At 65.5% G+C, this 56289-nt stretch carries 47 protein-coding genes, 3 tRNA genes and 14 pseudogenes (2 of these 64 only partly in view); 24 read left to right on the forward strand and 40 right to left on the reverse strand.

Annotated features, from left to right (window positions below):
• From dnaG to AC0IX7_RS02690, 3 genes and pseudogenes are all read right to left on the reverse strand, one after another.
• Positions 1–329: pseudogene (gene dnaG / locus AC0IX7_RS02680) on the reverse strand (DNA primase); it reaches 1532 nt to the left of the window's first position.
• A complete protein-coding gene (locus AC0IX7_RS02685; protein WP_471810389.1) occupies positions 320–802 on the reverse strand; it encodes an endonuclease domain-containing protein in 483 nt (160 codons plus the stop codon). Before AC0IX7_RS02685 ends, dnaG begins: the two are co-directional and overlap by 10 nt.
• Positions 803–862: 60 nt before the next feature.
• A pseudogene (locus tag AC0IX7_RS02690) lies at positions 863–1275 on the reverse strand (GatB/YqeY domain-containing protein).
• Positions 1276–1455: 180 nt separating this feature from the next.
• Between AC0IX7_RS02690 and carA the strand changes: the two are divergent.
• From carA to AC0IX7_RS02715, 5 genes and pseudogenes are all read left to right on the forward strand, one after another.
• Positions 1456–2754: a glutamine-hydrolyzing carbamoyl-phosphate synthase small subunit gene (gene carA / locus AC0IX7_RS02695; protein ID WP_471810391.1), complete on the forward strand. Its 1299-nt coding sequence runs from the start codon at positions 1456–1458 to the stop codon at positions 2752–2754.
• A 32-nt stretch (positions 2755–2786) separates the two neighbouring features.
• A complete protein-coding gene (locus tag AC0IX7_RS02700; RefSeq protein ID WP_471810393.1) occupies positions 2787–3317 on the forward strand; it encodes a hypothetical protein in 531 nt (176 codons plus the stop codon).
• Positions 3317–6647 (forward strand): annotated as a pseudogene (gene carB / locus AC0IX7_RS02705) (carbamoyl-phosphate synthase large subunit). The gene AC0IX7_RS02700 and the pseudogene carB overlap by 1 nt, the downstream one beginning before the upstream one ends.
• 75 nt (positions 6648–6722) lie before the next feature.
• Complete coding sequence (gene greA, locus AC0IX7_RS02710; RefSeq protein WP_056052861.1) at positions 6723–7199, forward strand: transcription elongation factor GreA; 477 nt, start codon at positions 6723–6725, stop codon at positions 7197–7199.
• Positions 7200–7204: 5 nt separating this feature from the next.
• A complete protein-coding gene (locus AC0IX7_RS02715; RefSeq protein WP_471810395.1) occupies positions 7205–7855 on the forward strand; it encodes a rhomboid family intramembrane serine protease in 651 nt (216 codons plus the stop codon).
• 564 nt (positions 7856–8419) lie between these two features.
• Here the strand turns inward: AC0IX7_RS02715 and AC0IX7_RS02720 are convergent.
• Complete coding sequence (locus AC0IX7_RS02720) at positions 8420–8650, reverse strand: DUF4170 domain-containing protein (RefSeq protein WP_471810397.1); 231 nt, start codon at positions 8648–8650, stop codon at positions 8420–8422.
• 165 nt (positions 8651–8815) lie between these two features.
• Here AC0IX7_RS02720 and AC0IX7_RS02725 point away from each other — a divergent pair, with 165 nt between their 5' ends.
• Positions 8816–9046 carry a hypothetical protein gene (locus tag AC0IX7_RS02725; protein ID WP_471810399.1) on the forward strand — a complete coding sequence of 77 codons (231 nt, stop codon included), beginning with the start codon at positions 8816–8818 and terminating at the stop codon, positions 9044–9046.
• Between the two features lie 235 nt (positions 9047–9281).
• On the opposite strand, the gene AC0IX7_RS02730 is transcribed toward AC0IX7_RS02725, so the two are convergent.
• From AC0IX7_RS02730 to AC0IX7_RS02740, 3 genes are read right to left on the reverse strand one after another with little or no spacing between them, the layout of a single operon-like run.
• Positions 9282–9554, reverse strand: a complete 273-nt coding sequence (locus AC0IX7_RS02730) for a phosphatase (RefSeq protein WP_132740434.1) — start codon at positions 9552–9554, stop codon at positions 9282–9284.
• Positions 9551–9901, reverse strand: a complete 351-nt coding sequence (locus AC0IX7_RS02735) for a phage holin family protein (protein WP_471810401.1) — start codon at positions 9899–9901, stop codon at positions 9551–9553. The genes AC0IX7_RS02730 and AC0IX7_RS02735 overlap by 4 nt, the downstream gene beginning before the upstream one ends.
• A gap of 4 nt (positions 9902–9905) precedes the next feature.
• Positions 9906–10400, reverse strand: a complete 495-nt coding sequence (locus AC0IX7_RS02740) for a hypothetical protein (RefSeq protein ID WP_471810403.1) — start codon at positions 10398–10400, stop codon at positions 9906–9908.
• A gap of 176 nt (positions 10401–10576) precedes the next feature.
• On the opposite strand from AC0IX7_RS02740, the gene eno reads away from it, so the two are divergent.
• Together eno and AC0IX7_RS02750 are read left to right on the forward strand one after the other, a co-directional pair.
• Complete coding sequence (gene eno, locus AC0IX7_RS02745) at positions 10577–11857, forward strand: phosphopyruvate hydratase (protein WP_471810405.1); 1281 nt, start codon at positions 10577–10579, stop codon at positions 11855–11857.
• A gap of 24 nt (positions 11858–11881) precedes the next feature.
• The gene (locus AC0IX7_RS02750) at positions 11882–12208 is read left to right on the forward strand and encodes an FtsB family cell division protein (RefSeq protein ID WP_471810407.1); all 327 of its coding nucleotides are present in this window, start codon (positions 11882–11884) and stop codon (positions 12206–12208) included.
• Between the two features lie 174 nt (positions 12209–12382).
• Here the strand turns inward: AC0IX7_RS02750 and AC0IX7_RS02755 are convergent, their stop codons facing one another.
• On the reverse strand, positions 12383–13207 hold the full coding sequence (locus tag AC0IX7_RS02755; RefSeq protein ID WP_471813701.1) for an alpha/beta fold hydrolase: 825 nt from the start codon (positions 13205–13207) through the stop codon (positions 12383–12385).
• A gap of 123 nt (positions 13208–13330) precedes the next feature.
• On the opposite strand from AC0IX7_RS02755, the pseudogene AC0IX7_RS02760 reads away from it, so the two are divergent.
• Positions 13331–15042 (forward strand): annotated as a pseudogene (locus AC0IX7_RS02760) (DUF885 domain-containing protein); the annotation flags it as partial.
• A gap of 301 nt (positions 15043–15343) precedes the next feature.
• On the opposite strand, the pseudogene AC0IX7_RS02765 reads toward AC0IX7_RS02760, so the two are convergent.
• Positions 15344–16738 (reverse strand): annotated as a pseudogene (locus AC0IX7_RS02765) (MFS transporter).
• 155 nt (positions 16739–16893) lie between these two features.
• Between AC0IX7_RS02765 and AC0IX7_RS02770 the strand changes: the two are divergent.
• Positions 16894–18972 (forward strand): annotated as a pseudogene (locus tag AC0IX7_RS02770) (prolyl oligopeptidase family serine peptidase).
• Positions 18973–19076: 104 nt separating this feature from the next.
• Here the strand turns inward: AC0IX7_RS02770 and AC0IX7_RS02775 are convergent.
• The 7 genes from AC0IX7_RS02775 to glsA all read right to left on the reverse strand — a co-directional run bounded on the left by AC0IX7_RS02775 (position 19077) and on the right by glsA (position 25674).
• The gene (locus tag AC0IX7_RS02775; protein WP_471810409.1) at positions 19077–19241 is read right to left on the reverse strand and encodes a glycine zipper 2TM domain-containing protein; all 165 of its coding nucleotides are present in this window, start codon (positions 19239–19241) and stop codon (positions 19077–19079) included.
• Positions 19238–19642, reverse strand: coding sequence for a hypothetical protein (locus tag AC0IX7_RS02780; protein ID WP_471810410.1), 405 nt, complete (start codon positions 19640–19642; stop codon positions 19238–19240). The genes AC0IX7_RS02775 and AC0IX7_RS02780 overlap by 4 nt, the downstream gene beginning before the upstream one ends.
• A gap of 103 nt (positions 19643–19745) precedes the next feature.
• Complete coding sequence (locus AC0IX7_RS02785; protein ID WP_471810412.1) at positions 19746–20039, reverse strand: hypothetical protein; 294 nt, start codon at positions 20037–20039, stop codon at positions 19746–19748.
• A gap of 761 nt (positions 20040–20800) precedes the next feature.
• Entirely contained in the window at positions 20801–22537 is a 1737-nt protein-coding gene (locus AC0IX7_RS02790; protein WP_471810414.1) for a flotillin family protein, read from the reverse strand.
• A gap of 24 nt (positions 22538–22561) precedes the next feature.
• Entirely contained in the window at positions 22562–23182 is a 621-nt protein-coding gene (locus AC0IX7_RS02795) for an OB-fold-containig protein (RefSeq protein WP_471810416.1), read from the reverse strand.
• A 466-nt stretch (positions 23183–23648) separates the two neighbouring features.
• Entirely contained in the window at positions 23649–24680 is a 1032-nt protein-coding gene (locus tag AC0IX7_RS02800) for a hypothetical protein (RefSeq protein ID WP_471810417.1), read from the reverse strand.
• A 70-nt stretch (positions 24681–24750) separates the two neighbouring features.
• The gene (gene glsA / locus AC0IX7_RS02805; RefSeq protein ID WP_471810419.1) at positions 24751–25674 is read right to left on the reverse strand and encodes a glutaminase A; all 924 of its coding nucleotides are present in this window, start codon (positions 25672–25674) and stop codon (positions 24751–24753) included.
• A 272-nt stretch (positions 25675–25946) separates the two neighbouring features.
• Between glsA and AC0IX7_RS02810 the strand changes: the two are divergent.
• Positions 25947–26168 (forward strand): annotated as a pseudogene (locus AC0IX7_RS02810) (HipA N-terminal domain-containing protein); the annotation flags it as partial.
• A gap of 38 nt (positions 26169–26206) precedes the next feature.
• Here the strand turns inward: AC0IX7_RS02810 and AC0IX7_RS02815 are convergent.
• Positions 26207–26281 (reverse strand) — tRNA-Ala (locus AC0IX7_RS02815).
• A gap of 294 nt (positions 26282–26575) precedes the next feature.
• Here AC0IX7_RS02815 and AC0IX7_RS02820 point away from each other — a divergent pair.
• Both AC0IX7_RS02820 and AC0IX7_RS02825 read left to right on the forward strand, forming a co-directional pair.
• Positions 26576–27862 (forward strand): DUF2171 domain-containing protein, encoded by a 1287-nt coding sequence (locus AC0IX7_RS02820; protein ID WP_471810421.1) that lies wholly within the window; start codon positions 26576–26578, stop codon positions 27860–27862.
• Positions 27863–28041: 179 nt separating this feature from the next.
• Positions 28042–28991, forward strand: a pseudogene (locus AC0IX7_RS02825) (NADP-dependent oxidoreductase).
• Between the two features lie 135 nt (positions 28992–29126).
• Here AC0IX7_RS02825 and AC0IX7_RS02830 read toward each other — a convergent pair.
• From AC0IX7_RS02830 to AC0IX7_RS02875, 10 genes are read right to left on the reverse strand one after another with little or no spacing between them, the layout of a single operon-like run.
• A complete protein-coding gene (locus tag AC0IX7_RS02830; protein WP_471810423.1) occupies positions 29127–30095 on the reverse strand; it encodes a magnesium and cobalt transport protein CorA in 969 nt (322 codons plus the stop codon).
• Positions 30096–30134: 39 nt separating this feature from the next.
• Positions 30135–30929, reverse strand: a complete 795-nt coding sequence (locus tag AC0IX7_RS02835) for a MetQ/NlpA family ABC transporter substrate-binding protein (protein ID WP_471810425.1) — start codon at positions 30927–30929, stop codon at positions 30135–30137.
• An 8-nt stretch (positions 30930–30937) separates the two neighbouring features.
• On the reverse strand, positions 30938–31096 hold the full coding sequence (locus AC0IX7_RS02840) for a hypothetical protein (RefSeq protein ID WP_471810426.1): 159 nt from the start codon (positions 31094–31096) through the stop codon (positions 30938–30940).
• A 56-nt stretch (positions 31097–31152) separates the two neighbouring features.
• Entirely contained in the window at positions 31153–31599 is a 447-nt protein-coding gene (locus AC0IX7_RS02845) for a methionine ABC transporter permease (protein WP_471810428.1), read from the reverse strand.
• Positions 31596–32330: a methionine ABC transporter ATP-binding protein gene (locus tag AC0IX7_RS02850; protein ID WP_471810430.1), complete on the reverse strand. Its 735-nt coding sequence runs from the start codon at positions 32328–32330 to the stop codon at positions 31596–31598. The genes AC0IX7_RS02845 and AC0IX7_RS02850 overlap by 4 nt, the downstream gene beginning before the upstream one ends.
• Positions 32327–32512 (reverse strand): hypothetical protein, encoded by a 186-nt coding sequence (locus AC0IX7_RS02855; protein WP_471810432.1) that lies wholly within the window; start codon positions 32510–32512, stop codon positions 32327–32329. The genes AC0IX7_RS02850 and AC0IX7_RS02855 overlap by 4 nt, the downstream gene beginning before the upstream one ends.
• Positions 32509–33267 (reverse strand): LLM class flavin-dependent oxidoreductase, encoded by a 759-nt coding sequence (locus tag AC0IX7_RS02860; RefSeq protein WP_471813703.1) that lies wholly within the window; start codon positions 33265–33267, stop codon positions 32509–32511. Before AC0IX7_RS02860 ends, AC0IX7_RS02855 begins: the two co-directional genes overlap by 4 nt.
• Entirely contained in the window at positions 33213–33341 is a 129-nt protein-coding gene (locus AC0IX7_RS02865; RefSeq protein WP_471813980.1) for a hypothetical protein, read from the reverse strand. Before AC0IX7_RS02865 ends, AC0IX7_RS02860 begins: the two co-directional genes overlap by 55 nt.
• The gene (locus AC0IX7_RS02870) at positions 33341–34084 is read right to left on the reverse strand and encodes an ATP-grasp domain-containing protein (RefSeq protein ID WP_471810434.1); all 744 of its coding nucleotides are present in this window, start codon (positions 34082–34084) and stop codon (positions 33341–33343) included. Before AC0IX7_RS02870 ends, AC0IX7_RS02865 begins: the two co-directional genes overlap by 1 nt.
• Complete coding sequence (locus AC0IX7_RS02875; RefSeq protein ID WP_471810436.1) at positions 34062–34262, reverse strand: hypothetical protein; 201 nt, start codon at positions 34260–34262, stop codon at positions 34062–34064. Before AC0IX7_RS02875 ends, AC0IX7_RS02870 begins: the two co-directional genes overlap by 23 nt.
• A 95-nt stretch (positions 34263–34357) precedes the next feature.
• Between AC0IX7_RS02875 and AC0IX7_RS02880 the strand changes: the two genes are divergently transcribed.
• Entirely contained in the window at positions 34358–34978 is a 621-nt protein-coding gene (locus AC0IX7_RS02880; RefSeq protein WP_471810438.1) for a peptidylprolyl isomerase, read from the forward strand.
• A gap of 241 nt (positions 34979–35219) precedes the next feature.
• On the opposite strand, the pseudogene AC0IX7_RS02885 reads toward AC0IX7_RS02880, so the two are convergent.
• Positions 35220–36104, reverse strand: a pseudogene (locus tag AC0IX7_RS02885) (diacylglycerol/lipid kinase family protein).
• 89 nt (positions 36105–36193) lie between these two features.
• Here AC0IX7_RS02885 and hemB point away from each other — a divergent pair.
• The 3 pseudogenes from hemB to AC0IX7_RS02900 all read left to right on the forward strand — a co-directional run bounded on the left by hemB (position 36194) and on the right by AC0IX7_RS02900 (position 39951).
• Positions 36194–37182, forward strand: a pseudogene (hemB, locus tag AC0IX7_RS02890) (porphobilinogen synthase).
• A 65-nt stretch (positions 37183–37247) separates the two neighbouring features.
• Positions 37248–37720: pseudogene (locus AC0IX7_RS02895) on the forward strand (GNAT family N-acetyltransferase).
• Positions 37713–39951, forward strand: a pseudogene (locus AC0IX7_RS02900) (fused MFS/spermidine synthase). The pseudogenes AC0IX7_RS02895 and AC0IX7_RS02900 overlap by 8 nt, the downstream one beginning before the upstream one ends.
• Before the next feature lie 139 nt (positions 39952–40090).
• On the opposite strand, the gene AC0IX7_RS02905 reads toward AC0IX7_RS02900, so the two are convergent.
• A complete protein-coding gene (locus AC0IX7_RS02905; RefSeq protein ID WP_471810440.1) occupies positions 40091–40600 on the reverse strand; it encodes a hypothetical protein in 510 nt (169 codons plus the stop codon).
• A 94-nt stretch (positions 40601–40694) separates the two neighbouring features.
• Here AC0IX7_RS02905 and AC0IX7_RS02910 point away from each other — a divergent pair.
• Positions 40695–40772, forward strand: a tRNA-Cys gene (locus tag AC0IX7_RS02910).
• A 50-nt stretch (positions 40773–40822) separates the two neighbouring features.
• Positions 40823–40899, forward strand: a tRNA-Arg gene (locus AC0IX7_RS02915).
• A 7-nt stretch (positions 40900–40906) separates the two neighbouring features.
• On the opposite strand, the pseudogene AC0IX7_RS02920 reads toward AC0IX7_RS02915, so the two are convergent.
• Positions 40907–41910: pseudogene (locus AC0IX7_RS02920) on the reverse strand (alpha/beta hydrolase).
• 41 nt (positions 41911–41951) lie between these two features.
• Here AC0IX7_RS02920 and AC0IX7_RS02925 point away from each other — a divergent pair.
• Positions 41952–42839, forward strand: coding sequence for an alpha/beta fold hydrolase (locus AC0IX7_RS02925; protein ID WP_471810442.1), 888 nt, complete (start codon positions 41952–41954; stop codon positions 42837–42839).
• Between the two features lie 321 nt (positions 42840–43160).
• On the opposite strand, the gene AC0IX7_RS02930 is transcribed toward AC0IX7_RS02925, so the two are convergent.
• The 5 genes and pseudogenes from AC0IX7_RS02930 to yaaA form a co-directional block, all read right to left on the reverse strand.
• On the reverse strand, positions 43161–43511 hold the full coding sequence (locus AC0IX7_RS02930) for a DUF952 domain-containing protein (RefSeq protein ID WP_471810444.1): 351 nt from the start codon (positions 43509–43511) through the stop codon (positions 43161–43163).
• On the reverse strand, positions 43508–46273 hold the full coding sequence (gene gyrA / locus AC0IX7_RS02935) for a DNA gyrase subunit A (protein WP_471810446.1): 2766 nt from the start codon (positions 46271–46273) through the stop codon (positions 43508–43510). The genes AC0IX7_RS02930 and gyrA overlap by 4 nt, the downstream gene beginning before the upstream one ends.
• Positions 46274–46393: 120 nt before the next feature.
• A complete protein-coding gene (locus AC0IX7_RS02940) occupies positions 46394–46570 on the reverse strand; it encodes a hypothetical protein (protein WP_471810448.1) in 177 nt (58 codons plus the stop codon).
• Between the two features lie 327 nt (positions 46571–46897).
• Positions 46898–47536, reverse strand: a pseudogene (locus AC0IX7_RS02945) (SDR family NAD(P)-dependent oxidoreductase).
• Positions 47537–47580: 44 nt separating this feature from the next.
• Positions 47581–48330, reverse strand: a complete 750-nt coding sequence (yaaA, locus tag AC0IX7_RS02950; RefSeq protein ID WP_471810450.1) for a peroxide stress protein YaaA — start codon at positions 48328–48330, stop codon at positions 47581–47583.
• A gap of 163 nt (positions 48331–48493) precedes the next feature.
• Between yaaA and AC0IX7_RS02955 the strand changes: the two genes are divergently transcribed.
• The gene (locus AC0IX7_RS02955; RefSeq protein ID WP_471810452.1) at positions 48494–49858 is read left to right on the forward strand and encodes a hypothetical protein; all 1365 of its coding nucleotides are present in this window, start codon (positions 48494–48496) and stop codon (positions 49856–49858) included.
• 312 nt (positions 49859–50170) lie between these two features.
• Here the strand turns inward: AC0IX7_RS02955 and AC0IX7_RS02960 are convergent, their stop codons facing one another.
• Together AC0IX7_RS02960 and AC0IX7_RS02965 are read right to left on the reverse strand one after the other, a co-directional pair.
• Positions 50171–50638: an Lrp/AsnC family transcriptional regulator gene (locus AC0IX7_RS02960; RefSeq protein ID WP_128453226.1), complete on the reverse strand. Its 468-nt coding sequence runs from the start codon at positions 50636–50638 to the stop codon at positions 50171–50173.
• 1 nt (position 50639) lies between these two features.
• Positions 50640–51518, reverse strand: coding sequence for a hypothetical protein (locus tag AC0IX7_RS02965; protein WP_471810454.1), 879 nt, complete (start codon positions 51516–51518; stop codon positions 50640–50642).
• On the opposite strand from AC0IX7_RS02965, the gene AC0IX7_RS02970 reads away from it, so the two are divergent.
• The 3 genes from AC0IX7_RS02970 to AC0IX7_RS02980 are packed head-to-tail and all read left to right on the forward strand — an operon-like array spanning position 51462 to position 53691.
• A complete protein-coding gene (locus tag AC0IX7_RS02970) occupies positions 51462–52712 on the forward strand; it encodes a sensor histidine kinase (protein ID WP_471810456.1) in 1251 nt (416 codons plus the stop codon). The two genes, AC0IX7_RS02965 and AC0IX7_RS02970, sit on opposite strands and share 57 nt — an antisense overlap.
• Positions 52709–53449 (forward strand): polysaccharide deacetylase family protein, encoded by a 741-nt coding sequence (locus AC0IX7_RS02975; RefSeq protein WP_471810458.1) that lies wholly within the window; start codon positions 52709–52711, stop codon positions 53447–53449. Before AC0IX7_RS02970 ends, AC0IX7_RS02975 begins: the two co-directional genes overlap by 4 nt.
• Positions 53431–53691: a hypothetical protein gene (locus tag AC0IX7_RS02980; RefSeq protein ID WP_471810460.1), complete on the forward strand. Its 261-nt coding sequence runs from the start codon at positions 53431–53433 to the stop codon at positions 53689–53691. Before AC0IX7_RS02975 ends, AC0IX7_RS02980 begins: the two co-directional genes overlap by 19 nt.
• 440 nt (positions 53692–54131) lie before the next feature.
• Here AC0IX7_RS02980 and rpsI read toward each other — a convergent pair whose 3' ends face one another.
• The 3 genes from rpsI to AC0IX7_RS02995 form a co-directional block, all read right to left on the reverse strand.
• Positions 54132–54689 (reverse strand): 30S ribosomal protein S9, encoded by a 558-nt coding sequence (gene rpsI, locus AC0IX7_RS02985; protein ID WP_082443995.1) that lies wholly within the window; start codon positions 54687–54689, stop codon positions 54132–54134.
• Positions 54689–55168, reverse strand: coding sequence for a 50S ribosomal protein L13 (gene rplM, locus AC0IX7_RS02990; protein ID WP_471810462.1), 480 nt, complete (start codon positions 55166–55168; stop codon positions 54689–54691). Before rplM ends, rpsI begins: the two co-directional genes overlap by 1 nt.
• A gap of 125 nt (positions 55169–55293) precedes the next feature.
• Positions 55294–56289: the 3' portion of a COX15/CtaA family protein gene (locus AC0IX7_RS02995; RefSeq protein WP_471810464.1), read on the reverse strand. It continues 69 nt past the right edge of the window; the window shows 996 of its 1065 coding nt (coding positions 70–1065); the start codon falls outside the window, past its right edge — the gene reads right to left on this strand; the stop codon is at positions 55294–55296.

The raw sequence follows: 56289 nt of genomic DNA on the forward strand, positions 1-56289 counted from the left end.
TTGGCGCGTTCGGCCTTGGCGGCGGACTGGCGGTCCATCGCGGGCATGTCCATCCCGGCGGCCTGGGCGAGTTCCTTGACCGCATCCATGAAGGGCAGGCCGCGCTGGTCGGTCATCCACTTGATCGCGTCGCCGTGCGCGGAGCAGCCGAAGCAGTGGTAGAAGCCCTTGTCGTCGTTGACGTAGAAGCTGGGCGTCTTCTCGTTGTGGAACGGGCAGCAGCCCTTGTGCTCGCGACCGGCCTTGGTGAGTTTGGTGGTTTTTCCGACGAGCGCCGAGAGCGACGTGCGGGCGCGGAGTTCGTCGAGGAATTGTGGGGTTAGGGCCATGGGATGACTTTGGTGGGAGTGGTTTGTGCGACCACGCCCTCCCCGACCCCTCCCGCAGGCGGGAGGGGAGTAGAAGGGGGCTGCCTTCGCGGGGAGCGCAACAGAGTCCCCCTTCCGCTTGCGGGAGGGGTTAGGGAGGGGCGTTCCGCAAGTACGCGCCCGATCTCGACCACTACGCCCTCCATCCGCTCCAACACGTCGTTGTTCCAGAACCGGATCACACGGTAGCCTTGTTGTTCGATGAAACGCGTTCGCCGCGCGTCGTCGTCGGAGTGCCAGTCATGCTGTCCGCCGTCGACCTCGATCACGAGCTTGGCCCCGCGGGAAACGAAGTCGCAGATGAACGGACCGATCGGGACTTGCCGATTGAACCGCACGCCCGAAGTTCGACGCGCGGCGAGGTGCTGCCATAGCGCGCTTTCGGCCCGCGTGGGGTTGGTGCGGAGTGCTCGGATGCGGGTGCGTTGTTCCAATGCTCCGTCTCCTTTGTGGCACTGCCCTCCCTCGACCCCTCCCGCGAGCGGGAGGAGCAGTCAGCTCAGCGCTGCCTTTACCAGGCCGCTGGCCTTACTCATGTCCAGCTCGCTTGCGTGGCGCGCCTTCAGTTCGGCCATCACGCGGCCCATGTCCTTCATGCCTGTCGCGCCGAGCTCGTCCTTGATCGCCTCGATCGCCGCCGCGGTCTCCGCCTCGCTCATCTGCTGCGGGAGGAAGCGTTCGATCACCGCGACCTCTGCGGTCTCCGCATCGGCGAGCTCCTGGCGGCCGCCCTTCGAGAACATCTCGATCGACTCGCGGCGTTGCTTGACCATCTTCTGCAGCACTTCGATCACCAGCGCGTCGTCGCTCTCCGGCGGTTCTCCGTCCGCGCCTCGATGTCGCGGTTCTTGATCGCGGCCTGGATCAACGAGATAGCGTTGCGGCTCTGCTTGTCGCCGGCCTTCATGGCGGTCAGCTGCGCAGCCTTGATGTCGTCGCGAGATCATGTACTGGTCTTTCGGGCGGTTCGGGATAGCCCGACGGGATAGCGCGTCCGCCGAATGTTTAACAGATTGACGCTGCGGCGCGGCGGCCTTAGCGGACACCACTTAGCGACATCGTCAATGTAAAGAGAGTGCCCAGCCTGATGGCCGACGCCCAGCCTATAGCCATGCCTGCCGGTGCAACAGGCGTCCTCGTCCTCGCCAATGGCGACGTGATCTGGGGTCGCGGGTTCGGCGCAGAGGGCAGTGCGGTCGGCGAAGTGTGCTTCCACACCGCGATGACCGGCTATCAGGAGGTGCTGACCGACCCGTCTTTCGCCGGGCAGATGATCTGCTTCACCTTCCCGCACATCGGCAATGTCGGCGCGAACCCCGACGACGTCGAGGCGGACGACCCGCACGCGCTGGGGATCATCGTCCGCGAGGACGTGACGCAGCCGTCGAGCTTCCGCGCGGTCGAGGGGCTGGATGGCTGGATGAAGCGGCACGCGCGGATCGGGCTTTCGGGCGTCGACACGCGTGCGCTGACGCGGCGGATCCGGGTCGCGGGGGCGCCCAATGGGGTGATCGCGCATTCGGCTAGCGGCGAGTTCGATGTGGCGGCGCTGCTGGCGATGGCGCGGGCTTGGCCTGGGCTTGAGGGGATGGACCTCGCCAAGGACGTGTCGACCGAGATGCATTATGGCTGGGGTGAGGATGCGCCCGGCGGCACGTGGCGGCTGGGCTTCGGCTATGGGGACAGCTCGCAAGCAGGAGAGGGCGCTTCTGCTCCCCTCCCGCTTGCGGGAGGGGTCGGGGAGGGGCTGACCAATCAGCGCCGACCCCGCCTGAGGCCATGCTCCTCCTCAACCCCTCCGCTCCGCGGAGGGGAGCAGAAGGCCCGACCCCACGTCGTCGCGATCGATTACGGCTCGAAGCGCAACATCTTCCGCAACCTCGTCGCGGCCGGCGCGAAGGTGTCCGTCGTCCCCGCCACCGCCAGCTTCGAGCAGGTGATGGCCCTGAACCCCGACGGCATCTTCCTGTCGAACGGCCCCGGCGACCCCGCCGCGACCGCCGACTACGCCGTGCCGGTGATCCGCCAGCTGCTGGAGACGGGCAAGCCGCTGTTCGGCATCTGCCTCGGCCACCAGTTGCTCGGCCTCGCGGTCGGCGCGACCACAACCAAGATGTTCCAGGGCCACCGCGGCGCCAACCACCCGGTCAAGCGCCTGAGCGATGGTGCGGTCGAGATCACCAGCATGAACCACGGCTTCGCGGTCGAGCGCGAAAGCCTGCCCGCGAACGTCCGCGAGACGCATGTGTCGCTGTTCGATGGGTCGAATGCGGGGCTGGAGCTGACCGATCGGAACGCGTTCAGCGTGCAGTATCACCCGGAAGCGAGCCCAGGGCCGCAGGACAGCCTATACCTCTTCGAGAAGTTCGTAGGGCAGCTATCGTGAGTGGGGCAGCGTCGATCGATCAGCAGAAAGTCTTGAAGTATCTTCACGACCGACTTGCTGGCGGCGACGCACGATACTGCACTATTCCGACCATCAAGAAAAATGCCAAGATCTCCGGGTCAAACCAATATGTATTAACTTTGACCGACGATTTGGAAACGGTCGGTTACATTATCACTCGGCAAGCTTATCAGATTTCGGGTGGGCGATTGTTTCAAATTACGGCAGCCGGAATTGATTTTATTGAAACGGGTCAACGACTCGTATCGGTGCAAAGTGCATCGTGGACAGGGCGTCTTGACCTTTCTGAAAATAGAAAAAATGAAATACGAGGAAAGCTGGCAGAGATTCTTGTGATTATCGAGAAGTCTCGCCTCTCCAATTCTCAGCGTGCAAACGCAATCGCTATTATTGAAGCTACAGAAAAGCTCGTTGAAACACCTGACCCGCTTTGGCCTGAAATTATGAGGCTTCTAAGGTCACCAGTGCTTTCAAATATCAATGGGGTGGCGGGCCTTGTGCTGGCCATCGTCGGACTAATTCTAACAGCGGCGACCATGTAATGCCAAAACGCACCGACATCTCCTCGATCCTCGTCATCGGCGCAGGACCTATCGTCATCGGCCAGGCGTGCGAGTTCGATTATTCGGGCACGCAGGCGATCAAGGCGTTGAAGGAGGAGGGCTATCGTATCGTCCTCGTCAATTCGAACCCCGCCACGATCATGACCGATCCCGAGCTGGCCGACGCGACCTATGTCGAGCCGATCACGCCCGCGATCGTCGCCAAGATCATCGAGAAGGAGCGTCCCGACGCGATCCTGCCGACGATGGGGGCCAGACCGCGCTGAATACGGCGTTGGCGCTGTTCCATGACGGTACGCTGGAGAAGTACGGCGTGACGATGATCGGCGCGGATGCCGATGCGATCGACATGGCGGAGGACCGGCTGAAGTTCCGCGACGCGATGGACCGGATCGGGCTGGAAAGCGCTCGCTCGGCTATCGCACACAATGTTGAAGAAGCCTTGGAAGGCCTTGAGAAGACCGGGCTTCCGTCGATCATCCGGCCGAGCTTCACGATGGGCGGCTCGGGTGGCGGCATCGCGTATAACCGCGAGGAATTCATCGCGATCGTCCGCAACGGGCTCGATCTGTCGCCGACCACCGAGGTGCTGATCGAGGAATCGCTGCTCGGCTGGAAAGAATACGAGATGGAGGTGGTGCGCGATCGCAACGACAACGCGATCATCATCTGCTCGATCGAGAATGTCGATCCGATGGGCGTCCACACCGGCGACTCGATCACGGTCGCGCCGGCGCTGACGCTGACCGACAAGGAATACCAGATCATGCGTAACGCATCGATCGCGGTGTTGCGTGAAATCGGTGTCGAAACAGGCGGTTCGAACGTACAGTTCGCAGTCAATCCGAAGGATGGCCGGCTGGTCGTCATCGAGATGAACCCACGTGTGTCGCGCTCGTCCGCGCTGGCGTCGAAGGCGACCGGCTTCCCGATCGCGAAGGTCGCAGCCAAGCTGGCGGTCGGCTATACACTCGACGAGATCACCAACGACATCACCGGCGCCACGCCCGCGTCGTTCGAGCCGACGATCGACTACGTCGTGACGAAGATCCCACGGTTCGCGTTCGAGAAGTTCAAGGGCGCGTCGAACACGCTGGGCACGGCGATGAAGTCGGTCGGCGAGGTGATGGCGATCGGTCGCAACATCCATGAATCGATGCAGAAGGCTTTGCGCGGGCTCGAGACGGGCTTGTCAGGGTTCAACCAGGTCGATCATCTGGTCGGTGCGCCGCGCGCGGAAATCGAGGCGGCGTTGGCCGTCGCGACGCCGGACCGGTTGCTGGTGGCGGCGCAGGCGCTGCGCGAGGGCTTCACGGTCGCCGAAGTGCATGCGATCGCGAAGTACGATCCGTGGTTCCTGGAGCGGATCGCGGAGATCATCGCGGCCGAGGCCGAGGTGATGAAGGACGGCCTGCCGATCGACGCGCCGGGCATGCGGCGTTTGAAGAGCATGGGGTTCAGCGACAAGCGGCTCGCGTGGCTGGCGCTGCAATCCGCCAATCTGCGCGGGATGAACCGCGGGATCGCGCGCGGGTCGGGGCTTATCCACGAGGTCGTCAAGGCGATGACCGGCGGCGTGACCGAGGAGGAGGTGCGCCAGCATCGTCTGAAGCTGGGCGTGCGGCCGGTGTTCAAGCGGATCGATACGTGCGCGGCGGAGTTCGATGCGAAGACGCCGTATATGTATTCGACCTACGAGGCGCCGAGCTTCGGCGAGCCCGAGAACGAGTCCGAGCCGACGGATCGCAAGAAGATCGTCATTCTCGGTGGCGGGCCGAACCGGATCGGGCAGGGGATCGAGTTCGATTACTGCTGTTGCCATGCGTGCTTCGCGCTGGCGGATGCGGGCTATGAGACGATCATGGTTAACTGCAACCCGGAGACCGTGTCGACCGACTACGACACGTCGGACCGGCTGTATTTCGAGCCGCTGACCGCCGAGGACGTGCTGGAAATCCTGCATGTCGAGGCGTCGAAGGGCGAGCTCGTCGGCGTGATCGTGCAGTTCGGCGGGCAGACGCCGTTGAACCTTGCGCGCTCGCTTGAAGCTGCCGGGATTCCGATCCTCGGGACGACGCCGGACGCGATCGATCTGGCGGAGGACCGTGAGCGGTTCGCGGCGCTGATCACCAAGCTCGGGCTGTTGCAGCCGGCCAATGGCCTGGCGCGGAGTCGGGACGAGGCGGTCGCGGCGGCGGAGCGGATCGGCTATCCGGTGCTGATGCGGCCATCGTATGTGCTCGGCGGCCGGGCGATGGAGATCGTCGATACGCTGGGGCAGCTCGAACATTATATCGCGACCGCGGTGCAGGTGTCGGGCGACTCGCCGGTGCTGATCGACCAGTATCTGCGCGATGCGATCGAGGTCGATGTCGACGCGATCTGCGACGGGACCGACGTGGTGGTCGCGGGCGTGTTGCAGCATATCGAGGAGGCGGGCGTCCATTCGGGCGACTCTGCGTGCTCGATCCCGCCTTACTCGCTGTCGGCGGAGATCATCGCCGAGATCGAGCGGCAGACGGTGGCGCTTGCGCATGCCTTGTCGGTCGTCGGGCTGATGAACATCCAGTTCGCGGTGAAGGACGGCCTGGTCTACCTTATCGAGGTGAACCCGCGCGCGTCGCGCACCGTGCCGTTCGTCGCCAAGGCGATCGGTGCGCCGATCGCCAAGATCGCCGCGCGGGTGATGGCGGGCGAGAAGCTGGTCAACCTCCCGAAGATCGACCGGCATATCGACTATTATGCGGTGAAGGAGGCGGTGTTCCCTTCAACAAGTTCCCCGGCGTCGATCCGGTCCTGTCACCGGAAATGAAGTCGACCGGCGAAGTCATGGGAATCGATCCCGATTTCACGATTGCGTTTGCCAAGGCTCAGTTGGGTGCAGGGACGATCCTGCCGACCAAGGGCAACGTCTTCGTCAGCGTGAAGGACGGCGACAAGGCGATGATCGTCGAGGCGGTCAAGGCGCTGGTCGATACCGGCTTCTCGATCGTCGCCACGGGCGGCACCGCGGATTACCTCGCACTCGCGGGGCTTCCGGTCGAGAAGGTCAACAAGGTCGCGCAGGGCCGGCCGCATATCGTCGACCGGATCAAGGACGGCGATATCGCACTGATCTTCAACACCACCGAGGGGTGGCAGAGCCTCAAGGACTCGCAGCCGATCCGTGCTTCGGCGCTCGGCCAGCGTATTCCGTACTTCACGACGGCACCGGCTTCGCTCGAGGCGGCGAAGGCGATTGCCAAGCTTTCGACGCACAGCCTTGAAGTACGGCCGCTGCAATCCTATTATTCGCAGTCGCACAACTGATCCCGACATAAGCGTGATGTGTGGGCGGGGCCGTTATGGCGCCCCGCGCGGGGTAATGGATTTGGGGACGAGAAGATGGCGACCGTCGAAAAGATGCCGATGCTGCAGGAAGGCTATGAGACGCTCAGTGCGGATCTCAAGCGCCTGAAGGCCGAACGTCCGACGATCGTCGACGCGATCGAAGAGGCGCGCGCGCACGGCGACCTGAGCGAGAACGCGGAATATCATGCCGCGAAGGAGCGTCAGGGCCAGGTCGAGGCATCGATCTCGGATATCGAGGACAAGCTGTCCCGCGCGCAGATCATCGATCCGAAGGACCTTTCGGGCGACAAGGTCGTGTTCGGCGCGACGGTGACGTTGCTCGACGAGAACGACAAGCCGGTGAAGTACCAGATCGTCGGCCAGACCGAGGCGAACGCCAAGACGGGTCGGATCTCGTACAATTCGCCGCTGGGTCGTGGGCTGATCGGGCGCAAGCTCGACGAAGAGGTCGAGGTCACGGTGCCGGCTGGCGAGCGCTATTACGTCGTCTCTAAGATCGAGTTCATCTGAGCCCTATGACGTTTTTCGAGACGCGGGCGACGGCGATCATCACGATCGTGACGGTCATCGTCTCGGGATTCCTGGTGCTGAGCGGGTCGCTTGGGTATTGGGCGGTGAATGCCGGGTTCATTCCGTTGCGGCTGACCGATCTTGGTATTCCTAGCGACCATATGTTTATCGTGCCCGCTTGGGCGACGCCGCTGACCGCGACGTTGATCCATGGCGGGTGGGCGCATATCGCGCTGAACCTCGTGATGCTGGTGTATTGCGGGCAGTTCGTCGAGAAGGCGCTGGGGACGGTCGGGTTGGTCGTTGTGTACGTGCTGGGCGCGTATGCGGCGGCGGCTGGGCATTGGGCGTTTGGGCCTGAGTCTACCGCGCCGATGATCGGTGCTTCGGGCGCGATTTCGGCGGTCGTTGGGGCTTATGCGCTGTTGTATGGCGAGCGGCGGGCGCAGGCGATCGGGCCGGTGCCGGCGGGGGTCGTGCATGTGGTTTGGCTGGCGGCGGCGTGGATCGGGATCCAGTTGCTGATGGGGCTGGCCGGGTTCGGGGCTTCGGTTGGGGCTAGTGGGCCGATTGCTATTGGAGCGCATATCGGCGGGTTCCTGGCGGGGCTGGTGCTGGCTCGGCCGTTGTTGCTCTGGCATTACCGGGCGGCTTGAGAGTCCTTTCCGTTCGTCCTGAGTAGCTGCTGAGCTTGTCGGAGCGGCGTATCGAAGGATGGGTTGGCGCGCGCGGGACCTGTGCTTCGATACGAGCCATCATACGTTCCTTACGGAGCTACTTGGTCTCTACTCAGCACGAACGGGTGGGAGATGTCGCGCTTGTGCGCCTTCGTCGACTGTGCCGGCGTAGCTCTACCCTATTTAGGCGGAGGTAGGGCGTGATCGGAATGGGTCTGTCAACGAGCCGGCGCAACGGGTACCGGGAGCACCGCTAAGCGTGCCCTCACCCATCGCCGCCTTTGGCGTTCTCTCTCTCCCGACGGGAGAGGGAAGAGCCCGCGGCTGCTTTGCCGTGGGAAGGGTGGGGGCAAGTTGTTTTGCGCTACGCCAGTTTCGCGAGTTCTTGAGCTCAAGCCCAAGTCGGCTAAGGCAGATGTGCTGTCGCTCAAAACCGTCATCACCGCGCAGGCGGGGATCCATATTCTATGCCGTTGCGAGTTTGCCGCGACAGTAGCCTGTATGGGTTCCCCCGCGGGAATGACGGCGTTAGTGGTGGTCGGGTCAGGCAGCCGGCGTAGCCGTCAGGTTCGGCTCAAGCATGCGGTGCAGATGCACCACCACGAACTTCATCTCCGCATCATCCACCGTACGCTGCGCCGCAGCACGCCAGGCCTTTTCGGCGCTGGCGTAGTCGGGGAAAACGCCGACGAATTCGATCTTGCTCAGATCGTTGAAGTCCAGGGTGCGCGGGTCGCTGACGCGGCCGCCGAATACGAGGTGGAGCTTGCTCATGCGCTGCTGTTCCTTGGGAGGAGGTTGCAGATGCCCTAGCGTGTTCGACCCGCGCTTTGAACCCTTTGCCGGTGGTTCTTTTAGACCGCCGGCTTTTGCGAAACGGCCTTCGCACCTGCGGTACCCGCCGTGCTGAGCGCCTTCACGACGCCTTCGAGCAGACCCTTGGCCTGGCCGCGCGCATTGTCCTTGGTGAGGCCGAGTTCACCGAGTTCCGACTGGCCGGCAGCCTTGGCGGCGGCGGTGGCGGCGACGACGGTCTCGCTGGAGACGCTTGCCGACCGGCGCGAGCAATTCCTTCTCGCGCGCCGAACGCGGGATCAGCGCGCCGGCGAGCGCACCAACGGCGAGGCCGCCGACGAGGATGCCGAGCGGATTGGATCTCGAGGTTGTTGACGACGCGCTTGGTCTTCTCGCGTGAGACTTCGAGAACCTCGAGGCCTTGTCGCCGGCCTCGTGGATAGACCTTCGATGCGGTCTCGCGGACGGTGTCGAGGCCCTCGCGCAGGCGGCTTTCAGTCTCGTGAGCGGCTTCGTTGGCGGTGGTCTTGGCGTCGGTCATAGGACGGTCCTTCTGGTGGCAAGCTGCTCGTCGTTCAACGCGAGCCGGGACTTCATGGTTTCAAGGCTTTTAGCGGCCGCGGCGAAACAGGCCGACGATCCGGTGACGGGCGAGGAACAGCCCCGCGACCGCAGCGAAGCCGGCGGTGGGGCCGGGATTGCGCTTCACCGTCTCGACACTCGCGGTCAGCGCTGCGGTGCCGGCATCGGCGACGTCGCGGCTGGCGTTGAGCGCGAGCTTCCGCGGGTTGAGCCGGTCCTGCAACTGCCCGACCGTCATCATGACGCGCTGGCGGGCGAGGGCAGCTTCGATCTCTGCGGCGGCGACTTTGGCGGATGTCATGATACGGGCTCGCTTTTGGTCTGAAGCTTCGACTTGCCGATCATCGCCAGAATGCCGGCAAGTGCCAGCACCACAACGACGACGATCGCGGTCGCCCATCCAGGCCCTACCAGCGTCGCCAGCGTCAAGATCGCACCGACCAGCAGTGCGATCAGCGCGGCCAGCGCCAACGTACCGCCAACGGCGAAGAACATCGCCGCCGACTTGTACGCGTTCGCCGTCTCACCGAACTTCGCCTTGTAGACCGCCACTTCAGCCGTCGCGAGACTCTTCGTCTCGGTCGCCAGCCGACCAACGATCGACGAAAGGCTTTCGTCTTCGCCGGTCAGCATCACGGGATCGGACAAGGGCTCAGGCCTTCGGGTTTGCGTCGACGCCCGACTGGACCAGTCGCGCGATGACGAAGCCAATGGCCGCTGCTGCACCGACCGCGATCGCCGGCGACTTGCGCACCAGTTCGCGCGCGTCGTCGACCAGCTCGTCGATATCCTTCGCCTTCACCTGATCGGCGAAACCGGAGACGCTGTCGGCGGCGCTGCGGGCATAGCCGCCGTACTGCGAGCCGAGCTTGTCGTCGACCTGACCGGCGGCGTCGTTGAGAAGCTGGGCGATCTGCTCGAGCGCGCCGCTTGCACGGGCCTTGCCGTCCTCGGCGAAGGTGCGCGCCTTGTCGGCGGCCTGCGCGCTGTACTTGCTGGCGCTCTCCTTGATCGCCTGCTTGGCGTCGGCGGTCTTGCCGGCGGCGTTGCCCGTCTCGTTCTCGATCGTCTTGCCGAGCTCGGTACCGACGTGGTTCGCGGTCGTTTTCAGGTCGTTGACGGTATCGTTTACGCTGGAGTCGGCCATGACGGTCCCTTTCAGAATTGTTACGCCCTCAACACCGCCGCCGGAGCACGGTTCTCGAATCGTCGCGCGATTGCACGACACTGTTCTCGGGGCGTGCGCGCGATTGCCCGCAATGGCGTGAGACGGTAGAGGCGGCGCGAACGACCCGGCACCGGGATTTGTAGGAGCATCGTTACGTGACCGCAATCATCGACCTTCATGCACGCCAGATCCTCGACAGCCGCGGCAATCCGACCGTCGAGGTCGACGTGCTGCTCGAGGATGGCAGCTTCGGCCGCGCGGCTGTGCCATCGGGCGCCTCGACCGGCGCGCACGAGGCGGTCGAGCGGCGCGACGGCGACAAGACCCGCTGGGGCGGCAAGGGCGTCGATGGCGCGGTCGATGCGGTCAACGACGAGATCACCGACACCGTGCTCGGCATGGACGCGGAGGACCAGTCGGACCTCGACCGCGCGATGATCGAGCTCGATGGCACCGAGAACAAGGGCCGGTTGGGCGCGAACGCGATCCTCGGCGTCAGCCTCGCCGTCGCCAAGGCCGCGGCCGAAGCGCGCGGCCTGCCGCTGTATCGCTATATCGGTGGCGTGCAGGCGCATCTGCTGCCGGTGCCGATGATGAACATCATCAACGGCGGCGAGCATGCCGACAACCCGATCGACTTCCAGGAGTTCATGATCGTGCCGGTCGGCGTGTCGAACATCCTCGAGGCGGTCCGCTGCGGCTCGGAGATCTTCCACACGCTGAAGAAGGGCCTCAGCGAGAAGGGCCTGTCGACCAGCGTCGGCGACGAGGGCGGTTTCGCACCGAACATCGGCAGCACGACCGAGGCGCTCGACTTCATCATGTCGAGCATCGAGAAGGCCGGCTACAAGCCCGGCGAGGACGTGATGCTCGCGCTCGATTGCGCGGCGACCGAGTTCTACAAGAACGGCAAGTACGACATCTCGGGCGAGGGCCGAATCCTCGAGAGCGCCGAGATGGCGGAATATCTCGCGGACCTGACGCGGCGTTACCCGATCTTCTCGATCGAGGACGGCATGGGCGAGGACGATTGGGAGGGCTGGAAGACGCTCACCGACCTGATCGGCGACAAGGTTCAGCTGGTCGGCGACGATCTGTTCGTGACCAACCCCAAGCGCCTGAAGCGCGGCATCGACGGCGGCTATGCGAACTCGCTGCTGGTGAAGGTCAACCAGATCGGCACGCTGACCGAGACGCTGGAGGCGGTGTCGATGGCGCAGCGCGCGAAGTACACCGCGGTGATGTCGCATCGTTCGGGCGAGACCGAGGATTCGACGATCGCCGACCTGGCGGTCGCGACCAACTGCGGTCAGATCAAGACGGGCAGCCTCGCGCGGTCGGACCGGTTGGCGAAGTACAACCAGCTGATCCGGATCGAGGAAGAGCTGGGTGATGCGGCGCGCTATGCGGGCCGCGACATCCTGATCGGCGGCTGATAGGCTGGAGCCCGGAGGACGAGCATGGCACGCGGGACGACGAAGACCAGCAAGCTGCGGAAGACGATGCGCAAGGCCGCGTGGCCGGCGCTGGGGCTGACGCTGATGGCGTTCTTCGGCGCGTATGCCGTGCTCGGGCCGAACGGTATCTTCGCCTATGGCGACTATAAGCGCCAGTTAGCGAAGCGGGAGCAGGATTACGCGGTGCTAGAGCGCAAGCGCGAGGTGCTGAAGAACCGGGTGGCGTTGCTGAACCCGGACCATGCGAACCCGGATATGGTCGACGAGATGGTCCGCAAGGAACTGAACGTCGCGCATCCCGACGAGGTTATCGTCCCGCTGGGGAATTGAGCTTCTGCACCCCTTTTCAACTGAGGGCATCTTTTGCTCCCCTCCCTGAAAGGGAGAGGCTGGGGGTGGGTTGGCTGGCTTGAGCCGCCACCGATGGGACATGCGGAAGCCGACCCACTCCGACCCCTCCCTTCCCGGGAGGGGAGAAGAGGGGGTCGGCTTCCGATCGAGTGTTTACCGACCCAGGAAGGTCAGCAGGTCGTTGGTGAAGCGGTTGCTTTCCGTGACCGTCAGGCCGTGCAGGGCGCCGTCATATTCGACCAGCTGCGAACCGGCGATGCCCTTGGCGGCAGCGCGGCCGGTGGCGTCGATCGGTACGGTCTTGTCGCTCGTGCCGTGCACGATCAGCGTCGGTACGCGGAATGCGGCCAGATCGGCGCGGAAGTCGGTGTGGCCGAATGCCTTGGCGCATTCCAGCGTCGGGTGCAGGCCAGCCTGCATCGCTAGGCCCCAGGCCCAGTCGACGACCTCGTCGCTGACCGGTGAGGTGATGAAACCGACGCCGAAGAACTGCTGGAGGAAGGTCTTGAAGAACGCCGGGCGGTCGTCCTCGATACCTGCACCGATCGTGGCGAGCGTCTCCTCGTCGACGCCGTGCGGATTGTCGTCGGTCTTGAGCATGTACGGCACCACCGACGCGATCAGCCCCGCGGCGACCACGCCCTTGCCGTCGTAGCGGCTCATGTAGCGGGCGATCTCGCCGCCACCCATCGAGAAACCGACGATCGTCGCGTCGGTGTTCGCGCCGGTGGCTTCCATCACGTCGGCGAGATCGTCGGTGAGCGTGTCGTAGTCGTAACCTGTCCAGGGCTGGCCCGAGCGGCCGAACCCGCGGCGGTCATAGGCGATCACGCGGAACCCGGCATGGGCCAATGCCATCGCCTGCGCGTCCCAGCTGTCGGCATTGAGCGGCCAGCCATGGGTGAGGACGACCGGGCGTCCGGTGCCCCAATCCTTGACGTAAATATCGGTACCGTCACGGGTTTTTACGTAGGGCATGAAGCTCTCCAGTCGTTCGAACAGGTGCGCGGTCAACGGCCCAGCGCGGGCGCCGTTCCGCACACTGGCGCGACGCGGCTTCGACTGGCAGCATGGGGGCGACGAATCGGAATTGGAGACAGGATGCGGATCGGACTTTTGACGACGGCGCTAGGCGCGGTCCTCGCCTTGAGCGCGTGCGGCCCCGCGCAGACTCCTTCGAACACGCAGGCTCCCGCTGCGTCTACGACCGCTGCGAAGAGCGATTGGGCGGAGTTCCGCGATGGGTTCATCGACGGCTGGTTCAAGATCGATCCGGCGAACGCGGTCTATCAGGGCAAGCACGAGTATGATGGGGGCTTGGGCGACTGGAGCGCTGCGGGGCTGAAGCGGCAGGCTGATTTCCTGCATGGCGCGATCGACAAGGCGGGGGCGTTCAACGACCTGACGCCGGCCGAGGCGTTCGAGCGCGACTATCTGGTGCAGGTCGCCAAGGGGAAGCTGTTCTGGCTGGAGGACGCCGACCAGCCGCATCATAACCCGTCCTGGTATGTCGGCGCGGGGCTCGATCCGAACGTCTATATCGCGCGCAACTATGCCGACGCGCCGACGCGGATGAAGGCGCTGACCGCGTTCTTCCAGAAGATCCCGGCGGCGGCGGGCAATATCAAGGCGAACCTGAAGGCGCCGATGCCGCTGAGCTACGTCAATTTCGGGGCGGCGGCGTTCAACGGCTTTGCGGACTATTACAGCGGCGATGCGGTGAAGGCGTTTGCGGGCGTGAAGGACGCGGCGGCGCAGAAGCAGCTGACCGACGCGGCGACGGCGGCGGCGGCGGCGATGCGCGATCTGGGGACGTGGACCGAGGGCCAGCGGGCGACCGCGACGCAGGATTTCGCGCTCGGGGCGGACAAGTTCTCGCGGATGGTGGCGATGACCGAGGGCGTCGATACGCCGCTGGACCAGCTCGAGGCGGCGGGTGTTGCCGACCTGAAGCGCAACCAGGCGGCGCTGGCGCGGGCGTGCGGGGTATTCGCCAAGGGGCTGTCGATCGCCGGCTGCATGGCGAAGATGAACGCGAACAAGCCGGTCGGTGGGCCGGTCGCGGAGGCTCGGCGACAGATCCCGACCTTGCGCAAGTTCGTGGTCGATCATGACCTGGTGACGATCCCCGGGACCGAGCAGGCGCTGGTCGAGGAATCGCCGCCGTATAACCGGCAGAACTCGGCGTATATCGATCCGCCGGGACCGTTCGATAAGGGCGTGCCGTCGATCTATTACATCTCGCCGCCCGATCCCACGTGGACCAAGGCGGTGCAGGACGCGTTCGTACCGGGCAAGGACGACCTGCTGTTCACCTCGGTGCACGAGGTGATGCCGGGGCATTTCGTCCAGTTCCTGCATGCGAACCGGTCGCCGTCGCTCTTCGGGCGGTTGTTCGTGGGGTATGCTTTTGCCGAGGGTGGGCGCATTATGCCGAGGAGATGATGTTCGAGGCGGGGCTCAACAACGGTGATGCGGAAACGCATGTCGGGCAGATCTCGAACGCGTTGCTGCGGGATTGCCGGTATCTGTCCGCGATCCGCATGCATGCGAAGGGGATGACGCAGGAGCAGTCGTTCCGGATGTTCGTCGACGAGTGTTACCAGGACGAGGGGAATGCCCGGCAACAGGCGGCGCGGGGGACGTATGATCCGGCGTATCTGAACTATACGATGGGGAAGCTGATGATCCGGAAGCTGCGTAGCGACTGGACCGCGACGCGTGGTGGGCGGAAGGCGTGGAAGGCGTTCCATGACCAGTTCCTGAGCTATGGCGGGCCGCCGATTCCGTTGGTGCGTAAGGCGATGATGGGGAGGATAAGGCGAGCGCGGCGTTTTGATTTAGGCTGCAACGTTCACCTCACACGCCACCCCGGCGAAGGCCGGGGCCCAGTTGGGGAACGTCGCTAACGCAGCGCAGTCCTTCGTTACGCCGACCTTCCAACTGGGCCCCGGCCTTCGCCGGGGAGGTGGCGTTTGGGGAAGCCGTTGTGTGGCCCCAAAGCATGTGTCCCCGCGAAGGCGGGGACACAGTCTGGGCACCCGCCTTCGCGGGTGAACATTCTTCTTCTCCTTTCTGCTCCTCCTCCCTCTCCCCGGAGGGGAGAGGAGGAGGTCACCTCGCTTGGCAGGCGGGCTGCACGTCCAGCGTTTCCTCGGTCGGGGGTTGCGGATCGATGGCCTGAGTCGCGACAGGCTGCACAACCCTGCCACCAGCGCCAAGCCGGCGGCCACGAGCGGTGGCGTCATGCCTGCTCCCACGCCCGTCGCCAGCAACGCCGCCACCAACGTCGCGCCGGTCGTCTGGCCCACCAGCCGCACCGTGGAGACAAGGCCACCTGCCGCCGTTGCGCGCTCGCGCGGCGCACTCCCGATGATCAGCCGCGCATTCGGCGCCATGAACATCCCGGAACCCCGACCCGCACAACGCCATCCGCCACGCGATATCGAAATACCCCGGATCCGCCGGCATGTACGCGAGCAGCAGCAGCGCGCAGATCGAAACGCTCATCCCGATCCCGCCGAGCAGCCCCGCCGGATACCGATCCGACAGCCACCCCGACAGCGGCGCGACGACCATGTTCGCCAGCGGCCATGGTGCGATCGCAGCACCGACCTCGGCCGCGCTGAAGCCGTAAGCGTGCGTCAGGCGGAACGGTGTCGACAGCAACAGTGTCATCTGCGCGATGAACGCCGTGTACGCACCGATCGCCGACAGCGCGAGCACCGGTCGCGCGAGCAGGTCGATCGGCAGGATCGGCTTGGTCTCGCCCTGTTCGCGCTTCACGAAGAACCAGCCGATCACCGCGCCGGTCGCAACGATTGCGGCGGACACGATCGGGCTGTCGCCGTGGACCGCGCTTTCCGCACCACCGATGACGAGTCCGATCATTGCCGCGCACATGACCGCGCCGAGCACGTCGAACGGCTCGTCGCGTTGCTGCAGTTCGGGAAGTGCGCGGCCGAGCACGAGGCTGGCGATCGCGAACGGCACCGCGCTGGCGAACACCCACGGCCACGGGGCGATGGCGAGCACCAGGCCGCCGATCGTCGGCGCGAATGCCGCCGAACTGGACACGACCACCGAGTTGATGCCGAGCCCGCGGCCGAGCTGCTTGGCGGGATAGATCGAGCGGATCAGCGCCGACGAGACGCTGAGCGCCGCCGCCGCACCCAAGGCCTGCGCGGCGCGGACGACGAGCAGGAACGGCAGGCTCTTCGCGAAGAAACACAGCAACGTCGCGACCGTGAACAGCAGCTGGCCGTACTGGTACATGCGCTTCAGGCCGATGCGGTCGCCGAGTCCGGAGAACGGGAGCAGCGCCATCGCTAGGATCAGCTGGTAGACCGTGACGACAGTCACCACCGCGCTGTTGCCGACGTTCAGGTCGCGCGCGATCGTCGGCAGCGCTACGGTGGCGATGCCGCCGTCGATGATCGTCAGCGCCGTCCCCGCGGAGATCGCGGCGATGGCAACGAAGCGACGCGGCTTGGGCAGGCCATCCTGCATTTTCTTCAACTCGCTTCGTCACCCCGGACTTGTTCCGGGACCACCGTGCCGCACAATCGACGCGATTTGTTATGCGGATCGGTGGACCCCGGAACAAGTCCGGGATGACGGCAGGAGTTGGGTATGCGTGGTTTTGCTTTTCGGCGGCGGCAGTGATGCTTGCGGGTACGTCGGCCATTGCCCAAGTCGCACCGATGACCAAAACGAACACCGCCGCCGACCCGTATATCTGGCTCGAGGACAAGGATGGCGCCAAGCCCCTCGCCTGGGTCGAGGCGGAGAATGCGAAGACGCTCCCACGGCTCCAGAACGATCCGCGCTACAAGACCTTCTACGCCGAGGCGCTCGCGATCGCGTCGGCGAAGGATCGCATCCCGATGCCGAACCAGCTGTTCGGGCGGATCTATAATTTCTGGCGCGATGCCGAGCATCCGCAGGGAATCTGGCGGTGGACCAGCGAGGCAGGGTACGCGGAGGCGAACCCGGCCTGGACGACCACGCTCGATCTCGATGCGCTGAGCAAGGCCGAGGGTAAGAAATGGGTGTGGAAGGGCGCGTCCTGCCTGCCGCCCGAGGAGCGGCTGTGCCTCGTCGCGCTGTCGGAGGGCGGCGAGGACGCCGTCACCTACCGCGAGTTCGACCTGAAGGCGGGGCAGTTCGTCACCGGCGGCTTCGTGCTGCCGACGTCGAAGCAGGGCGCGACCTGGATCGACGCGGATACGCTGATGGTGTCGCGCGACTGGGGCGCGGGATCGATGACCTCGTCGGGCTATCCGTTCGTCGTCAAGGAGGTGAAGCGCGGCCAGCCGCTGACCGCCGCGCGCGAGATCTTCCGCGGCGCGGCGTCGGACCAGCTCGGCACCTATGCCGACGTGATGACCGACGGGCAGGGCAATCGCGTGGTGATCAACCAGCGCCGGCAGACCTTCTTCGGCGGCGAAAAACATGTCGTCACGCCGGCCGGGCTGGTGAAGCTCGACGTTCCGGCGCGCGTGTTTCCGGCGGGGATGGTCGACGGACAGGTGATCTTCTCGACCAGCGAGGCGTGGGGTCAGATCCCGGCGGGCGCGATCGCGTCGGCACCGCTGGCCGAGGTGCGCAAGGGGCGGTTCACGCCGACGCTGGTGTTCGCGCCGACCGCGCGGCAGTCGGTCGACGGCGTGTCGGTGACGCGCGATCACGTCGTGGCGAGCGTCTACGACAATGTCCGCGGCCGCGCGGTGGTGTTCACGCATGCCAAGAACGGCTGGACGTCGCGCGCGGTGGCGCTGCCCGACAACGCCTCGGTCGACGTGGCGAGCACGACCGATCGCAGCAATGCGCTGTTCGTGCAGGTGACGAGCTTCCTTCAGCCGACGACGCTCTGGTCGCTCGATGCGGGGCCGGCGGGCGTGCCGAAGCAGGTCAAGGCGCTGCCCGCCAAGTTCGATGCGTCGAACGCGGAGGTCGAGCAGTTCGAGGCGACCTCTAGGACGGGACCAAGATTCCGTATTTCGTGGTTCACCGGAAGGGGGTGGCGCTCGACGGGACGACGCCGACGATCATGACCGCCTATGGCGGGTTCAGAATCGTCGATGACGCCGTATTATTCGGGGGTGACGGGCAAGCTTTGGATCGAGCGCGGTGGCAGCTTCGTGCTTGCCAATATCCGCGGCGGCGGCGAGTTCGGGCCGAAATGGCATGACGCCGGGCGCAAGACCAAGCGGCAGGTGATCTACGACGACTTCGCCGCTGTCGGGCAGGACCTGATCGCGCGGAAGCTGACGAGCCCGGCCAAGCTCGGCATCTATGGCGGGTCGAATGGCGGGCTGCTGATGGGCGTCGAGTTCAACCAGCATCCGGATTTGTGGAAGGCGGTGGTGATCCAGGTGCCGTTGCTCGACATGATCCGCTACGAGCAGATCGCGGCGGGCGCGTCGTGGGTCGATGAATATGGCTCGGTGAGCGTGCCCGCGGAGAAGGCGTTCCTCGAGACGATCTCGCCGTATCAGAGCATCAGGAAGGGCGTGGCGTATCCGGAGCCGTATATCTGGACGACGACCAAGGACGACCGCGTCGGGCCGCAGCATGCGCGCAAGTTCGCGGCGCGGCTGAAGGAATATGGACTGCCGTATCTTTTCTACGAGGACACCGCCGGCGGTCATTCGGGCGATGCGGATATCGAGCAGGGCGCCCGGTTGCAGGCGCTGCAGATGACGTATTTCGCGCAGAAACTGCTGGGGCCGGCGAAGTAGGGTTACGTGCCCTGCTGTTCTCCCGCGAAAGCGGGAGCCCAGGACCACGATCGGTGTCGCTTGTGATTCCTGGGCCCCGCTTTCGCGGGGGAACAGTTAGGCTCCTAGCTCGTCAACCTCAGCGGCAGCGAGACCTGGCTGTTGTTCTGATCCACCGCACGCCCGGCGAGCCCACCCGCGGCCGCGCCCAGCAGCGAGCCGACGATCCGCGAACGGCCGCCATCGATCACGTTGCCGAGGATGCCGCCACCGGCTGCACCGATGATCAACCCGGTCGTACCGTCGTTGCGCTTGCAGTAATAGCGGCCATCCTGACCTGCATAGACGCGGTCGTTGGTCGCCAGCACGCGCTCCTGATAGTTCGGGCCGGCGCGGTAATAGCGCGAGGGGTCATAGTTGCCCTCGTCGCGCTCGTCGAATAGGCCTCCTGATAGTCGCCGCTGCGATCCGGCGCGGTGCGATAGCCGCTCTGTGGCGCATAGCCGCCGCGATTGCCGCGCACCGACTGGTAGCGATCGAATTCCGTGCGGAAGATCTGCAACTCGCTGTCGAGCCGCGCCTGAGCGGCGGCAAAGCGCGCATCGTCGGCCTGCGACTGCGCCATCGCGGGCGTGGCAACGGAAAGGCACGTCGCCGCAATCACCGCAGCCGTACCGAAGAAACGCTTCATGATCCAAATCCTCGTCAAGGGTCACATGCAGGGGCGGACGGCGGCGTCATGCCACCGCCCGCTTGGTGCCGACGCATCATACTACGCGCCGGATCGGCTTGCATCAGCGGCAGATCTGCACGCGACGATGGTTGCGCCATTCGGTGCGGCAACGGCGATTGTTGTTCCAGTTGCGACGGTCATTGCCACGGCCGCGATAGCGCCCGTCGTCATGGCGATCGCCACGATGATCGTTGCGACGGAAATCGCGCCGATCGCCACGATGGTCGCCGCGGTGATCGTTATCGCGATACTGCTGGCTATGCCCGCGATCGCGCTGCGCCTCGGCAGGAGCGGCGGTGCCGAGGCCAAGCGTTGCGAAGGCCAACCCGGCCGCGATGAGATGCGTAAACTTCATGAGATGTCCTCTCGAACCCGACGATCGGGATGCGCCGTTGATACGGATATCGAGAGACATCGTTCCTGAACGTGTTTGTCGGCTCCCGTACAGGTTTGGGGCGAGAAGGGCCGACGATGCGATCCTCCCGCCTTGCGCCAGCGTGTCCCAAACTGGGTTGGTGAAACAGATATCATGCTATCGTGGGACGTCGGGTCGTAGCGCGTGGTCGTCGGCCGTGTCGATGAACGAAACGTCTTCGACCGTCAGCAAAGGATTCGATCGCCATGACCGATATAGCTTCCCGAGAACTCCCGGTTACCGATGATTGGGAACGTCGACAGAAGCAGGCCACCTTTTTCCAAACGCTGCTCGGGTCCGTTCAGCAAAGTGCCATTTCCGCCAATACCGCGTCGGCGGTGATCATCACGCTGGGCGGCGCAATGGCCAATTTCTCGGATGTGCTGCCGTCTTATGACTGGATGGTTCTACTCGTAGCGACGGTCGCATGGGTAATGACGTCCGCAATTATGGTTGCGAGCTTCAGCCGATCCGCGGTCCGTATCGAGGCGACATACAGGCGAGAGCATGCACTGTATTTCCCCGAGGCGACGCCCTATCGGCTGGAAAGCTTTCTGCTGGATTTCGCCGATAGAAATCCTGCTCTGAGTGGGAAAGGCCTTACGATGGGGACGGACGCAAAACGCCCAGGTTTCCCGCAGCCGCGCCGGTGGTGCTGGCCGGGATCGACCTCCCCAGCACTGAAAAGTGGTTGCAGACCATCAAGCAGACGGGCCGTCCGACCCACCGTTGAGCGTGGCGGCTTGTCTTTGGGGATCGGTGGAGGAGGTTCGGGCAGGCGCTGCATTAGCGCTGCTGCCGGCGAGCATGCCGTTCAACGAACTGCCGGTCATGCCGAGTTCCGCCATCAGGCCATCGATCAGCGGGCCGCCGACGCGGTAGCGCATCGCGGCTGCGACCGCGGCGTCGGCGAGATTGCCCTGGCCACCGCCTGATGCGCTTTCGCTGCCGCCGTCGCCGTGTAGCCCCCGGGCATCAAGGATGCTGATCTTGTCGATGTTCTCCATCGGCTTGCTCGCCGCAGCGATGATTGCGGGCAGTGCTTCGAGCATCGCGCGCCGGATCAGCAGCGCTGTTTGCGCGTCGCTCAGCAGGTTGGTCGCTTCGTTGAGCGATGCCTGACCTGCCGCGTCGACCTTGAACGCTGCCTCGCGACCTTCCGCCCGCGCCTTCTCGGCATCGGCTTCGGCGGTCGCCTCGGTACGCAGGGCGCTTGCGCGAGCCTCGGCAGCTTCCTTCTCGGCGGTTGCAGCGACAGTGATGCCGACGGCTTCTTCCTGCGCGCGCTGGGTGGCGGCGATCACCGCGACGTTCTTGTTGCGGTTGGCGATCTCGGTCGCCTTGGCGGTGGCGACGCTTTCCTCGGCTCTGACGGCCAATGCACGCGCCTCGTTGGCGGCTGCGGTGGCGGTCGATTCCTCCTCGGACTTCTGCGCGGTCTGCACGGCGGTCGTGATGCGCGCGATCTCGATGGTGCGGTCGCGCTCGATCGTCGCCGTCTGGACCGCGCCGTCGCGGGCGATCGTCGCCGTCTGGATCACCTTGTCCGCCTCGGTCTGCGCGACCGTCTGCGCCTGGCTGGCGGTAATCCGTGCGATCTCGGCGAGGCGGGTCTGCTCGGCCTCGGCGGTGGCGATCGCGGTGGCCTGCTCGGCGCGTCGGGCCGACAGCGTCTGCTCCTGCGTCAGGCGGGCCTGTTCCGCGGCCTGCGCGATCTCGAGCGACTGGTTGTTGGCGTCGAGGTTACGCTGCTCGATCTCGACCCGGTTGGTCGCGACGATGTCGTTGCGGATCTTCTTGCGCTCCTCGATCGTCCGCGTGAGCACGGTCAGCCCCTCGGCATCGAACGCGTTGTTCTCGTTGAAATGCTCGAACGCGGTCTGGTCGAAATGCGTGATGCTGACGGACTCGAGCTGGAAGCCGTTCATGTCCAGATCGGTCATCAGCGCCTCCTGCACCTTTTGGATGAAGTCGGCGCGGTTCGCGTGGAGGTGCTCCATCGTCATCGTCGCGGCGACCGAGCGCAGCGCGGATACGAGCTTGCCGTCGAGCAGCGACTTCACCGCGTCGGGGCTGTTGACCGAATCGCCGAGCGTCTGCGCGGCGGCGGCGATCGACTCCGCGTCGGGTTTCACCTTGATGTGGAACAGCCCGACGACGTCGACGCGCAACTTGTCGAGTGTGATCAGCGCATCCTTGTTGAGCCGCGACACCTCCAGCTTCACGGTCGTCAGGCGGACCTGCATCAGTTCGTGGAGCACCGGGATGACCATGATGCCGCCGTTGAGAACGACCTTCTCGCCGCCGAAACCGGTGCGGATCAGCGCAACGTCCTTGGTCGCGCGGCGGTAGAGCCAGGTCAGGATAATGCCGATCACGACGAGCGCGAACAGCACGATGCCGGCGTAGATCAGGACGTTCAGAAGCTGTGCGGGCATAAAACCTCCCCGGTTATGCGTTGGTTAGATCGACCGCAGAAGCGCGTTGGCTTCGGGCAGCGCGTAGAAGAGTTTGCCGTCGCGGCGGACGATCAGCGCGGTCTCACCGGCGGCGATCGCGTCGCCATCGTCATGCGGCTCGACCATGATGAAATGCGCCTGGCCGTGCTGATCTACGATTTTCGCGCGGGCCGGCGACCCACGGCGCGCAGTGCCTTCGAGGATCGTGCCGCGGCGGCGGAGGAAGTCGTCGGTCGAGATCACGCTGGTCTCGAAGCCGGGCATGATCCGGGCGAGGCCGTTAGCGGCAAGCGTGTTGAGCAGGCTGCCGGCGATCAATGCGCCACCCGAGGCGAGGCTCCAGTGCAGCGGGCCGCCGGTCGATGCTGTCGCGCCCTGCTGAATGGCAATCCCTGAAAGCGTGAAGCAGCCGAGCAACGAGGTGAGCCAGATCAGGATCGGTAGTTCATGGCCCAGCCCGAGCCAGTCGCGCACGCCACCGCCATCCGCTTCGGCATGAACGTCCGCGTCGAGATCGAGATGCCCGAGCCCAAGGCCGATCGCCTCGATCAGCCCAATTCCGATCATGATGACGAACGCGATCGCGAACGGCGCGTAAGCGCGCGTCAGGAAGATCGCGAACATCGGCCGGGGCGCTGGTGAGGACTCTGGTTCTGCATCGGTGAACGGGTAGCGGACAGACGACAACGCTTCGTTACGAAACGCCGGCCGATCCGGTCTTTGCACGCCATGCGTCGATACCCCCAGACCGAGGCTAGTCTTACCCCGAGGCGTTCGCAACGCGCGGCGAAGGGAAACCGGCCGGGTTTGGATTCATCCTCTGCACAGGATCTGCACGACAAGCGAACGGACCGCACACGGACCTCGCGATCGGACGCTGACGGGACTGCGGCAAAGCTGCCCTCGACAATCGGGGAGCGCAAAGATGAATCGCAATGGAAGACAGATGGGCAAGATCGGCGCTGCCCTGGCGCTGATCGTTCTGGCTGAGATACTGATCGCCGATGGCAATGGCGCGGTGGTGGGTGGGTTCGCTTTCGCCTGGATCACCGCCCTGTTGCTGACGCGACGGGCGATCTGGAATGACGGATCAGAGTGCCTTCGGGTCGATCGTCATCTGCTTGCCCTTCATCGTACCGCTGCGTTTGCCGCTTCCGACCAGGTCCCACACCTGCTTTGGCGAAGGCAGGGCTGTGAAGGACGGAAAGACCGACGTCGTGCCTTCGACATCCTCCAGCGACACCGCATAGGTCCCGCTCTTGTTGATCTGGCCCATCAGTGAGGGATAGACGCTGACGACACGGCCGGCATCGTAGAGCGCCATGACGTAGCCGCCCGTGCCCGCGCTCGACCGATAGACGCCGTATTCGGTGCTCGCGCTGCCGTCGCGACACCAGCTCGCATGCGGCACGGGCGGAGCCGACTTCTCTTCCGTTTTTGCCTTGGCCGTCATGGTGCTGGCCATCAAGGACATCAGCAGGTCGCCACCGTTCGGCTTGGCCTGTTTGGCCTTGGTGAACGTCAGCGGCGTGGCGCAAGTCTTGACCGGAGCGGCCGCGATGGTTGCGATGGTAGTTGAGGGCGGCCAAAGGACGGCCTTGATCACCTGTTGCAGGCGGGCGTCGAGCTGGTCCGCGGTCAGTGTCTTCGCACTCATGCGAATGCTGACGATCCACTCGCCGACCGGCACGACCGCTAGGGCGGTGCTCCGATATGCGCCGCCGGGCGTGGCATAGACCTGGCGTAGGGACGTTGCCGTCCCGCTGTTCACTGCGGCGAAGGCGATCGGATCGGCGCTCGCCGGGGCGGCATGGCGAAAGATGTCGCGGGTTTCAAGCGCGGTCTGCGACCGATCGAACCACAACGCTACGTCGGGAATTGCTGGGTGGAAGAGGTAGATCGTCGCGAACACGCTCTTGTCCGCCACGTCATATTGCGCAGCCACGTCATGCTCGGTCTCGGTCGCATCGGTGAGCGTGGTGCGCGAAAGACCGGCCAGTTGCGGCATGAGGATCAGGCCGGTTTCGGCATGTTTCCAGCCCTTGTCGGCCGGCACGCCCAAATCCCGCGCCGCGACCGGTGTTGTGATGACCAGCGCCAATATCAGCACCCACTTGTTCACGCGCGTCCCCCTTTTCAGGGATAATGTGCGAGGTTCGCTTCGGCGGCAAGCATGTGCGGAGGCGCTCCTTTCAGTCGATCGGTGGACCAAAGACGGACCAGCCGGTGCGCGCGTTGAGCATCTCGAGCGCACGTACGCCGAGCATCGAATTGCCGTGCTGATCCAGATTGGGCGACCACACTGCGATCGAGGCAATGCCGGGCGCGATCGCCAGGATGCCGCCGCCGACGCCGCTCTTGGCGGGAAGGCCGACACGGACGGCGAAGTCGCCCGAACCGTCGTAATGGCCGCACGTCATCATCAGCGCGAGCGTCGTTCGCATGCGCTTGGCGCGATCGTCCGCAGCGTTGGCAGCCATTCGCGTATCGGCCAGGTAGCATCCGGCCTGTGCAAGCCCGACGCAATCCACGCTGATCGCACATTGCCGCGCATACGCGTCCATGACCGCGTCGATCGGCGAGCGGACATTGTCGTGATGCACCATGAAGTGAAGCATCGCGCGGTTGAGGTCGCCGCCCTCGTTCAATACCTCCGGGTCAAGCATCACCGCCGCTTTCGACGTAGCATCCTTGATCCCGCCCTTCACGAGATCGATCACGGCATTTCGCGCACCATCGCCAAACTGCTCGACCAGCATGTCGACGACAACCAGCGCGCCGGCGTTGATGAACGGGTTGCGCGGAATGCCTTGGGTTCGCTCAAGATCGATCACCGAGTTGAACGGATCGCCCGAGGGCTCGCGCCCCACCCGTTCGAACACCGTATCGCCAAGTTTCTCCAGTGCCAGGCCGAGCGCAAAGACCTTCGAGATGCTCTGGATCGGGAAGGTTTTGGGTGATCCCGCCCGGATCAACGAGCCATCGACCATCGCGATCGCCATCCCGAACGGTCCGGGTGTGAGACCCGGCGTCTTTGCGTCCGCCGCGTTCTCGACAGCCTTTGCGTCGGCCTGGATCTCGGCGGCGATTTCGGTGGCGATCTGGTCGACGTTCATTGCTGCGTGGCTCCCTATAAGGCATCACAACGATCCCGCGGCGTTCGATCTCCCTCATGTCCTTCCGCTGGGTGGTCGGTCTCCCTGGACCTATGATGCGTTCCACGACGATGCCGACCGACGCATAGCCTCATTCCCTTGATGATGTTACCGATCGGGATCTTCGGGCCCATATGGTTAACCTCGGCCTCGATATTCCTGATCGCGGCGCTGGGGTTGATGTTGAGCCTTGATGGTCTGGAGCGTCGACCGATCGCGCGCTTGTCGTCCGGTGGGACCAGCATCTTGTTGGCTTGCTGACGCAAGATCGTAGCAGCGATCTCAGCTTTGGATATGACCCCACGCGGGTAAGCGACGACGACAAGCCATTGTCGTGCTCCCTGCCGTTACGCGATGAGCCCTTCAACCGCGCAGCCTGTCGTTCGTTCTTCGGGCGATTGCTGCTCGAAGGCGACCAGCGGCAAGGCGCCGCGGCGGCACTGGATGTTTCGGCGCCGCCTGTATTGAAACAGACGATTTCAATAGTTTGCGCTGGTGGAGCCGAGGAGATCGAACCCCTGACCTCTGCAGTGCGATTGCAGCGCTCTCCCATCTGAGCTACGGCCCCGCGCGGTTGGCCATAGGCCATGATCGCGGCTTTAACGGGTCGATTTCGGGGATGCAACTGGCTTGGCGGGCCTGTGTTCTCAGGCTCTTGGGGCGGTACTCTGCTCAGCGGGACTACCACCCGATCTCGGTCCGGCGCGTCGTCGCAACGTTGCGTCGTGTCGCCGTCAAGTTACGGCAAATACAGGAACAATCCTCCGGCTTGGCGTTTGTAGTCCTCGGAATGTACGGGAACGCGATCGACTAGGGCGATCGACGGGACCGGCAGCCGCAGGACAGCAATTAGGAGGCTCTTATGGTCTACGAACGCAATACCCGGGATCGTCAGTCGGGCGATTATTACGGTCGACCGAACTCGCAGGATTATGGTCGCGATTTCCGGTCGGATGGTGGCGATTACGGTCGATCCAGTGCGCGCGATTACGCAGCAGCCGGTGAATTCGACCGCGACAACCGCGGACGGGACGATCAGGGGAGCCGAGATCAATACGGTCGCGATCCCTATGGCCGCGAACAGAACCGCGATCAGGGCGGCCGCGATTATTACGGTGGTCATAACGATCGCCAGCAGCCATCGGGCGGAGATCGCTATGGTCAATCGCGTTATGGCCAGGGCTCGGACCAGCGCTACGGCCAGCAGGGTTATGGTCGGCAGGATTCGGGCCAGCAGCGTTATGGCCAGCAGGGTTACGGCCAGCGCAGCCAGGGTTCGGGCGATACCGAATATCACGGCAGCTACGCATCGGACGGTCGTCGGTTCGAGGATGTAGGGCGCAACCGTCATGCGGACGACGACAATCGCAACTCGCAGCGTGGTGACAGCTGTGGTTATGGCCGCCAGCCGCAGGGCTATGACTATGACGATCGCGGCTTTATCGCCCGCGCCGGCGACGAAGTGCGCTCGTGGTTCGGCGATGACGAGGCAGAGCATCGTCGTGAAGCCGATGCGCGCTATGACGAGCGTTCCTATGGCAATTCGGATAGCCGTTCGTTCGGCAACCGCTCGTCGAACACGCACGACGATCATTATCATAGCTGGCGCAGCACGCAGATCGCGGCGCTCGACCGTGACTATGACGAGTATCGCAACGAGAACCGCTCGAAGTTCGAGAACGAGTTCTCGTCGTGGCGCACCGAGCGTCAGGGCCAGCGCAGCTCGCTGTCGCAAGTAACCGAGCATATGGAGGTCGTCGGTTCCGACGGAAGCCATGTCGGTACGGTCGACAAGGTGAAGGGCGACCGGATCCTGCTGACCAAGAACGACCGTGATGCGGGTGGCGTGCATCACTCGATCCCGTCGTGCTGGATCAAGACCGTCGATGGCAAGGTGACGCTGTCGAAGTCGGCCGATGAAGCCAAGGCGGCGTGGAAGGAAGAAGAGCGCAACTCGGCGATGTTCGAGTATGGCGACCGCACGGGCGGCGACAAGAAGGATGCCGGCACCAGCGGTTATGCTTCGAGCTCGCAGACGGGCAGCACGCAGACGGGCGGCACCGGGACCGGCACGGCATCGGGCACCGGCACGACGACCGGCGGCACGACGTCGGACACACTCGGCAAGTCGGGTTCGACCACGTACTAACTGGTTGAAAGCGTTGGCTGGCGTCGCATGATGTCAGCCAAAAAGGGGCCCGGGCGGAAACGTCCGGGCTTTTTGCAGGTTGCGCTGGGCCCGTGTTTCGCCATACCCACAACACGAATACTCAAGACAGGAGCAAGTTTATGGCCCGTGCATGGAGCCTGAAGGCACGTCCGCAAGGCATGCCGAAGCATACCGACTTCGCGATGATCGATCTCGACCAGTCTGCGCTCGGCGCTGGCGAGGTGCGTATCGCCAATCGCTGGCTGTCGGTCGATCCGTACATGCGCGGGCGGATGAACGACGTGAAGAGCTATGTCCCGCCGTTCGCGCTGGGCGATGCGATGCAGGGCGGCGCGGTCGGCGAAGTGGTCGAGAGCAACGACGACGGCATCAAGGTCGGCGACATGGTGCTGCACATGGCGGGCTGGCGCGACGAGGCGGTGGTCCCGGCCGCGCAGGTGCAGAAGCTGCCCTCGCTCGACGTGCCGCCACAGGCGTTTCTCGGGCAGCTCGGCATGCCGGGGATGACCGGGTATTTCGGTCTTCTCCAGGTTGCCGAGGCGAAGGCGGGCGACACGGTGTTCGTGTCGGCAGCGGCGGGCGCGGTCGGATCGACCGTCGTCCAGGTCGCCAAGGCCAAGGGCATGACGGTGATCGGCTCGGCTGGCGGCGCGGAGAAATGCGCTTGGGTGAAGTCGCTCGGGGCGGATGCGGTGATCGACTATAAGAGCGACGTGCCGGTGGTGAAGGCGCTGGGTCAAGCCGCTCCTAAGGGCATCGACGTGTATTTCGATAACGTCGGCGGCGAGCATCTCGATGCGGCGCTGGCGCATGCGAATATGCACGCGCGGTTTGCCGTCTGCGGGATGATCGACGTGTACAACAGCGGGGCGGCGACGCAGCTGAAGTATCTCGCGCGGCTGATCGGTAACCGGATCCAGATCCGCGGGTTCATCGTCAGCGATTTCATGAGCCGCGCCGACGAGTTCTACAAGGACATGGGCGGGATGCTGGCGGCGGGGACGCTGAAGCGGCAGGAGACGGTGCACGAGGGATCGAGACGATGCCCGATGCGTTTCTGGGGCTGTTCTCGGGTGGGAATACGGGGAAGATGCTCGTCAAGGTTTGAGCTAGCAGCCTTTACCGCCCGATCGTCATTCCCGCGCAGGCGGGAACCCATACTGGCAGGCGTCTCGGTCCGACTGCGAGCGTTTGAGAATATGGGTCCCCGCCTCCGCGGGGATGACGATAATTGCGCCCCTTCCTACAACCACTTCGCCTGCTTGAACTTCACGTACAGCGCGGAACAGACGATCGCGATCACGGCCAGCACCACGAAATACCCGTATTCCGTCTTCAGCTCGGGCATATTCTCGAAGTTCATCCCATAGATCCCGGCGATCGCGGTCGGCACGGCGAGAATGGCGGCCCAGGCGGCGAGCTGTCGGGTGATCGCGCCGGTGCGTTGCTGTTCGAGCAGGTTGCTGAATTCGAACACCGACGTCAGCACTTCGCGCAGGCCCTCGACCATCGTTTGCACGCGGCGGACATGGTCGAGCACGTCGCTGAAATACGGTTTCGCCTCGGTATCGATGCAGGGCAGGTCGAGGCGGACGATCTTGCCCGCGACCTCGCCCATCGGCCCGAGAATGCGCTGGAAGCGGATCATTTCTCGACGCAAGCCGAAGATCCGGACGATCTCGTCGCGACCTAGGAACGCGTCGATGGTGCGTTGTTCCATGGCCAGCACCTCGTCCTCGATGCTCTCCATGATCGGTAGGTAGCCGTCGACGACGTAGTCGAGGATCGCGTGGAGGACGTAGTCGACGCCGTTGATCAACAACGTGGGCGCGGCTTCGAGCTGTTCGCGTAGCGCCTTGTGTGAGCGCGCCGAGCCGTGGCGGACGCTGATGATGTGGCTGTGGCCGACGAAGATCGCGGTCTCGCCATACGCGATCTTGTCGTCCTCGAGCTGCGCGGTCCGCGCCACGACGAACAACTGGTCGCCATACACGTCGACCTTGGGTAACTGGTCCGCCTTGATCGCGTCCTCCACTGCCAGCGGATGGAGGTTGTACTGCTCCTTGAGCGTCCGCATTTCCTCGGCCGACGGGTCGCAGATGCCGATCCAGACGAACTCGGAACGATCCGCCGGGCAATCGACCTTTTCGTCGATCGAGACCGCGCGGACGCGCTTGCCATGACGATAGAGATACGCGGCGACGACCGTCATGGAGCCTCAAAGATTACGCTAACGAGGCCGCGCCGGTAATCAGAACGCCGGCAGCACTGCACCCCGATAATGCTGCTCGATAAATGTCTTGGTGGCCGGGCTACGGAGTGCCGCGATCAGCTTCACGACGCGCGGATCCTTCTCGCCACCGGGCAGGCCAACGACGAAATTGACATAGGGGCTGTTCTTGTCCTCGATCGCGAGTGCATCGCGGACCGGGTTGAGCTTGGCGTCGAGCGCGTAGTTGGTGTTGATAAGCGCGAGATCGACCTCGCCGAGCGTCCGGGGCAGGGTGGCGCCCTCCAGTTCCTTGAACTGCAGGTTCTTCGGGTTGGTGGCGATGTCGTTGAGGCTCGACAGCGGATTGGTCGGGTTCCGGAGCGTGATCAGCCCGGCCTTTTGCAGCAACAGCAGCGCGCGGCCGCCGTTGCTGGGCTCGTTCGGGATCGCGACGGTGGCGCCGTTGGGGATCTGCGCGATCGACTTCCACTTGCGCGAATAGGCGCCGAGCGGTTCGACATGGACGCCGGCGTACGTCACCAGATGCGTACCGCGCGACGCGTTGAACTGATCGAGATACGGCTTGGTCTCGAAGTAACTCACGTCGATCTGCTTCTGCTCGACCTGGAGGTTAGGCTGAACGTAGTCGTTGAAGACGCGGATCTGGAGGTCGACGTCTTGCTTGGCGAGGGTCGGCTTGATCGACTCCAGGATCTCGGCGTGCGGCACCGCGGTTGCGGCGATCGTCAGCGTCTTGCCGTCGTTGGTCTTGGCGCCTCCGCATGCGGCAAGCGCGAACAGCGAGAACGAGGCGAGCAGGGTGCGGCGGTTCATGGCGATTCCTAGCGGCGGGTGAAGTGGCGGGCGAGCGCGTCGCCGGCATATTGGATGATCTGGACGAGCACGACCAGCAGCACGACAGTGACGACCATGACGTCGGTCTGGAACCGCTGATAGCCGAACCGGATCGCTAGATCGCCGAGCCCACCCGCGCCGACCACGCCCGCCATAGCGGTGAACGAGACGAGCGCGACCGCGGTGACGGTGGCGCCGGCGATCAGCCCGGGAGCGCCTCGGGGATCAGCGCGCCGGTGACGATCTGGCGCGTGGTGGCGCCCATCGCCTGCACCGCCTCGATCGTGGTGCGGTCGACTTCCTTGAGCGATCCCTCGACGAGCCGCGCATAGAACGGCGCCGCGCCGACGACGAGCGGCGGGATCGCGCCGGCGACGCCCAGCGAGGTGCCGACGAGCATCACGGTGAGCGGGATCATCACGATCAGCAGGATGATGAACGGGACCGAGCGGAGGATGTTGACGACGATGCCGAGCACGGCGTTGGCGACGCGGTTCTGCGACAGGCGGCCTTGGCCGGTAATGTAGAGCAGGACGCCGAGCGGGAGGCCGAACGCTATGGTGAAGATCAGCGATCCGCCGAGCATGATCAGCGTGTCAAGGCACGCCTGGCCGATGTCGGACCAGTCGATGTTGACGAAGAAGCTCATGCTGCCAGCGCCGCCAGCATGCGCTGCGTTGCCGGGTGGGCGGCGTTGGCGAAGATGTCGGTGACCTCGCCGGTCTCGACGATGCGGCCGCGTTCGAGGACGGCGACGCGGTCGCAGACGTAGCGGACGACGTCCATTTCGTGTGTGATCAGGACGATCGTCAGGCCGAGGTCTCGGTTGAGTTCGCGGAGGAGGGTCAGCACGGAGCGGGTGGTCTCTGGATCCAACGCGCTGGTCGCTTCGTCGCAGAGAAGGATGTCGGGGTCGGTGGCGAGCGCGCGGGCGATGCCGACGCGCTGCTTCTGGCCGCCGGAGAGTTGGGCGGGGTATTTGGCGGCGTGATCGGCGAGGCCTACGCGGTCGAGCAGCGCGGCGACCTTCGTTTCGCGCTCGGCCTTGGGGATGCCGGCGAGCACGAGCGGGAACGCCACGTTGGCCGCTACCGTGCGCGACGAGAGCAATCCGAAATTCTGGAAGATCATGCCGATCCGCCGCCGCAGCGCACGCAGGTCTGAGGCTGACAAGGCCGCCACGTCGACACCATCGACCTCGACCCGACCGGAACTCGGGCGCTCTAGTGCGTTGATCAGGCGGATCAGCGTCGACTTGCCTGCGCCGGACTGCCCGATGACTCCGAACACGCCGCGCGCCGGGATCTCTAGCGAGATCCCGTCCAGGGCAGCCGCTTCACTTGCCGGATAGGTTTTAACGACGTCAGTGAGGCGGATCATGCTGAGCCCATGACCTGCACCGCGAACCGCTCCATTTCCTCGGCCTGCGGGCTCATCTGAAGGAGCAGCAGGTCGAGACCGGCGGCTTCGTATTCCGCGACGCGCTCCTTCAACTGCTCGGGCGTGCCGACCAGATTGGGGCGCAGGCCGCGGTTGGAGACGGAATATTCCTGGATCTTCAATTCGCGTTCGAGCTGCGTGCCCGACAGCCACTGGTCGAAATTGGCATAGCCCGCAGGCAGTTCGGTGACGCTGGTGATGCGCTCCAACTCGCGCTTCGCCTCCGCCTCGCTGTCGCGGACGATCGCGTAGGCGGCCATGCCGTATTGCATCGGTGCGCCGCCGGCGGCTTCCGCCGCGCGGCCATGTCGGCGATCTTGGGCGCGATCGCGTCGGCGGGGTCGCCGTGCATGACGTAGGCGTCGCACTGCGCGGCGATCATCGCCTTGGCCTTCTCGCTCTCGCCGCCGGCATAGACGGTCGGGCGCTTGGCAGGCTTGGGCGAGCAGATTGCCTGTTCGGTGGTGTAGAACTGGCCCGCGAAGTTGAACCGTTCCTCGGTCCACAGCCCGTCGACGACGGTCAGCCATTCTGCGGTGCGCGCGTAGCGATCGTCGTGCTGGTCGAACTGGAGACCGTATTGCTTCGCCTCGTCCGCCCACCACGACGACACGACGTTGAGCGCGAGACGCCCGCCCGAGATCCGGTCGATATTCGCGGCTGCCTTGGCGAACAGCGCGGGGTGGTGGAAGTTGGGGCGAACCGCGACCATCAGCTCGATGCTGTCGGTCACCGCCGCGAGCGCCGCCGCAGTCGACCAGGCGTCGAGCGCGGGCTGTTCGACGCCCTTGATGTCGTTGAGGTTCAGCTCGGCGATCAGCGTCAGGTCATACCCCAGCGCTCCGCGTTCTGCGTCAGCGCCTTGGTGTAAGCCCAGCTCGCCTCCATCCCCTCGTCGGGAACGTTGCGAAGCCAGCCGCCGAAGACGGGAGTCCAGTAACCATAGCGCATCAGCGGGCCTTCTCGATCTGTTCGACGAGGTAATCGACGAGCCGGTCGTGCGGATCCCAGCCGAGCACATCGAGTGGCTTGGCGACGAAGTTCGACAGCGCGTTGATGTCGTAGAAGCGGGCGACACCGTCACGATCGTCGATCATCACCTCGACCCCGCCGACGTCGAGATCGACCGCGCGGGCGATCGCTTCGGCGGCATCCTTCAGGGTCTGCGAAGGCTCGACTGCGGCCATCTTGATGCCGGAACCGGGGACGACGCACGCGTCCGCCGGACAGAGATCGAACGCGCCGCCGCCTGCGACTTCGATCGCGTAGAGGTATTTGCGGTTCAGCGTTTCGATCCGGGTGATCGCGCCGTCGCGGACGGGGACGTATTCCTGGACCAGCAGGACGCCGTCGACACTGCTCGGTAGGCCGTTATCGGCGGCGGCGGTGCGAAGCTCTTCGAGGCTGTCGAAGCGGATTATGCCGGCGCCAGATCCGCCGATGTTCGCCTTCACGACCAGCGGGAAGCGGAGCGTCTGCGCGGCGGGGACGACATCGGCGGCACGGTGGACGACGCGTGTCTCGGGGATTGCGAGGCCGAGCGAGGCGATCAGCGACAATTGCCGCGCCTTGGACGCGTCGATCGCGAGCACGTCGGTGCCGTTGATCACGTGCGCGCCGGTGCGGCGCCGGTGATCGAGCATCGCCATCGTGTCGAAGATCGGATGCTCGTCATTGCGCAGGATGCTCGACATCGCGATGCGGTTGAGGACGACGGGGGCGGGGGCGCTCTGGTCGGCGGGGTTCCAGAAGCCGTCCGGCGTGGCGCGAGAAATCGACGCCGCGGCGGTCGAGCGCGGCGAACAGCAGCTCGAACCAGAGCGGGTGCTCGTAGAGAATGGCGAGATCGGTCATCGCGACCCGGATACGCATTGCGTGCGGGCGTGCAAACCCAAGCAATACTTTGCCGCGCGCAATATCGTGTCGCGAGCCGCTGACAGGAGCGGGGCGAGGCGGTAGCGTGGCGGATGATCTGCAGATTCGTCACGCTCGCTCTTGCCGTTTTCGGCGCCGTTTCCGTCTCGGCGCAGGAGGCTCCGTCGGCGCCGCCGCCGGCCGTGCCGGCGACCGTCTCGATCGTGATGACGACGAGCGAGGGGCCGATCACGCTGGCGCTGGAAAAGGAGCGCGCGCCGCTGACGACCGCGAATTTCCTGCGCTATGTCGATGAAAAGCGGCTCGATGGGGTGACGTTCTACCGGGCGATGAAGCTGGGCGCGGAGGCGGGGCTGATCCAGGGCGGGCCGCAGGGCGATCCGAAGCGTATCCTGAAGCCTGTTCCGCACGAGCCGACCACCACCACCGGGCTGTCGCACGTCGATGGCACGATCTCGCTGGCGCGGTTCGCGCCGGGCAGTGCGACGGCGGACTTCTTCATCACGATCGGGCCGGTGTTGTCGCTCGATGCGAACCCGGCGGGGACAGGGGACACGGCGGGATTCGCAGCGTTCGGGCATGTCGTGGAGGGAATGGATGTGGTGAAGCGCATTCTTGCTGCGCCGACTTCGCCGACGGCTGGGGTTGGGGTGATGAAGGGGCAGATGATTGCTGCGCCGGTTAAGGTACTCACCGTTCGTCGGGTTAAGTAGGGAAAGATCTTATTTCGCCCTTGAATCTAGCCACCCGGCGAAGGCCGGAACCCAGTTGGGGACGTCGCCAACTAAGCGCTGCGCTTCGTTACTGCGACCTTTCCAACTGGGCCTCGGCCTCGCCGGGCGGCGCTGGTAGGAGTGGCCTATCGTGAACCAATCCGTTTCCCGCGAAGGCGGGGACCCAGTCTGGGCTCCCGCCTTCGCGGGAGAACAAGGAGGAGTGGTGCTCTTCCGCCCCTCAGGCCGGCGCCATCACCCGGATGATCCCTGCCGCCACCTTCGCCGTCACCGGGTCTTCGCCAGCACTTCCCCGTCGATCGAGATCGGCAGCGGCGGAATCGTGTTGATCTTCAGGCTCTTGCCCCGAAAGTCGCGCACCTTTTCGTGGCGGGACTCGAGCCGGAACACGCTGGAGACCCAATTCTGCACCAGCCGCCGCTTCACGTGGCCCATCACCGCCTGCACCACGATTTCACCCGAGGTCGACCGCCGCGGCGTCCACCAATTCGGTGCCGCCATGATGCGGCCCGTTCGAGATCCGCACCTCGACGACGCGGATCTTCACCGCGGTCGGGCCTTCGCCGACGATCAGTGTGAAGGGTCGGAAACGCAGATACCGGTATGTCGCCCATGCGAGATAGCCGACCTTGCCGAAGACCTTCTTCAGCCCGTGCGGCACCGTCTCGGCGATCTTGGGGCTGATGCCCATCGCCGCGCAGTTCGCGAAGTAATCGCCGTCGATCATGCCGAGATCGATCCGGCGCGGCTTGCCGGTGCGGATCACTTCGACGGCGCCTTCGACGTTCAAGGGGATGCCGAGCGTGCGGGCGAAGCTGTTGGCGGTGCCGAGCGGGAGCACGCCGAGGATCACGTCGTGGCCCACCATCAGGTCGACCAGCCCGCTGACCGTGCCGTCGCCGCCGCCCAGAATCAGCAGGTCCGGCTTCTTCGCCAGCGCCCGCAAGACGGTCGCCTCCAGTTCCTTCGGATCATCGACTGCGTGCGCGTCGACCTCGTACGGCAGCCCTGACATTGCCGAGCAGGCACGCTGGAACAGCTTCTGGCCCTTGCGCGACTTCGCGTTGACGACGAGCGCGGCAGACGTGATCGTATCGTTCGACATAAGGCCCCCAACGCACGGTATGCGGTTTCGCACCCGTAACGCTCTTGCGTAAGCTTGATCCGCCCGCGTCCATCCCGCAAAGCCCGGGCATGACCGCAAGCTATCCCGCGCTTCGCCTTCGTCGCACCCGCGCCTCCGCCTGGAGCCGGCGCCTCCATGCCGAGACCGTGCTGACTCCCGCCGACCTGATCTGGCCGCTGTTCGTCACCGACGGGGAGGGGTCGAGCAACCGATTGCCAGTCTGCCGGGCGTGTCGCGCTGGTCGGTCGACAGGATCGTTGCGCGAGGCCGCGAGGCGCGCGACCTCGGCATCCCGTGCATCGCGCTGTTCCCGTACACGCAGGTCGAGCGCCGGACAGAAGACGGCCGCGAGGCGCTCAACCCCGACAATCTGATGTGCCAGGCGATCCGTGCGCTGAAGGACGCGGTGCCCGAGGTCGGCGTGCTGACCGACGTCGCGCTCGATCCCTACACGAGTCATGGCCATGACGGGCTGGTCGACGCGGCGGGCTATGTCGTCAACGACACGACCGCTAAGATGCTCGTCGCGCAGGCCTTGAATCAGGCGAAGGCGGGTGCGGACATCATCGCGCCGTCGGACATGATGGACGGCCGGATCGGCATGATCCGCGCTGCGCTGGAGGCGGACTCGCACCACAACGTCCAGATCATGTCCTATGCCGCCAAATATGCGAGTGCGTTCTACGGCCCGTTCCGCGATGCGGTCGGCTCGCGCGGGCTGCTCAAGGGCGACAAGAAAACGTACCAGATGGACAACGCCAACGCCGAGGAAGCGCTGCGCGAGGTCGCGATGGACCTGGCGGAGGGCGCCGACACGGTGATGGTCAAGCCCGGCCTGCCGTATCTCGACATCATCGTCCGCGTCCGTCAGGCGTTCGAAGTGCCGGTGTTCGCGTACCAGGTGTCGGGCGAATACGCGATGATCGAGCACGCTGTCGCGGCGGGCGCGGCGGAGCGCGACGTCATGGTGCTGGAGACGCTGATGTCGTTCAAGCGCGCCGGTTGCTCGGGCGTGCTGACGTATCATGCGGCGCATGCGGCCAAATTGCTCGGGTGATGATCGAGACGGCGCAGCTCACCTTGCGCGGCTGGCGCGATGACGATGCCGCCGCGCATCATGCGATGTGTGCGGATCCGGCGGTGATGGCGTATCTCGGGCCGGCGCCGTCGCAGGCTGACTCCGCTGCGGTGGTAGCGCGCCAGAGCGCGATCCTTGCCGATTATGGCGCGTGCTTCTGGGCGCTCGAACGGCGGGATACCGGGGCGTTCATCGGTTGGTGCGGGATCAAGCCCGGTCCCGTCGGTACGCCGATCGAAGGCGAACCCGAGATCGGTTGGAGCCTCGTGCACGAGCATTGGGGCAGGGTTACGCGCGGGAAGCGGCTGAGGCGGCGCTCGCCTGGGGCTGGCGGGAGCTGAGTTTGCCGACGGTCTGGGCGATTACCGTGCCAGCGAACCAGTCGAGCCGTGCGCTCATGGAACGGCTCGGTATGGCCCGCGTAATCGATGGTGATTTCGATCACCCCAAGCTTGCGAGAAACGACGCTCTGCGCCGCCACATCCTCTACCGGATCGACCGTCCCGCTTATGTCTGAAGCCGTATCGAAGGAAGACCGGCCGCTGATGGCGCGCTGGTGCCGGACGATGTTCGTGGCGACGATCCTGACGGGATCGTTCCTGCTGTTCCTCGTCCAGCCGATGGTCGCGCGGATGGCGCTGCCGCGGCTTGGCGGCGCGCCGGCGGTGTGGAACTCCGCGATGCTCGTGTACCAGGCGCTGCTGCTGGCGGGTTATGCGTACGCGCATTGGCTCGGGCGGGTGCGACCCCGCGCGCAGGCGGCGATTCACCTCGGCGTGCTGATCGTCGCGGCCTTGTGGCTGCCGATCGGGCTGGTCGCGATGGCGCCGTCGGCGGAGGCGCAGCCGGCGCTCTGGGTGCCATGGCTGCTCGGGCTGTCGATCGGGCCGTTGTTCTTGCAGTCTCCGCGCAGGCGCCGCTGATCCAGCGGTGGTTCAGTGCGGCGAGCGGCGGTGGCGATCCCTATGCGCTGTATGCGGCGTCCAATCTGGGCAGTTTCGCAGGGCTAATCGCGTACCCGCTGCTGGTCGAGCCGCTGATGGCGGTGCATGGGCAGAGTTTGCTGCGGAGCGGCGGCTATCTGCTGCTGATCGTGCTGGTGCTCGCCTGTGCCACCCGCCTGCCCAGGACCGCGGCGGTCGACCATGTTGCGGCGACCAGCCCGCCGCCGGGCGCCCGGCGGATCGCGCACTGGATCGCGCTTGCGCTCGTGCCCTCGGGGATGATGCTGGCGACTTCGACCTATATCTCGACCGATATCGTCGCGATGCCGTTGCTGTGGGTGATCCCACTCGGGCTGTATCTGCTGAGCTTCAGCGTGGCGTTCGCGAACGACCGCTGGCTCGCCGACCTGCTGACGCGGATCGCGCCGATCACGATCCTGCTGTTCGGCGGCATCATCATGGGCGGCATGAACGAGCGCCCGTTCTTCAGTGCAGCCATCGCGCTGGTGCTGCTGTTCATGATCTCGGTCGCGCTGCACACCGCGCTGTACCGCAAGCGCCCCGCGCCCGATCGGCTGACCGGGTTTTACCTCGCGATGTCGGCAGGTGGCGCGCTCGGCGGCGTGTTCGCCGCGCTGGTCGCGCCGGTGGTGTTCGACTGGACCTATGAATATCCGCTGCTGATCCTGGCTGCGGGGGCTCTGGTGCCGCAGATGTATCTGCTCGGCCAGTTCCGGAGCATCTGGATGGCGAAGGGGCGGACCCGGTGGATCGCGCTCGCGGCGATCACCGTCGTGGTGGCGGTCGTCGCGGGGTTACGGATCACCGATCCCAGCGCGGTGTTCGACGAGAGCCGGCAGGGCCTCGATTTCCTCGTCATCGCCGCGCTGGGCTTTGCCGTGATCGGCGCGCGCCTGCCGTACATGATCGTGCTGGCCGGCTCGCTGGTCCTGTTCGGCGGCTATCGCGCGCTCGAACTCTCGATCGATCCGGGCGCGCGGGTACGAAGCTATTTCGGCGTCTATACGGTCCGCGACGAGCCCGGACCCAATGGCGGCCTGCGCGAGCTCGATCACGGCACGACCGTGCACGGCATCCAGTTGCGGGGTTCTCCCGGGCGCGAGCGGACGCCGACCACCTATTACGCGGCCGGCTCGGGCGTCGGGCAGGCGATGCAGGCCGCACCCGCGCTGTACGGCCCGCGCGCGCGGATCGGCGTCGTGGGGCTCGGGACGGGCACGTTGTCGTGTTACGCAAGGCCGGGCCAACGCTGGCGCTTCTACGAAATCGACCCGGCAGTGGTGCGGATCGCGCGCGATACCGGCCAGTTCACCTATCTGTCGCGGTGCCTGCCGAACCCGGAGATCCGGATGGGCGACGCCCGCGTAGCGCTTGCGCACGATGCGTCGAACAGCCTCGATCTGCTCGCGCTGGATGCGTTCTCGTCGGATTCGGTGCCGATGCATCTGATGACGCGCGAGGCGTTCGCGACCTATGGCCGGGTGCTGGCGCGCGACGGATTGCTGCTGGTGCATATCTCGAACCGGTTCATCGATCTCGAACCGGTGATCGCCGCGGCGGCGCGGGAGGGCGGATGGTTCGCGGTCAAGATGAAATACCGGCCGTCGAGCCTGCTGGTCGATCGCGCCTCGGCGTCGGACTGGGTAGCGCTGTCGCGTGACCCGCGCGGGATCGCAGCGTTGCAGGCGAAGGATCTGGATTGGACCGCGCTGACGCCGCGCGAGGGCTTGCGGCGTGGACCGACGATTACTCGACGATCCTGCCGTTGCTGAAGGGGTTCTGAGTTTCTCGATCCTCCCCCGCCAGGGGAGGTGGCGCGAAGCGACGGAGGGGAGGGCACGGAACGCTGGTTGCGCTTACCGCCCCCTCCGTCTGGCAAGCGCCAGCCACCTCCCCTGGCGGGGAGGATCGAGAAAATGTGCTTACGCCGCGGGCATGCTGGCCTGGATCCGGCCGATCGTTTCGCTCTGGCGATCGGTCTCCGCCTGCGCCTTCGCCCGGATCGTCGCGAGCGCAGGATAATCCGGCTGCAGCTTCGCCGCGCGGTCGGTCGCGAGCGCCTCGATGTCGGTCACCAGCGACGAACTCTGCGCGCGCCAGTCGTCGAGCCCGGCGAGCGCGGTTTGCGCGGTGATCCACGCATCGCTGCCGACCGCCCCGCCGCGCGCCGACCGTGCCAGCGCCTCCGCCTTCGCCGCATCGCGCGTAAAGCCCGTCGTGATCGCATCGAGCTTGCCCGAGATCGCCGAGATCTCCTTGTCGAGCGCCGGATCGGGTGCCGCCACCGCCGCCTTCGCCTCGGGCTCGGCAAATCCGAGCTTCTCTACCGGCCGCACGCCGAGCGACGGGTAGGTGTTCGGATCCTTGCTGCACGCGCCGGTTGCCAGGACCAGCGCGAACGATGCGAAGCGGAGCGAAAAGGCGTGTTTCATGTCCGCCGCTCTATGCCGGCCGGCGCTCGTGCACAACTTTCTCGCGGCAAACCCTTGCGCCCCCGAAAATGCCTGCTATCAGCGCCCCTCCAGTGCACCCATAGCTCAGCTGGATAGAGCATCAGACTACAGATCTGAGGGTCGGGCGTTCGAGATCGCTCTGGGTGCACCAGGATTTTCCGCTTCATAGCGGGCTTGTCGAACCGGACACGGGACGGCGATGCACCCATAGCTCAGCTGGATAGAGCATCAGACTACGAATCTGAGGGTCGGGCGTTCGAATCGCTCTGGGTGCACCATTCTTCATCATCGGGTCTTCAGCCATGCGGCGATGCGATCGAGTAGTCGTGACGTCGCATCGACGCGTCCGCCGAATTGCAGGAAGGCGTGGATCATGCCGTCGAACCGGTGGTGATCGACCGCGACGCCGGCTTCGCGCAGGCGTTGGCCGTACGCTTCGCCCTCGTCACTTAGCGGGTCGTTCTCGCACGTCACCAGCAGGGTCGGGGGCAGGGCGCTCAAGTCCTCCGCCAGGATCGGCGATGCACGCGGATCGACCCGCGCGTCCGGCGATGCGAGGTATAGGTCGATCTGCCGCTCCAGCGACGCGGCGTCGATAATGTTGCCGTCCTCGCTCTTGCGCGACGGATAGGCTGTGTCGCGGCGCAGGTCGGTGTTCGGGTAGAGCAGGATCTGGCCGCTCAGCGCCGGGCCGCTTTCCGCAGCGGCGCGTGCGGCGAAGCGGTTGCAAGCGTGCCGCCGATGCTGTCGCCCGACACGACGATCCGCGATGCGTCAATATCGAGCGCTGCGGCTTGCGCGACGAGGCCCGTCAAGGCCGTCCAGCTATCGTCGAGCTGCGCGGGAAAGCGGTGTTCGGGTGCGAGGCGATAGGCGGGTGCGGCGACCAGCCAGCCGGTGCGGTTTGCCAGTGCTCGCAGCGCCGGGTCGTGACCGTCGATCGACCCCGCAATCGCCCCGCCGCCGTGGATGTGGAGCAGCAGCGGCAAGGGCCCCGGCTTCGGCCGATACAGGCGCACGACCAGCGGCCCCGTTTCGGACGGCAGCAGGAGGTGCGTGATCGCGTGCACCGGTTCGGGTTCGCCCGAAAACGTCTTGAGCAAGGCCGTCTGATAGCGGAAATCCGCCAACCACTGCGCATCGTCCGCCATGGGGTCGGCGTCCGGCGCCAGTGTTGCGATCGTCTCGAGTATCGTCCGGGCCTGAGGATCCACCTGCATCTCCTTTGGGCGTGGGACGTTCGACGGTTGCGACGGGTTCCCGCACGCGCGCCCTGCGACTTTGGGCATGGCTGCGCGTTCGGCCCACAACAGATGCGAAGGAGATCGTGATGAAGCGGACGGGCAAGGGCTTGATTGGTGGTGCGGTGCTGGCGGCGATGTCGGGGATCGGGTTGTCGCTCTATTCGAGCCGGGTCGCGCGCAAGGCGGAGGAACTGGTGCCCGCGGAAGGGCGCTTCCTCGATGTCGCGGGCGCACGGCTGCACTATCTCGATGTCGGATCCGGTCCGACGATCGTCATGGTCCACGGTCTTGGCGGGCAGTTGCGCAATTTCAGCTATGCGCTCGTCGACCAGTTGAAGGACGAATATCGCGTGATCGTCGTCGATCGGCCGGGGTCGGGCTATTCGGTCGCTACCGGCGCCACGACGCCGGGGATCATCGCGCAGGGGGCGATCATCGCCGACTTCATCCAGAAGCTCGGGCTCGATCGGCCGCTGTTCGTCGGCCATTCGCTGGGTGGCGCGATCGGGCTGGCAGTGGGCCTCGACCATCCGCATCTGGTCCGCGCACTCGCGCTGATCGCGCCGCTGACGCAGCCGCTGGAACAGGTGCCGGAGAGTTTCCGTGGGTTGGCGCGGATCCCGTCGGGTGCGCGGCTGGCGTTCGCGCAAGTGCTGGGCACGCCGCTGAGCCGCCTGACCGCGAAGAAGACGCTCGAGGGTGTGTTTGCGCCTGAGGCGGTGCCGGAGGATTTCGTGACGCGGGGCGGTGGCGCGCTGTCGGCGCGGCCGATCGCGATTGCGGCGGCGGCGGCGGATCTTGCCGGGGCGAACGACGACGTGAAGGCGATGGTCGGGCGGTATGCGGAGATCGGCGTGCCGACGCGGATCTTGTTCGGGCGGCAGGATGCGATCCTCGATCCGGCGTGGAATGGTCACCGGACCGCGGCGGTGGTTCCGGGGGCCAAGATCGACACGATCGAGGGGGGCACATGATCCCGATCACCGCGCCTGAGGCGTGTGCGCGGTTCGTGCGAGCTGCGTTTGCGGCTGGGTGAGGTTCGGAATCGAGTTAACCTGACCACTAGGCCCCACCTCGGCGAAGGCCGGGGCCCAGTTGGAAAGGTGGATGTAATGGAGCGCTCCGCTCCGTAAGCTGACATCCCCACCTGGGCCCCGGCCTTCGCCGGGGTGGAAGTGTAGTCGGCGCCGAGAGGTCGGAAATCTACGACATCTCCCGCTGCCTTGATTCTCCCGCGAAGGCGGGAGTCCAGTCTGGGCTCCCGCCTTCGCGGGAGAACAGGCTTTGGGTCAGCTTTACCCCGCGACGGGGAGCTTGACCTTGCCCGCGTCATCGCGCTCCAGCGGCCCGTAGGACAGCACCGTCTCCAGCAGCAACGGCCCGCCATAGACGTGTGGGAACATCTGCCCCCCGCGCGACTCTTCCCACTTCACATCGTCGCCAATCGCTTCGAGATCGATCGCCGCCACGTGCAGGTCCGATTGCCCGGCGAAGTGCTTATCGACCGTTTCCGTCAGCTGCTCCGCGGTCGAGAGGTGGATATAGCCATCGGCCACATCCACCGGCGCCCCCGCAAAGCTCCCGCTCTCCAAGGTCGCCAGCTGCTCCCCCGTCAGCACCTTGTACGCGATCGGATCGCGGCTCATTCGCCGTCCTCCGGGCCCGCGGCCGTGTCTTCGCCGATCGTCGCGCCGGTATCCGGAGCGACCTCCGGCACGGCGTCGGCCAGGTTGATCTCGGCGTCTTCCTCGGTTTCCTCGATCCGTGCGGCCGAGACGACATGCTCGCCCTTCGCCACGTCGAACAGCTTCACGCCGGCCGAATTGCGGCTGATGACGCGGAGCGACGCCAGCGTCGTGCGGATCAGTTTCGCCTGGTTGGTGACCAGCATCAACTGATGGCCCTTCGCCGCGGCGAAGCTCGCCACGACGGGGCCGTTGCGCGCGATGTTATCGATGTTGGTGATGCCCTGGCCACCGCGACCCGTGCGGCGATAGTCATAGGCGCTCGACAGCTTGCCATAGCCGTTCTCGCAGACCGTCAGGATGAACTGCTCGCGGTCCTTGAGATCGTTGTAGCGCTCGTCGCCCATCCCGTGATCGCCCTCGCGCTCGCCCTTCCAGGGGGCGAACTTGAGGTACGTCTCGCGCTCCTCGGGCGTGGCGCCGACACGGTGGAGAACCGACAGCGAGATCACCTCGTCGTCGTTCTTCAGCGTGATGCCGCGCACGCCGGTCGACGTCCGGCTCTGGAACTCGCGCACGTCGTCGCCGGCAAAGCGGATCGCCTTGCCGCACTTGGTCGCGAGCAGCACGTCGTCATGCTCGCTGAGCAGCGCGACGCCGATCAGCTTGTCCTCGGAGCCCTCCTCGAAGCGCATCGCGATCTTGCCGTTCGACGGCACGTTGGTGAACGCATCCATCGCGTTGCGGCGCACGAGCCCGCGCTGCGTCGCGAACATCACGTGCAGGCGGCTCCACTCGCTCAGGTCCTCCGGCAGCGGGAGCACGGTCGAGATCGTCTCGCCCGGCGCCAGCGGCAGCAGGTTGATCATCGGCCGGCCGCGTGTCGCAGGCCCGCCCTCGGGCAGGCGCCAGACCTTGTAGCGATAGACCTTGCCGAGGTTCGAGAAGAACAGCACCGGGGTGTGCGTCGAGGTGACGAACAGCTCGGTGACGACGTCCTCGTCCTTCGTCGACATGCCCGCGCGACCCTTGCCGCCGCGGGCCTGCGCGCGGAACGTGTCGAGGCTGGTGCGCTTGATATAGCCCTGCATGGTCACGGTGACGACCATGTCCTCGCGCTCGATCAGGTCCTCGTCGTCGATGCCGTTGGCGGCCGCGGCGATCTCGGAACGGCGCGGGGTGGCGAATTCGTCGCGGATCGCGATCAGCTCGCCGCGCATCACTTCGTACAGCTTCGCACGGTCGCCGAGGATGTGGAGCAGCTCGCCGATCGTCGCCGCCAGCGCCTTCAGCTCGTCGCCGATCTCGTCGCGGCCGAGCAATGTCGGGCGGTGCAGGCGGAGATCGAGGATCGCGCGGACCTGCGGCTCGGACAGCTTGTAGATGCCCTCCTGCTGCTTGTCCTCGACCGCCTCGACCAGCGCGATGTACGGTGCGATCTCCTCGACCGGCCATTCGCGTGCGAGCAGCTTGCCGCGCGCTTCGGCCGGGCTCGACGAGCCGCGGATGATCTTGACGACCTCGTCGAGGTTGGTGACCGCGATGACGAGGCCGAGCAACAGATGCGCGCGCTCACGCGCCTTGGCGAGTTCGAACTTCGAGCGGCGGGTGATGACCTGCTCGCGGAAGGTAATGAACGCACCGATGATGTCGCGCAGGTTCAGCAGCTCTGGGCGGCCGCCGCGGATCGCGAGCATGTTGGCGGGGAAGCTCGACTGCGCGGGCGTGTGCCGCCAGAGCTGGTTGAGCACCACGTCGGGGGTCGCATCGCGCTTCAGGTCGATGACGATGCGGACGCCCATGCGGCTCGATTCGTCGCGGATGTCGCTGACGCCTTCGATGCGCTTGTCCTTGGCGGCTTCGGCGATCTTCTCAACCAGGCCGTTCTTGCCGGTCTGGAACGGGATCTCGGTCAGCACGATCGAGCGGCGGTCGCCCTTGCCCTCCTCGACGATGTGGCGCGAGCGGACGATGATCGAGCCGCGGCCGGTCTCGTACGCGGATTTCGCGCCCGCGCGGCCGAGGATGATCGCGCCGGTCGGAAAGTCGGGACCGGGGACGATCTCGAACAGTTCCTCCGTCGTGATCGCGCCGTTTTCCATGTAGGCGAGGCACGCGTCGATGACTTCGCCGAGGTTATGCGGCGGGATGTTGGTCGCCATGCCGACCGCGATGCCGCCCGCGCCGTTGACCAGCAGGTTCGGGAAGCGCGCCGGCAGCACAGAGGGCTCACGCTCCGAGCCGTCATAGTTGGGCGTGAAGTCGACCGTATCCTTGTCGAGATCGCCGAGCAGCGCGTTGGCCACCTTGCCGAGGCGGGCCTCAGTGTAGCGCATCGCCGCGGGCGGATCGGGATCCATCGAGCCGAAGTTACCCTGGCCGTCGATCAGCGGCACGCGCATCGACCAGTCCTGCGTCATGCGGGCCAAGGCGTCGTAGATCGAGCTGTCGCCGTGCGGATGGTATTTACCCATCACGTCACCGACGATGCGCGCGGACTTGCGGTAGGGCTTGCCGGCGACGAAGCCGCTTTCATGCGCGCCGTACAGGATGCGGCGGTGGACGGGCTTCAGGCCGTCGCGGACGTCGGGCAGCGCGCGCGCGACGATGACGCTCATCGCGTAGTCGAGATAGCTCGACTTCATCTCGTCGACGATCGAGATCGTGGCGATGCCGGCGGGCTCGCCGCCGGTGGGTTCGGCGAGTGTGGTCTCGTCGGTCAAATCTGAACGCTTTCGGCTGGTTTCGGTATGATCGGACACCTTAGCCGACGGGCCGCCGCCTTACCACCCCCGCGCACGCGTACGCACGCGGGAGGAGAGGTTTCATCGCGAAGTGCGAGGCTATTTGCAGGCGGTCTTCGTCTTGTTGCCGGCGAGCGAGCAGTCGTAGGTGACGGTCTTGCCGTTCGCGAGCTTGGCGGTGACCATGCGGCCTTTCTTGACCGTGGTGGTGCGCTTGGCGACCTTGGTATTGCCCATCGGCGTGGTCGTTTTGGTGGTGGTCGTGTGCGTCGCCACAGTCTTCGGCCGGACGGTCTTGGTTTGCGTCGCGGCGATCGCAGCGCCGCCGGACAGGAGCGCGCCGCCGGCGAGGATCGCGAGGGGAGGGACTTCGTCATGGGGGGTATCCTCTCTGCTTCGGCCTTGGAGAACGATAAGCGGAGGATGCGCCGGGGGACCTGACCGCGTGATGGCAGGCGGGTGAAATCCGCGTCATGGAGGGGACTTAGCTTCACCCCTCCCTGGAAGGGAGGGGCAGGGGTGGGTCGGCGTCCGCAATGGCGAGCGGTGGTGGTCTGCAACCCGCCGACTCACCCCGACCCCTCCCTTCCAGGGAGGGGGCAGTTAGGGCGTGATCTCTACCCCATCCCACGCAAACAGCTTGCCGCTGTCCGGCGCGCGCAGGCCGTCGATCACGTCGAGCAACTGCACCGCCGCGCGGTCGGCCTTGAACAGGTTGCCCGGCGTCACATTCCCCTGGAACGGCTTCGACAGCCCGGTATCCACGGTCCCCGGATGCAGCCCAACCACGATCCCGCTCGAATTGCGCCGCTTGTCCTCGATCGAAATCGTCTTCACCAACTGGTTCAGCGCAGCTTTCGACGCCCGATACCCGTACCAGCCCCCAGCTTGTTATCGCCGATGCTCCCAACCCGCGCCGAGAGAACCGCAAACACGATCCGTCCCGCCTTCGGCATCGTCGGCAGGAAATGCTTCGCCACCAGCGCCGGCCCGATCGCGTTGACCGCGAAGTTGCGCGCCATCCATACCGGATCGAGCTCGCGCATCGCCTTCTCCGGGACCCTTGTCGCCGTCGTGCAGCAAGCCGGTCGCGAGGATCACCAACGTCGGCGATCCGACGCGCAAAGCCGCCGCCGCAATGCTGGCCTCGTCTTCCAGATCGAGATGCCGATCGCCACTCTCCGATCGCGCGAACCCATAGACATTGTCGAACCCGCCTTCCTCGATCAGCGCCTCCTCCATCGCCTTGCCGATGCCGCCCGAGGCGCCGATGACGACCGCGCTGCTCACTTGCGCACGAACCGGAACTGCGCGTCGCTGCTGCCCGCCGCGTCATAGGCATAGCCGTCGCTGTCGAACCCCTTGATCCCCTCGATATCGTCGACGCGGTGCTCGACCAGCCACCGCGCGACCATGCCGCGGGCCTTCTTGGCGTGGAAGCTGACGAACTTCTGCGCTTCGCCCTCGCGGAAATCGATCGCCACGACGCGGATCGACTTCGGCAATTTCCCGTCCGCCGCTGCCCAATATTCCTGGCTGGCGAGGTTCAGGATCGTCCCCGATCCCTCCGCCTCGACATCGTCCGCGAGCAGCTTTGCGATCCGATCGCCCCACCAGTCGGTCAGCTTCGCCTTCCGCGGCGCCCAGCGCGTGCCCATCTCCAGCCGATAGGGGCGCATCAGGTCAAGCGGCCGCAACAGACCGTACAGCCCCGACAGCATCCGCACATGATCCTGCGCATAATCCACCGCCGCCTCGTCGAGCGTCTTCGCTTCGAGCCCGGTATAGACGTCGCCCGCGAACGCGAACATCGCCGGCCGCTCGGGCAGCGTATCGAAATCGCGATACCGGTCGGCGTTCAGCTTCGCCAGCGCGGGCGAGATGTGCATCAGTTCCGACAGCTTCTTCTGCGTCAGGTGCGCGGCGGCATGCGCGAGCGTCTTCGCCTCGTCGGCGAACCGCGGCGTGGTGGGCTCGAGCTTCGGCAGTGCGCTCTCGTAATCGAGCGTCTTGGCGGGCGATAGGACAGCGATCATGGCCGCGATCTAGCTATGGCGGGGAGCGCGTTCAATTGCCGTTCACGCGCAATCGCACATCTGCGGGATCCAAGCCGCTCGCTTGAACGTATGCATGGCGGACCATATAGCGTCGTCGCGCGCCGCCAACCTGAGGGTGCCGACGCAAAGGGAGAGTTTCCGCATGAAGACCATTTCGAAGCTTGCACTGATTGCGGCGTTCGCCACCGGCACGAGCGGCCTCGCGCTGTCGGCGCCCGCGTTCGCCAAGGACAAGAAGGCCGATGCCGCGCCGGCGATGAAGCTGAGTCCGGAAGTGCAGAAGCCCGGCGTCGCCGCGCAGACCGCGCTAGCCGCCAAGGATTATGCCGGTGCGCAGACCGCGATCGACCAGATCGACGCAGCCGCCAAGACCGATTACGAGAAGTATATCGGCGCCGCGCTGCGCTATCAGCTCGAGAACGAGAAGCTGGTCGCGGCACAGACCGCCAACCCCAACGCGCCGATCAACGAGACGACGCTCGCCGGGCCGCTCGATGCGCTGATCGCCAATGCCGCGACCCCGGCCGCCGATCGTGGCCGCTACGCGTATCGCCGCGGTGCGCTCGCCTTCAACGGCAAGCAGTATCCGATCGCGCTTCAGTATTTCGCGAAGGCCAAGGAGTTCGGCTACAACGATCCGAACCTGTCGCTGCAGATCATCAAGGCGAAGATGGACAGCGGCGACGTCGCCGGTGCGACCGCCGATCTCGACGCCAGCATCGCGCAGATGACCGCGGCGGGCCAGAAGGCTCCCGAGGAATATTACCGCTATGCGGTCGCCAAGTCGTATGCCGCCAAGCGCAACGCCGACACGATGGCGTGGCTGAAGAAGTGGATCACCGCCTATCCGACCGCGAAGAACTGGCGCGACGTGCTGATCCTGTCGGGTATCCAGCAGAACGCGCTGATCCCGCTCGACGAAGCGCAGAAGGTCGACATCTTCCGCCTGATGCGGGCGACCAACTCGCTCGCCGACCAGACCGACTATCTGCAATATGCCGATAGCGTGAACCGTCGCGGTCTGCCGAGCGAGGCGCAGGCCGTGCTCAAGGAAGGCATGGCGCAGGGCAAGATCCCGGCGTCGAACACGATGGCCAAGGGCTGCTCGCCGACGCGACCAAGAACATCGCCGCCGACGGTCCGCTCGCGGGCCTCGAAAAGCGCGCGACGACTGCGGCCAACGGCAAGCTCGCCGCCGGTACGGCCGATGCGTATCTCGGCCAGAACAACTACGCCAAGGCGGTCGAACTGTACCGCGTGGCGTTGCAGAAGGGCGGCGTCGACGCCGACGACGTCAACCTGCACATGGGCATCGCGCTCGCCCGCTCGGGCGACAAGGCGGGTGCCGCGACCGCATTCGCCGCGGTCAAGGGTTCGCCCAAGGCGGATGTCGCCGGCCTGTGGAACACCTGGCTCGGCGCACCAGCCGCGTAAGCGATCTGGTCTCTGTCGAGAGGAAACGGGGCGGCAGCAATGCCGCCCCGTTTTCGTTTTGGGGTGTCGCTAGCCGAGCATGCTGTGTCGTCTCCCCTGAAAAGACGGCCATCAGTCTCCCCTCCCTGAAAGGGAGGGGCAGGGGTGGGTTGGCTGGCTCGTGTCCACGAGGTCTGACCCCCGCGGAAACCGACCCACTCCCAACCCCTCCCTTCCAGGGAGGGGCGAAAAGCACGTCCGACCGCCTCGATCCTCCCCCGCCAGGGGAGGTGGCGCCGAAGGCGACGGAGGGGGAGGACGCGCAGCAGCGGTTTCCTTGCCGCCCCCTCCGTCTGGGAAGCGCCAGCCACCTCCCCTTCCAGGGAGGGGCGAAAGTGCACAAGCCCTAGTCCACCACCACCGGGATTCCCGACAGCGCCTTGGCCGTGCGGATCGTCAGCGACGTCTTCACGCTCGCCACGTTGGGTGCTGGCGTCAGGTGTGTCGTCAGAATTTCCTGGAAACTCTTCAGATCCGCCGCGACGATCTTCAGGATGAAGTCGATCTCGCCGTTGAGCATGTGACATTCCCGGATTTCCGGAATATCCGCGATATGATGCTCGAACGCGGCGAGGTCGTGCTCCGCCTGGCTGCGCAGCGACACCATCGCGAACACCGTGATCGGGAAGCCCAGGCGACCCGCATCGAGATCGGCATGATAGCCGCGAATAGCCCCCGCCTCCTCGAGCGCGCGGACGCGGCGCAGGCAAGGCGGTGCGGTAAGGCCCACCTGGTCGGCCAGGTCGACATTGGTCATCCGACCGTCGGCCTGCAACAGCGACAGGATCTGCCGATCGATCCGGTCAAAACTCATTTCACGCAACTCCTGATAGGCATCGCAAACCAAGCGATTCATTCCTCATAGCGATAAGATTGTTGCGGCGAAACGCAATTGTCCCACTATGCGACGAACCTTCCGTCCTGCCGAAATGGCCTGTTCCGTCGCCAGGGGGCGGCGTTAAGGAATCGGTACGGAGAGCGTGGTAGGCCCATGACAACCGGGGAGCGATGTGCGGTTCGACGATAGCCTGAAGACGATCCTCGCTGCCGACATGGCCACCGGTTTCGGCGCGCAATCCGCGTGGCGCCAACTGGTGGACCTGATGGGCCGCGGTCGGGCGGCGGTCGACGAACCGGCCATAGCGCGACTGCGCCTGTTGCGTCAGGCGGTGCCGGTCGAGGTTCGCGCCGCCAGCGCGCGCGCTCGCCTTCGCCCGGCCCGATGCGAACCTGGTCGGGTTCTTCGCCGAGGATGCGCTGGCGATCGCCGCGCCGGTGTTGCGGACCGCGACGCTGGAGCCCGACGAATGGCTGGCGATCCTTCCGCGCCTGACGCCCGCCAGCCGTTCGGTGCTGCGCCATCGCCGCGACCTGCCGGCGGAGGTCCAGCGTGGCTTGCAGAGCTTCGGTCCGGTCGACTTCGTGCTGCCGCAACCCGATGCGCCGGTCGAGGCGGAGCCGACCCTTGCGGAGCCGATCGCTGCCGCGCCGATCGCTGGCGAGCCGGTGCTGGCCGAAGAGCCGCCTGTCGTTGAAGAACCCGTTGCCGAGGTGTTCGCCCCACCCCGATCGACACGCCGCCTGCTGCCGCGCCCGAACCGTCGCTCTATTCCGCGCCCCTCAGCGAAACCCCGTTCATGGCGCTGGGCGCGGTCGCCCGAGGGCTGCCGTTCGTCGCCGAGGCGTTTCGTCACGCCAAGCTCGCCGAGACCGAACCTCCCGTCGTCGAACCGACCGGACCTGCGCCGGCGGACCGGTTCGAGATCTCCGACCTTGTCGCGCGGATCGAGGCGTTCAACCGCGACCGTATCGTCGACGCCGCCACCCCGACACCGGCGGCGGCCGAAATTGAGAGCTTCCGCTTCGAAACCGACGCGCAAGGCATCATCCGCATGGTCGACGGCGTCGCGCGCTCGGCGCTGGTCGGCGTGTCGCTCGCCTATGCCGCGCAGCAGGGCGAGGCGCATCTCGACGGTGTCGCGGCCGGCGCATTCCGCCGCCGCTCGCGGTTCAGCGACGCGCGGCTCGAAGTCGGCGGACTGTCGGACGCGTTCGGATCGTGGCGGCTGTCGGGCGTGCCCGCGTTCGAACACGCGTCGGGCCGCTTCATCGGTTTCCGCGGCACCGCGCGCCGCCCGCGTCGCGACGAGACCGCCCACGCGGGGCGCGTGCCGGTGCGCCCATCGTCGCCCGTCGCGGATCTGCTCCGGCAGCTCGTCCACGAACTGCGCACGCCGACCAATGCGATCGCCGGGTTCGCCGAACTGATCGAGACGCAGTTGCTCGGCCCCGTCTCGCCGACCTATCGCGACCGTGCGACGGCGATCCGCACGCAGGCGGGCGACCTGCTCGCCGCGATCGACGATCTCGACACCGCAGCGCGGATCGAAGGCCATGCGCTCGATCTGAGGCCGACGACGGTGCCGGTCCGTGCTTTGCTCGACCGCGTCACGAAGGATCTGCAACCGCTCGCGACGTTGCGCGGGGCGAGCCTGTCCGTGGCGATGCCGGCGGGCGACTGCGATATCCTCGGCGACGATCGCGCGGTCGAACGGCTGGTCGGCCGCCTGCTCGCCGCGCTGGTTTCGGCCGGGCGGCAGGGCGAACAGCTTGGGATCGTCGTGCGGCCGGTGGCCGACACGGTCACGATCGAGTTCGACCGCCCCGCCGCACTCGTCGCGCATGCGACCGACGTGCTGCTCAGCATCGACGCCGAACAGGAGAGCGACGGCGCGCCGCTGCTCGGCACCGGCTTCGCGCTGCGCCTCGCGCAGAATCTCGCGGTCGAACTCGGCGGCGTCCTGACGATCGGCGCGGAACGCCTCACGCTGCAACTCCCGGCCGCCGATGTCGTGGAAGCGGAGCGTACCGCCGACGACCAGCGGTGACCTACCGCCCGCCGCGGCCGACCGACGCGCAGCGGGTGGTCTGGCCCGAAGATTTCGGCACCCGCTTCACCGTATTCGTGGATGTCGAGGAAGAGTTCGACTGGCGCGCTCCCCATGATTCCCGCAACCGCGCGACGACCGCGATGGCCGCATTCCCCGACGCGCATCGCCGGTTCGCCGAGCGTGGCGTCGCGCTCACCTGCATGATCGACCACCCGATCGCCACCGATCCGGCTTCGGTCGCGATCCTGTCGCGCGTCGTCGAGGATGGACGGTCGGAGATCGGCACACAGTTGCATGCCTGGGTCAATCCGCCGTTCGAGGGGGCGGCGACATCGGCGGCGAGCTATGCGGGGAACCTGCCGCGGGCGTTGGAGGCCGCCAAGCTCGAGACGCTCACGTCGGCGATCACGACCGCATTCGGCGCGGCTCCTCGTGCGTATCGCGCCGGCCGTTACGGCATCGGGCCGCATAGTTTCGACCTGCTGGCGGCGCTTGGCTACCGGATCGATAGTTCGGTTCGTCCCGGCTACGATTACAGCGGCGATGGCGGCCCGGACTTCTCGATGGCGGACGCGGGCGCGTATCGCGCGCGCGGCATCGTCGAGCTGCCGCTGACCACCGTATTCACCGGCCGCGCGCGACAGGGCGGTGCCTGGCTGTACCGTGCGCTAGGCCGCGTACCGAAGGGCCGGGGGTATTCGCGCGCGCGCGCCTGTTGTCGCGGATCGCGCTGACCCCCGAGGACATGCCGATCGCTGCCGCGCTCGAGGCGGTGGCGGTCGCGGCGGGCGAAGGGTTGCGGCTGTTCAACCTGTCGTTCCACTCGCCGTCGCTCGCGCCCGGCCATACGCCTTATGTCCGCGATGCTCAGGATTTGAAGCGGTTCCATGCCTGGTGGACGACGATGCTCGACGAGTTCGACCGTCGCGGCATCCGCAATGCCTCGCTTGACGAGATCGTCGCTGCGTTGGGGTGAGGTCCTGCCGAAGCCGGTGAGACAATCGGCGCTGCTGGGATACAGATAGATTGTTTCCCCGCGAAGGCGGGGACCCAGACTGGGCTTCCGCCTTCGCGGGAGAACAATAAGCGGGCGCGAGGCGGATAGCTTGAAGCGATGTCGGCCTGTCGGACCGGTCGACGAACTCGACAGCCGTAGTGTCCGCGCCAGCAGCGCCTCGACTCCGACTATCTCCCCTCCCTGGAAGGGAGGGCAGGAGTGGGTCGGTTTCCGCATGTTGGACCGCTTGAGGCTCAAGCTGGCCGACCCACCCACAACCCCTCCCTTCCAGGGAGGGGAGATCGTTGCGCTTCGGGCTGCTACCCGGACGGTATATTTCCTTCAGGATTACACCCAAAACCAGAAAGGGCGGCCCGTTGCCGGACCGCCCTTCTGATACGCAGATACTAAAAGCGAGATTAGCGCTTCGAGAACTGGAAGCTACGACGGGCCTTCGCCTTGCCGTACTTCTTACGCTCGACGACGCGGCTGTCGCGGGTCAGGAAGCCTGCTGCCTTCACCGATGCACGCAGCACCGGCTCGAAGCGGGTCAGGGCCTGGCTGATGCCGTGCTTGACCGCGCCGGCCTGGCCCGAAAGGCCACCGCCCTTGACGGTGCAGACGACGTCGTACTGACCTTCGCGCTCGGTGATCCCGAACACCTGGTTGATGACGAGACGCAGCGTCGGACGTGCGAAATACACTTCCTGGTCACGACCGTTGATCGTGATCTTGCCGGTGCCGGGCTTGACCCAGACGCGGGCGACGGCGTCCTTACGACGGCCGGTCGCATAGGCGCGGCCCTGCTTGTCGAGGATCTGCTCGCGCAGCGGCATCGGCTCGCGGACGGGCTCGTTCGAGACCGGCGCGGCGAGATCGCCTTCGCTGGTCGGCAGAGCCTGCTCGGCGGGGGCAGCCGGCGCGGGCTGGTTGGTCAGGCTCGCGAGATCGGCGAGCGACTGGCGGTTGTCGGACATTATGCGCCCACCTTGTTCTTGCGGTTCATGCTGCCGATGTCGAGCACGGCAGGGTTCTGTGCCTCGTGCGGATGCTCGGTGCCCTTGAAGATACGCAGGTTGCGCATCTGCTCACGACCCAGCGGGCCGCGCGGGATCATGCGCTCAACAGCCTTTTCGAGAACGCGCTCCGGGAAGCGGCCGTCGAGGACCTTGGCGGCCGTGATGCCCTTGATGCCGCCGGCGTAACCGGTGTGCTTGTAATAGATCTTCTTCGCGGCCTTGTTGCCGGTGAAGCAGATCTTGTCGGCGTTGATCACGACGACGTTGTCACCGCAATCGACGTGCGGGGTGAACGACACCTTGTGCTTGCCGCGCAGGACGTTGGCGATGATCGATGCGGCACGACCGACGACGAGACCTTCCGCGTCGACGATATGCCACTGCTTCTCCACCTCAGCCGGCTTCGCCGACTTGGTGGTCTTCATGAGCGCCTTCATGGGCGTTAGACCTTCCAGATTGAATGCAAGCACACCAAGGGGAGGCCCCGCAGCGCGAATGCCGGCCTAATGCTGAAAGAGGGGCTTCAAGTCAAGCTTTCCGCCGAGTTTCCTGACGGGTATTATTATACCCGTTGCTTCTGGCGGAGTCCCGTGCGGGGTGACGTGCCGACCGCGTGGGCGGCAAACATCGTGGCGATCAGGAGAAGCGCGGCGTTCCCCTGGTGCGCGACCGCGACGTCGATCTGCACGCCGGTCATCAGCGTCGCGATCCCGAGCATGATCTGCAGCGTGACGAGTCCGACGACGTAGAACCCCGCGCTGCTGCCGGTCTTGGTCGCCTTCACGGCCAGCCAGATCAGCCCCGCAGCGGCGGCGAATGCGAACCAGCGGTGGATGAACTGCACGACGATCGGGTTGTCGACCGCGTTGCTCCAGGCGGGGTTCACCATCGGCACGTCAGCCAGGAACAGCCCGTCGCCCATCAGCGGCCAGCTGGCGAACGCATAGCCCGCGTCGAGCCCTGCGGTGAACGCGCCATAGACGAGCTGCACGAACAACAGCGCCAGCGCGAGGATCGCCACGGGCGCGAGGCGGGCAGGGGCGGTGAGAGGATTGCGATGCAGCGCCATCAGATCGAGCGCGGTCCACACGATCCCCGCGAGGATCGTCAGCGCGGTGAGCAGATGCACCGCGAGCCGGATATGGCTGACGTCGGTCCGCACCGACAGGCCCGAGGCGACCATCCACCAGCCGATCGCACCCTGGAACGCGCCGAGCGCGAGCAACGCCGACAAACGCCAGCCGTATCCGACCGGAATCCGCTTGCGTACCGCGAACCAGATCAACGGCGCCGCGAAGGCGAGGCCGATCAGTCGGCCCCAGAGCCGGTGCAGATATTCCCAGAAGAAGATCGCCTTGAACCCGCCGAGCGTCATGTCCGCGTTGAACGCCGCATATTCGGGGATGCGCTTATAGGCGTCGAACTCGGCCTGCCACTGCGCGTCGTTGAGCGGCGGAATGATCCCGCTGATCGGCTTCCACTGCGTGATCGACAGCCCCGACTCGGTCAGCCGCGTGATCCCGCCGATGACGACCATCGCGACGATCAGCGCTGCCAC

Source organism: Sphingomonas sp. AC411, from assembly GCF_979253035.1.

Bases quoted from the DNA above. Each gene is read 5' to 3' on its own strand.
- carA (WP_471810391.1), top strand. From the start codon at position 1,456: ATGGCCGACGCCCAGCCTATAGCCATGCCTGCCGGTGCAACAGGCGTC.
- greA (WP_056052861.1), top strand. From the start codon at position 6,723: ATGGCGACCGTCGAAAAGATGCCGATGCTGCAGGAAGGCTATGAGACG.
- AC0IX7_RS02715 (WP_471810395.1), top strand. From the start codon at position 7,205: ATGACGTTTTTCGAGACGCGGGCGACGGCGATCATCACGATCGTGACG.
- AC0IX7_RS02720 (WP_471810397.1), bottom strand. From the start codon at position 8,650: ATGAGCAAGCTCCACCTCGTATTCGGCGGCCGCGTCAGCGACCCGCGC.
- AC0IX7_RS02730 (WP_132740434.1), bottom strand. From the start codon at position 9,554: ATGACATCCGCCAAAGTCGCCGCCGCAGAGATCGAAGCTGCCCTCGCC.
- AC0IX7_RS02740 (WP_471810403.1), bottom strand. From the start codon at position 10,400: ATGGCCGACTCCAGCGTAAACGATACCGTCAACGACCTGAAAACGACC.
- AC0IX7_RS02750 (WP_471810407.1), top strand. From the start codon at position 11,882: ATGGCACGCGGGACGACGAAGACCAGCAAGCTGCGGAAGACGATGCGC.
- AC0IX7_RS02755 (WP_471813701.1), bottom strand. From the start codon at position 13,207: ATGCCCTACGTAAAAACCCGTGACGGTACCGATATTTACGTCAAGGAT.
- AC0IX7_RS02780 (WP_471810410.1), bottom strand. From the start codon at position 19,642: ATGAAGCGTTTCTTCGGTACGGCTGCGGTGATTGCGGCGACGTGCCTT.
- AC0IX7_RS02785 (WP_471810412.1), bottom strand. From the start codon at position 20,039: ATGAAGTTTACGCATCTCATCGCGGCCGGGTTGGCCTTCGCAACGCTT.
- AC0IX7_RS02790 (WP_471810414.1), bottom strand. From the start codon at position 22,537: ATGCCCGCACAGCTTCTGAACGTCCTGATCTACGCCGGCATCGTGCTG.
- AC0IX7_RS02795 (WP_471810416.1), bottom strand. From the start codon at position 23,182: ATGTTCGCGATCTTCCTGACGCGCGCTTACGCGCCGTTCGCGATCGCG.
- glsA (WP_471810419.1), bottom strand. From the start codon at position 25,674: ATGAACGTCGACCAGATCGCCACCGAAATCGCCGCCGAGATCCAGGCC.
- AC0IX7_RS02820 (WP_471810421.1), top strand. From the start codon at position 26,576: ATGGTCTACGAACGCAATACCCGGGATCGTCAGTCGGGCGATTATTAC.
- AC0IX7_RS02830 (WP_471810423.1), bottom strand. From the start codon at position 30,095: ATGACGGTCGTCGCCGCGTATCTCTATCGTCATGGCAAGCGCGTCCGC.
- AC0IX7_RS02835 (WP_471810425.1), bottom strand. From the start codon at position 30,929: ATGAACCGCCGCACCCTGCTCGCCTCGTTCTCGCTGTTCGCGCTTGCC.
- AC0IX7_RS02845 (WP_471810428.1), bottom strand. From the start codon at position 31,599: ATGAGCTTCTTCGTCAACATCGACTGGTCCGACATCGGCCAGGCGTGC.
- AC0IX7_RS02850 (WP_471810430.1), bottom strand. From the start codon at position 32,330: ATGATCCGCCTCACTGACGTCGTTAAAACCTATCCGGCAAGTGAAGCG.
- AC0IX7_RS02865 (WP_471813980.1), bottom strand. From the start codon at position 33,341: ATGCGCTATGGTTACTGGACTCCCGTCTTCGGCGGCTGGCTTCGCAAC.
- AC0IX7_RS02870 (WP_471810434.1), bottom strand. From the start codon at position 34,084: ATGTCGAGCATCCTGCGCAATGACGAGCATCCGATCTTCGACACGATG.
- AC0IX7_RS02875 (WP_471810436.1), bottom strand. From the start codon at position 34,262: ATGCGTATCCGGGTCGCGATGACCGATCTCGCCATTCTCTACGAGCAC.
- AC0IX7_RS02880 (WP_471810438.1), top strand. From the start codon at position 34,358: ATGATCTGCAGATTCGTCACGCTCGCTCTTGCCGTTTTCGGCGCCGTT.
- AC0IX7_RS02905 (WP_471810440.1), bottom strand. From the start codon at position 40,600: ATGAAACACGCCTTTTCGCTCCGCTTCGCATCGTTCGCGCTGGTCCTG.
- AC0IX7_RS02925 (WP_471810442.1), top strand. From the start codon at position 41,952: ATGAAGCGGACGGGCAAGGGCTTGATTGGTGGTGCGGTGCTGGCGGCG.
- AC0IX7_RS02930 (WP_471810444.1), bottom strand. From the start codon at position 43,511: ATGAGCCGCGATCCGATCGCGTACAAGGTGCTGACGGGGGAGCAGCTG.
- yaaA (WP_471810450.1), bottom strand. From the start codon at position 48,330: ATGATCGCTGTCCTATCGCCCGCCAAGACGCTCGATTACGAGAGCGCA.
- AC0IX7_RS02955 (WP_471810452.1), top strand. From the start codon at position 48,494: ATGAAGACCATTTCGAAGCTTGCACTGATTGCGGCGTTCGCCACCGGC.
- AC0IX7_RS02960 (WP_128453226.1), bottom strand. From the start codon at position 50,638: ATGAGTTTTGACCGGATCGATCGGCAGATCCTGTCGCTGTTGCAGGCC.
- AC0IX7_RS02970 (WP_471810456.1), top strand. From the start codon at position 51,462: ATGGCGCTGGGCGCGGTCGCCCGAGGGCTGCCGTTCGTCGCCGAGGCG.
- rpsI (WP_082443995.1), bottom strand. From the start codon at position 54,689: ATGTCCGACAACCGCCAGTCGCTCGCCGATCTCGCGAGCCTGACCAAC.
- rplM (WP_471810462.1), bottom strand. From the start codon at position 55,168: ATGAAGGCGCTCATGAAGACCACCAAGTCGGCGAAGCCGGCTGAGGTG.